The 57,149-nt window shown below is 63.6% G+C and carries 52 protein-coding genes and 1 tRNA gene (1 of these 53 cut by a window edge); 22 read left to right on the top strand and 31 right to left on the bottom strand.

The window, feature by feature from the left end:
* Positions 1-26: 26 nt before the first annotated feature.
* From ABE528_RS17870 to ABE528_RS17855, 4 genes are all read left to right on the top strand, one after another.
* The gene (locus ABE528_RS17870) at positions 27-1,526 is read left to right on the top strand and encodes a cytosine permease (protein ID WP_346653667.1); all 1,500 of its coding nucleotides are present in this window, start codon (positions 27-29) and stop codon (positions 1,524-1,526) included.
* 13 nt (positions 1,527-1,539) lie between these two features.
* Entirely contained in the window at positions 1,540-2,970 is a 1,431-nt protein-coding gene (locus tag ABE528_RS17865) for an aldehyde dehydrogenase family protein (RefSeq protein WP_152959312.1), read from the top strand.
* A gap of 679 nt (positions 2,971-3,649) precedes the next feature.
* Entirely contained in the window at positions 3,650-3,916 is a 267-nt protein-coding gene (locus tag ABE528_RS17860; protein WP_152958092.1) for a hypothetical protein, read from the top strand.
* Between the two features lie 263 nt (positions 3,917-4,179).
* Complete coding sequence (locus tag ABE528_RS17855) at positions 4,180-5,397, top strand: DUF3422 domain-containing protein (protein WP_346653666.1); 1,218 nt, start codon at positions 4,180-4,182, stop codon at positions 5,395-5,397.
* Positions 5,398-5,425: 28 nt separating this feature from the next.
* On the opposite strand, the gene ABE528_RS17850 is transcribed toward ABE528_RS17855, so the two are convergent.
* The 6 genes from ABE528_RS17850 to ABE528_RS17825 all read right to left on the bottom strand — a co-directional run bounded on the left by ABE528_RS17850 (position 5,426) and on the right by ABE528_RS17825 (position 12,433).
* The gene (locus tag ABE528_RS17850; protein ID WP_152958090.1) at positions 5,426-7,828 is read right to left on the bottom strand and encodes a DUF3772 domain-containing protein; all 2,403 of its coding nucleotides are present in this window, start codon (positions 7,826-7,828) and stop codon (positions 5,426-5,428) included.
* A gap of 56 nt (positions 7,829-7,884) precedes the next feature.
* Positions 7,885-8,937, bottom strand: coding sequence for a bifunctional DNA-binding transcriptional regulator/O6-methylguanine-DNA methyltransferase Ada (ada, locus tag ABE528_RS17845; RefSeq protein WP_346653665.1), 1,053 nt, complete (start codon positions 8,935-8,937; stop codon positions 7,885-7,887).
* A gap of 61 nt (positions 8,938-8,998) precedes the next feature.
* Complete coding sequence (locus tag ABE528_RS17840; protein WP_152958088.1) at positions 8,999-9,625, bottom strand: DNA-3-methyladenine glycosylase; 627 nt, start codon at positions 9,623-9,625, stop codon at positions 8,999-9,001.
* 83 nt (positions 9,626-9,708) lie between these two features.
* Entirely contained in the window at positions 9,709-10,869 is a 1,161-nt protein-coding gene (locus tag ABE528_RS17835; RefSeq protein ID WP_346653664.1) for an MFS transporter, read from the bottom strand.
* Between the two features lie 89 nt (positions 10,870-10,958).
* On the bottom strand, positions 10,959-11,102 hold the full coding sequence (locus ABE528_RS17830) for a hypothetical protein (protein ID WP_165837390.1): 144 nt from the start codon (positions 11,100-11,102) through the stop codon (positions 10,959-10,961).
* Positions 11,103-11,221: 119 nt separating this feature from the next.
* A complete protein-coding gene (locus ABE528_RS17825; RefSeq protein WP_346653663.1) occupies positions 11,222-12,433 on the bottom strand; it encodes an MFS transporter in 1,212 nt (403 codons plus the stop codon).
* A gap of 189 nt (positions 12,434-12,622) precedes the next feature.
* On the opposite strand from ABE528_RS17825, the gene ABE528_RS17820 reads away from it, so the two are divergent.
* Both ABE528_RS17820 and ABE528_RS17815 read left to right on the top strand, forming a co-directional pair.
* The gene (locus ABE528_RS17820) at positions 12,623-13,546 is read left to right on the top strand and encodes a FecR domain-containing protein (RefSeq protein ID WP_346653673.1); all 924 of its coding nucleotides are present in this window, start codon (positions 12,623-12,625) and stop codon (positions 13,544-13,546) included.
* 95 nt (positions 13,547-13,641) lie between these two features.
* Positions 13,642-13,718 (top strand) — tRNA-Met (locus tag ABE528_RS17815).
* A gap of 64 nt (positions 13,719-13,782) precedes the next feature.
* On the opposite strand, the gene ABE528_RS17810 is transcribed toward ABE528_RS17815, so the two are convergent.
* On the bottom strand, positions 13,783-14,394 hold the full coding sequence (locus tag ABE528_RS17810; protein ID WP_346653662.1) for a LysE family transporter: 612 nt from the start codon (positions 14,392-14,394) through the stop codon (positions 13,783-13,785).
* 131 nt (positions 14,395-14,525) lie between these two features.
* Between ABE528_RS17810 and ABE528_RS17805 the strand changes: the two genes are divergently transcribed.
* The gene (locus tag ABE528_RS17805; protein ID WP_152958085.1) at positions 14,526-15,440 is read left to right on the top strand and encodes a LysR substrate-binding domain-containing protein; all 915 of its coding nucleotides are present in this window, start codon (positions 14,526-14,528) and stop codon (positions 15,438-15,440) included.
* Here the strand turns inward: ABE528_RS17805 and ABE528_RS17800 are convergent.
* Positions 15,380-15,964, bottom strand: a complete 585-nt coding sequence (locus tag ABE528_RS17800) for a D-Ala-D-Ala carboxypeptidase family metallohydrolase (RefSeq protein WP_152958084.1) — start codon at positions 15,962-15,964, stop codon at positions 15,380-15,382. The genes ABE528_RS17805 and ABE528_RS17800 overlap by 61 nt on opposite strands.
* Before the next feature lie 67 nt (positions 15,965-16,031).
* Here ABE528_RS17800 and ABE528_RS17795 point away from each other — a divergent pair, with 67 nt between their 5' ends.
* Positions 16,032-17,177, top strand: coding sequence for a hypothetical protein (locus tag ABE528_RS17795; protein WP_346653661.1), 1,146 nt, complete (start codon positions 16,032-16,034; stop codon positions 17,175-17,177).
* 253 nt (positions 17,178-17,430) lie between these two features.
* Complete coding sequence (locus ABE528_RS17790; protein ID WP_152958082.1) at positions 17,431-18,120, top strand: NYN domain-containing protein; 690 nt, start codon at positions 17,431-17,433, stop codon at positions 18,118-18,120.
* A 27-nt stretch (positions 18,121-18,147) separates the two neighbouring features.
* Here the strand turns inward: ABE528_RS17790 and rimI are convergent, their stop codons facing one another.
* Positions 18,148-18,603 (bottom strand): ribosomal protein S18-alanine N-acetyltransferase, encoded by a 456-nt coding sequence (gene rimI / locus ABE528_RS17785; protein WP_152958081.1) that lies wholly within the window; start codon positions 18,601-18,603, stop codon positions 18,148-18,150.
* On the bottom strand, positions 18,600-19,388 hold the full coding sequence (locus ABE528_RS17780) for an energy transducer TonB (RefSeq protein WP_152958080.1): 789 nt from the start codon (positions 19,386-19,388) through the stop codon (positions 18,600-18,602). Before ABE528_RS17780 ends, rimI begins: the two co-directional genes overlap by 4 nt.
* A 221-nt stretch (positions 19,389-19,609) precedes the next feature.
* Between ABE528_RS17780 and mksB the strand changes: the two genes are divergently transcribed.
* Genes mksB through mksF form a run of 3 tightly spaced genes read left to right on the top strand, consistent with a single transcriptional unit; the run spans position 19,610 to position 24,412 of the window.
* Positions 19,610-20,887: an Mks condensin complex protein MksB gene (gene mksB / locus ABE528_RS17775; RefSeq protein ID WP_178120123.1), complete on the top strand. Its 1,278-nt coding sequence runs from the start codon at positions 19,610-19,612 to the stop codon at positions 20,885-20,887.
* On the top strand, positions 20,877-21,584 hold the full coding sequence (mksE, locus tag ABE528_RS17770) for an Mks condensin complex protein MksE (protein WP_346653660.1): 708 nt from the start codon (positions 20,877-20,879) through the stop codon (positions 21,582-21,584). The genes mksB and mksE overlap by 11 nt, the downstream gene beginning before the upstream one ends.
* Complete coding sequence (gene mksF, locus ABE528_RS17765; protein ID WP_346653659.1) at positions 21,581-24,412, top strand: Mks condensin complex protein MksF; 2,832 nt, start codon at positions 21,581-21,583, stop codon at positions 24,410-24,412. The genes mksE and mksF overlap by 4 nt, the downstream gene beginning before the upstream one ends.
* A 148-nt stretch (positions 24,413-24,560) precedes the next feature.
* Here mksF and ABE528_RS17760 read toward each other — a convergent pair whose 3' ends face one another.
* The 5 genes from ABE528_RS17760 to rplU form a co-directional block, all read right to left on the bottom strand.
* Complete coding sequence (locus tag ABE528_RS17760) at positions 24,561-25,022, bottom strand: CreA family protein (protein WP_152958077.1); 462 nt, start codon at positions 25,020-25,022, stop codon at positions 24,561-24,563.
* Positions 25,019-26,137, bottom strand: coding sequence for a glutamate 5-kinase (proB, locus tag ABE528_RS17755; protein ID WP_085673978.1), 1,119 nt, complete (start codon positions 26,135-26,137; stop codon positions 25,019-25,021). Before proB ends, ABE528_RS17760 begins: the two co-directional genes overlap by 4 nt.
* 85 nt (positions 26,138-26,222) lie before the next feature.
* Positions 26,223-27,452, bottom strand: coding sequence for an Obg family GTPase CgtA (gene cgtA / locus ABE528_RS17750; RefSeq protein ID WP_152958076.1), 1,230 nt, complete (start codon positions 27,450-27,452; stop codon positions 26,223-26,225).
* 188 nt (positions 27,453-27,640) lie between these two features.
* A complete protein-coding gene (rpmA, locus tag ABE528_RS17745; RefSeq protein WP_003247464.1) occupies positions 27,641-27,898 on the bottom strand; it encodes a 50S ribosomal protein L27 in 258 nt (85 codons plus the stop codon).
* Positions 27,899-27,936: 38 nt separating this feature from the next.
* A complete protein-coding gene (rplU, locus tag ABE528_RS17740) occupies positions 27,937-28,251 on the bottom strand; it encodes a 50S ribosomal protein L21 (protein ID WP_060512528.1) in 315 nt (104 codons plus the stop codon).
* Between the two features lie 244 nt (positions 28,252-28,495).
* Between rplU and ABE528_RS17735 the strand changes: the two genes are divergently transcribed.
* From ABE528_RS17735 to ABE528_RS17725, 3 genes are all read left to right on the top strand, one after another.
* Entirely contained in the window at positions 28,496-29,464 is a 969-nt protein-coding gene (locus ABE528_RS17735) for a polyprenyl synthetase family protein (RefSeq protein ID WP_110639765.1), read from the top strand.
* 144 nt (positions 29,465-29,608) lie between these two features.
* The gene (locus ABE528_RS17730; protein ID WP_346653658.1) at positions 29,609-29,950 is read left to right on the top strand and encodes a zinc ribbon domain-containing protein YjdM; all 342 of its coding nucleotides are present in this window, start codon (positions 29,609-29,611) and stop codon (positions 29,948-29,950) included.
* Between the two features lie 81 nt (positions 29,951-30,031).
* On the top strand, positions 30,032-30,277 hold the full coding sequence (locus ABE528_RS17725) for a hypothetical protein (RefSeq protein WP_152958075.1): 246 nt from the start codon (positions 30,032-30,034) through the stop codon (positions 30,275-30,277).
* Positions 30,278-30,303: 26 nt separating this feature from the next.
* On the opposite strand, the gene ABE528_RS17720 is transcribed toward ABE528_RS17725, so the two are convergent.
* The 5 genes from ABE528_RS17720 to ABE528_RS17700 all read right to left on the bottom strand — a co-directional run bounded on the left by ABE528_RS17720 (position 30,304) and on the right by ABE528_RS17700 (position 34,976).
* Positions 30,304-30,921, bottom strand: a complete 618-nt coding sequence (locus ABE528_RS17720) for an FKBP-type peptidyl-prolyl cis-trans isomerase (RefSeq protein ID WP_152958074.1) — start codon at positions 30,919-30,921, stop codon at positions 30,304-30,306.
* An 85-nt stretch (positions 30,922-31,006) separates the two neighbouring features.
* On the bottom strand, positions 31,007-31,312 hold the full coding sequence (locus tag ABE528_RS17715) for a DUF6482 family protein (RefSeq protein WP_152958073.1): 306 nt from the start codon (positions 31,310-31,312) through the stop codon (positions 31,007-31,009).
* Positions 31,313-31,440: 128 nt separating this feature from the next.
* Positions 31,441-31,929 (bottom strand): TIGR00645 family protein, encoded by a 489-nt coding sequence (locus tag ABE528_RS17710; RefSeq protein WP_003247486.1) that lies wholly within the window; start codon positions 31,927-31,929, stop codon positions 31,441-31,443.
* Positions 31,930-32,037: 108 nt separating this feature from the next.
* Complete coding sequence (locus tag ABE528_RS17705) at positions 32,038-32,376, bottom strand: hypothetical protein (protein WP_027918263.1); 339 nt, start codon at positions 32,374-32,376, stop codon at positions 32,038-32,040.
* 161 nt (positions 32,377-32,537) lie between these two features.
* Positions 32,538-34,976, bottom strand: a complete 2,439-nt coding sequence (locus ABE528_RS17700; RefSeq protein ID WP_152958072.1) for an ATP-binding protein — start codon at positions 34,974-34,976, stop codon at positions 32,538-32,540.
* A 254-nt stretch (positions 34,977-35,230) separates the two neighbouring features.
* On the opposite strand from ABE528_RS17700, the gene ABE528_RS17695 reads away from it, so the two are divergent.
* The 4 genes from ABE528_RS17695 (at position 35,231) to ABE528_RS17680 (ending at position 38,678) form a co-directional block, all read left to right on the top strand.
* A complete protein-coding gene (locus ABE528_RS17695) occupies positions 35,231-35,719 on the top strand; it encodes a DUF3015 domain-containing protein (protein ID WP_054887210.1) in 489 nt (162 codons plus the stop codon).
* A gap of 75 nt (positions 35,720-35,794) precedes the next feature.
* Positions 35,795-37,648, top strand: a complete 1,854-nt coding sequence (locus ABE528_RS17690) for a DUF4105 domain-containing protein (protein ID WP_346653657.1) — start codon at positions 35,795-35,797, stop codon at positions 37,646-37,648.
* A gap of 94 nt (positions 37,649-37,742) precedes the next feature.
* Positions 37,743-38,096: a hypothetical protein gene (locus tag ABE528_RS17685; RefSeq protein WP_152958070.1), complete on the top strand. Its 354-nt coding sequence runs from the start codon at positions 37,743-37,745 to the stop codon at positions 38,094-38,096.
* 84 nt (positions 38,097-38,180) lie between these two features.
* Positions 38,181-38,678, top strand: a complete 498-nt coding sequence (locus tag ABE528_RS17680) for a GreA/GreB family elongation factor (RefSeq protein ID WP_346653656.1) — start codon at positions 38,181-38,183, stop codon at positions 38,676-38,678.
* Between the two features lie 37 nt (positions 38,679-38,715).
* Here the strand turns inward: ABE528_RS17680 and gdhA are convergent, their stop codons facing one another.
* The 3 genes from gdhA to ABE528_RS17665 all read right to left on the bottom strand — a co-directional run bounded on the left by gdhA (position 38,716) and on the right by ABE528_RS17665 (position 42,603).
* Positions 38,716-40,056: an NADP-specific glutamate dehydrogenase gene (gene gdhA / locus ABE528_RS17675; RefSeq protein ID WP_152958068.1), complete on the bottom strand. Its 1,341-nt coding sequence runs from the start codon at positions 40,054-40,056 to the stop codon at positions 38,716-38,718.
* 232 nt (positions 40,057-40,288) lie between these two features.
* Complete coding sequence (gene ettA, locus ABE528_RS17670; RefSeq protein WP_027918256.1) at positions 40,289-41,956, bottom strand: energy-dependent translational throttle protein EttA; 1,668 nt, start codon at positions 41,954-41,956, stop codon at positions 40,289-40,291.
* 236 nt (positions 41,957-42,192) lie between these two features.
* Positions 42,193-42,603: a hypothetical protein gene (locus tag ABE528_RS17665; protein ID WP_346653655.1), complete on the bottom strand. Its 411-nt coding sequence runs from the start codon at positions 42,601-42,603 to the stop codon at positions 42,193-42,195.
* A 260-nt stretch (positions 42,604-42,863) separates the two neighbouring features.
* Between ABE528_RS17665 and ABE528_RS17660 the strand changes: the two genes are divergently transcribed.
* From ABE528_RS17660 to ABE528_RS17650, 3 genes are all read left to right on the top strand, one after another.
* Positions 42,864-46,694, top strand: a complete 3,831-nt coding sequence (locus ABE528_RS17660; protein ID WP_346653654.1) for an EAL domain-containing protein — start codon at positions 42,864-42,866, stop codon at positions 46,692-46,694.
* Positions 46,695-46,865: 171 nt separating this feature from the next.
* Positions 46,866-48,119, top strand: a complete 1,254-nt coding sequence (glyA, locus tag ABE528_RS17655) for a serine hydroxymethyltransferase (protein WP_027918253.1) — start codon at positions 46,866-46,868, stop codon at positions 48,117-48,119.
* A gap of 136 nt (positions 48,120-48,255) precedes the next feature.
* Positions 48,256-49,209, top strand: a complete 954-nt coding sequence (locus ABE528_RS17650; protein ID WP_346653653.1) for a bile acid:sodium symporter — start codon at positions 48,256-48,258, stop codon at positions 49,207-49,209.
* 23 nt (positions 49,210-49,232) lie between these two features.
* Here the strand turns inward: ABE528_RS17650 and ABE528_RS17645 are convergent, their stop codons facing one another.
* From ABE528_RS17645 to ABE528_RS17610, 8 genes are all read right to left on the bottom strand, one after another.
* Positions 49,233-49,556 (bottom strand): RidA family protein, encoded by a 324-nt coding sequence (locus ABE528_RS17645; protein ID WP_346653672.1) that lies wholly within the window; start codon positions 49,554-49,556, stop codon positions 49,233-49,235.
* A gap of 42 nt (positions 49,557-49,598) precedes the next feature.
* Complete coding sequence (locus ABE528_RS17640; RefSeq protein WP_346653652.1) at positions 49,599-51,017, bottom strand: aldehyde dehydrogenase family protein; 1,419 nt, start codon at positions 51,015-51,017, stop codon at positions 49,599-49,601.
* A 12-nt stretch (positions 51,018-51,029) separates the two neighbouring features.
* On the bottom strand, positions 51,030-52,073 hold the full coding sequence (locus ABE528_RS17635) for a homoserine dehydrogenase (RefSeq protein WP_346653651.1): 1,044 nt from the start codon (positions 52,071-52,073) through the stop codon (positions 51,030-51,032).
* A gap of 206 nt (positions 52,074-52,279) precedes the next feature.
* Complete coding sequence (locus tag ABE528_RS17630) at positions 52,280-52,717, bottom strand: Lrp/AsnC family transcriptional regulator (RefSeq protein WP_152958060.1); 438 nt, start codon at positions 52,715-52,717, stop codon at positions 52,280-52,282.
* Complete coding sequence (locus ABE528_RS17625; protein WP_346653650.1) at positions 52,714-54,102, bottom strand: threonine synthase; 1,389 nt, start codon at positions 54,100-54,102, stop codon at positions 52,714-52,716. The genes ABE528_RS17630 and ABE528_RS17625 overlap by 4 nt, the downstream gene beginning before the upstream one ends.
* A gap of 24 nt (positions 54,103-54,126) precedes the next feature.
* The gene (locus ABE528_RS17620; RefSeq protein ID WP_152958058.1) at positions 54,127-55,011 is read right to left on the bottom strand and encodes a LysR substrate-binding domain-containing protein; all 885 of its coding nucleotides are present in this window, start codon (positions 55,009-55,011) and stop codon (positions 54,127-54,129) included.
* A gap of 46 nt (positions 55,012-55,057) precedes the next feature.
* Positions 55,058-56,497 carry an amino acid permease gene (locus ABE528_RS17615; RefSeq protein WP_346653649.1) on the bottom strand — a complete coding sequence of 480 codons (1,440 nt, stop codon included), beginning with the start codon at positions 56,495-56,497 and terminating at the stop codon, positions 55,058-55,060.
* Positions 56,498-56,639: 142 nt separating this feature from the next.
* Positions 56,640-57,149 carry the 3' end of a cystathionine gamma-synthase family protein gene (locus ABE528_RS17610; protein WP_346653648.1) on the bottom strand. It continues 753 nt past the right edge of the window, so only the last 510 of its 1,263 coding nucleotides appear in the window; its start codon lies beyond the right edge, outside the window; it ends in the stop codon at positions 56,640-56,642.

The following is a 57,149-nucleotide window of genomic DNA, read 5'->3' as shown; positions in this document are numbered from 1 at the left end:
TACAACAACCGCGCTGGAGCATCACCATGAGCCACTCGACCGGTATCGAGACCAATGGCGTCGAACAGATCCCCGACGATCAACGCGACGCCTCCCCGCTGGACCTGTTCCGCCTGATCTTCGGCGGTGCCAACACCTTCGCCACTGCCGTACTGGGCAGCTTCCCGGTGCTGTTCGGGCTGTCGTTCCAGGCCGGGGTCTGGGCGATTTTGCTTGGCGTCGGCGTGGGCGCGCTGATCCTCGCGCCGATGGGCCTGTTCGGTGCCCTCAACGGCACCAACAACGCCGTGTCGTCGGGTGCGCACTTCGGCGTGCACGGGCGCATCGTCGGCTCGTTCCTGTCGCTGCTTACCGCCGTGGCGTTCTTCTCGCTGTCGGTGTGGAGCTCGGGCGATGCCCTGGTCGGCGGCGCCAAACGCCTGGCCGGGCTGCCGGAAACCGACCTGACCCTGGGCCTGGCCTACGGCCTGTTCGCGGTGCTGGTGCTGGTGGTGTGCATCTTCGGCTTCCGCTTCATGCTGTGGGTCAACAAGGTCGCCGTATGGGCTTCGAGCCTGCTGTTCCTGCTGGGCATCTTCGCCTTCGCCGGGCCGTTCGATGCGGGCTTCGCCGGTAGCGTCAACCTCAGCCAGCCGGGCTTCTGGGCGGCATTCGTCGGCGCGGCGATCCTGGCCATGAGCAACCCGGTGTCGTTCGGCGCCTTCCTCGGTGACTGGTCACGCTACATCCCCCGGCAAACGCCAAAGTCGCGCATCATGCTGGCGGTGATCGCCGCCCAGGTGGCGACGCTCATCCCGTTCCTGTTCGGCCTGTGCACCGCCACCCTGGTGGCCACTCAGGCGCCTGACTACATCGCCGCCAACAACTACGTCGGTGGCCTGCTGGCGGTCGCGCCGAGCTGGTTCTTCCTGCCGGTGTGCCTGATTGCGGTGATCGGCGGCATGTCCACCGGGACTACCGCGCTGTACGGCACCGGCCTGGACATGTCCAGCGTATTCCCGCGCCTGCTCAGCCGCGCTGGCGCCACCTTGCTGATCGGGGTGCTGGCCATCGGCTTCATCTTCATCGGCCGCTTCACCTTCAACCTGGTGCAGAGCGTGTCGACCTTCGCCGTGCTGATCATCACCTGCACCAGCCCATGGATGGTGATCATGATCCTCGGCCTGATCACCCGCCGCGGCTTCTATCACGCCGATGACCTGCAAGTGTTCACCCGCGGCCAGCGTGGCGGCCACTACTGGTTCCTGCACGGCTGGAACTGGCGCGGCATGGGCGCGTGGATCCCCAGCGCGATGGTTGGCCTGTGCTTCGTCAACCTGCCAGGGCAGTTCGTCGGCCCGCTGGGCGACCTGGCCGGCGGCATCGACCTGAGCCTACCGGTGACCCTGGGTATCGCCTGCGTGCTGTACCTGCTGTTGCTCAACCTGTTCCCTGAACCTGCTGGCGTGTATGGCCCCAATGGCCCACGCTGGGTGCGCTGCAAAAGCGCCCCGCGCACGCCGGTGACCACCGCCAAAATGGCCTGACTGGATACCGACCATGACCACTTCCCATTACATTGCCGGCCGCTGGGTCGAAGGCCAGGGCAGCGACTGCATCAGCGTCAGCGAGCCTGCGCTGGGCCTGCCTTTCGCCGAACTGATGGCCGCCAGCGTGGCCCAGGTCGACCAGGCCGTGGCCGCCGCCCGTGACGCCCTGCCTACCTGGAAAAAGGTCAGCGCCAGCACGCGTGCGGCCTTCCTGCGCGGCTTTGCCGAACAGCTCGGCCAACGCCGCGAAGAACTGATCACCTTGCAGATGCGCAACAACGGCAAGCCGCGCCACGAGGCCGAGATCGATCTGGACGATGCGGTCGCCACCTTCGCCTACTACGCCGAGCTGGCCGAACAACTGCCGTCCAGGAACCGTGACGTGCCATTGGCAGCAGCGGGCTTTACCGCCCGCACCCGCCTGGAACCGGTGGGCGTGGTCGGCCTGATCGTGCCGTGGAACTTCCCGTTGGTGACCAGCGCCTGGAAGCTCGCCCCGGCCCTGGCGGCCGGTTGCACCGTGGTGCTCAAACCGTCGGAAGTGACCCCACTGATTGAGCAGACCTACGGCCAGATCGCCGACACCCTGGGCCTGCCGGCCGGGGTGCTGAACATCGTCAACGGCAAGGCCGAGACCGGCGCTGCGCTGAGCAGCCACAATGGCCTCGACAAGCTGTCGTTCACCGGCAGCAACAGCGTCGGCAGCCAGGTGATGCGCAGCGCTGCGGCGCAGTGCCGGCCGGTGACCCTGGAGCTTGGTGGCAAGTCGGCGATCGTGGTGTTCGACGATTGCGACCCGGACCAGGCGGTGGAATGGATCGTTGCCGGTATCACCTGGAACGCCGGGCAGATGTGCTCGGCCACCTCGCGCCTGCTGGTGCAGGACGGCATTGCCGACACACTGCTGCCGCGCCTGCAAGCTGCATTGCAAAAACTGCGGGTCGGTAACCCGCTGACCGAAGAAGTCGACATGGGGCCGCTGACCAGCCAGGCGCAGTGGCTGAAGGTTGCCGGCTATTTCGCGACAGCGCGCGAAGAGGGCCTGCAGTGCCTGGCAGGCGGGCAGGCGCTGGATCGTGAAGGCTGGTTCGTGAGCCCGACGCTGTACAGCGATGTGCCGAAGGACAGCCGCCTGTGGACCGAGGAGATCTTTGGCCCGGTGCTGTGCGCGCGTCGTTTTGCCACTGAAGCGCAGGCCATTGCCGAGGCCAACGACAGCCGCTTCGGGCTGGTCGCCACGGTCTGCTCCGCCGACCTGGAACGCGCCGAGCGCGTGGCCGATGCGCTGGAGGTTGGCCATGTGTGGATCAACTCGGTGCAGGCGGTGTTCGTCGAGACGTCGTGGGGCGGCACCAAGGGCAGCGGGATTGGGCGGGAGCTGGGGCCTTGGGGGTTGTCGGGGTACCAGTCGGTGAAGCATGTGACTCGGTGTTTGGGGTGATGGCCGGCAAGTGCCTGGCACAAGATTTTCAGCGCCTGTGAGATCGAGCGCCGCCCGCGCGGCGCATCGCGAGCAAGCTCGCTCCTACATTTGTTGCAACGTGGCCATGCCTGTGAGGCCATGGTTGTCAGCCTGGTGCGCACGACGGGGTTTTGAGGTGGGCATTGATGCCGTCTCACCTGACTTGAGACATGCACCAAGGCGGGCAACCATGGCCTGTCAGGTTCGGTACGTTGCAACAAATGTAGGAGCGAGCTTGCTCGCGATGCGCCGCGCGGGCGGCGCTCGATCTCATAGGCGCTGAACTTCTCATGGCAAACACATGGTGGCCCTCCCCCAATCCCCAGCCATACATCCCCAAGCATTTCCTCGTAAGAAAATTCCCAACCTGAAACCAAATGCTTCAAGAGCAACCTGCTTGGGAATTATCCTACGCACTGCGCTGCCGTTTCTCTGTTGTTGAAGATCAGCATCAGGGCTAATTTCCCTGAGTCGTCAAATTCGGCGACCGGGTGTGAGAGCCCGTGTTGATCTAGCTGCAACCTCAGCGGTAGCTGTGCGCGGGCAGGACTCGTCCTGGCCGGTTTCCTAGATCACCGGTCTCTCACCCCGCGTACAGCTGCCACCCAAACCTGTGAGAGGGAATGGGCGTCAGCTCCTGACTGATCTAGGAGTAACAATGAAAAAAGTAGTCCCCGATCCACCCACCAAAATCTCTCCCCGCGCGTTCTACACCATCAACAACGACATGCCCTCGCCCGAGGCCCTGCTGTACGTTTCCCAATTGCTGCGCGGCATCGAAGACACACTGGACGAATACATCTGCGGCAATGCCGGCGAGCCTGGCATCGGGATGTTGGTCAACACCGTGCACAACGTGCAGATGGCCAGGGCGTTGAATGAGCTAGTCCTATTGCGGGATGTAGGGGAAATCACCTGGCATTGAAGCTGGGTTTACGAGTCCCTTCGCTGGCCTACGAAGGGACCCGCTCTGTCTGAACAGGATATGTCGCAATAAAGCGATTTCGAGTACACGTTTCGAATACATGTCGTCGACAGCGACACGTGGATACGCCACGCGGGCGGCGCTCGATCTCATAAGCGCTGGAGCATTCATGGCGAACATACGGCGCCCCAGTGACTTTCCCTCCCCCTCCCGAAGTCCCACTCCCTGGTACCCCCACAATCACAACACCAGGCCGGACCACCATGCACCCTCAACGCACCGCCTTGCACAACGAGTTGCACGCCCGCCCGTCGCTGTACTTCGACGGCCCGGCGCATGTCTTCCACCTGGCCCTGCTCGGCGGCGATGCCGCTTGCGCCGCGCTGCTGCAACGCTGCTGCCCGCAAGCGATCGACGCCGAGGCCGCCCAGGGCATCACGCGCCTGGATGGCCACCCGTTCAAATGGGAGCGGCACACCGAGTTCTTCACCCTGACCCTGGTGGTGCCTTGCTCGGCAGCCGACACCGAATGGCACACGCTACCGCCAGTGCTGGCCGAGGCCATCGCGCCGCAAGCGGCGCAGGTGATCAATGCCGTGCAGGTGCTGGTGCGCGACGAACAGGATCTCGACCTGCCCCGCTACGGCTTCAAAGACCCGTGCGGTTCCTGTGTCGGCGGTGGCGATGCGGTGGTGTGGAGCGATTTTCGCCTGACCGAAGATGGCACCAACCGCTTCCTGTTCATCAACCGTCGCCTCAATGCCTACCGCCAGGGCCGGATGATCCGCCGCCTGCTGGAGATCGAGACCTACCGCATGATGGCCTCGCTGACCCTGACCACGGCCAAGGCCCTGAGCCACGAGCTGGACGCCTTCGACAAGACCCTGGTGCAACTGTCGGAGCGCAGCGCTGGCGGTGATGGCCACGACTCCAAGGCCCTGCTCGAAGCCATCGCCCACCTGTCGCGGCAGGTGGTCAGCCGCACGGTGAAGACCCGCCATCGCTTTGGTGCCACCCAGGCTTATGCGCAGCTGGTGTTCGAGCGCCTTGGCGAGTTGCGCGAGAGCCATGTGGGTGATTGCCAGCGCCTGGGAGTGTTCATCGAGCGCCGCTTCAAGCCAACCGTGCGCTATTGCGCGGCAACCGAGCAGCGTCTGGAACAACTGGCGAAGAACGTCGCGAACCTGGGCGACCTGCTGCAGGCGCGGGTGCAGGTGGAGATGGAAGAACAAAACGCCGGGATCCTGCACAGCCTCAATGCCCGCGCCGATGCCCAGGTGAAGATTCAGCGGGCGGTGGAGGGGCTGTCGATCATCGCCATCACCTATTACCTGCTGAACCTTTTCAAGCTGCTGTATGGCGGGCTGAATGTGCTAGGGCTGGAGTTGACCGCGCGCAATGCGCTGCTGGGGATGGCGCCGCCAGTGCTGTTGGTCCTGTTGGTGATTTTGCTGCGAATCAGGCAGGCCAAGCAGCACTGAATTCGGGGGCGCTGTGCGCCCCCCGAAATTACGCCGACTCGTCGGCCGGACGCGAGCCTTCCTGTACCAGCACCATGCTCTGCGGCGACGACAGGGCAATCCCTTCATCGCGCAGGCGGCCAAGAATGGTGAACAGCAAGTCGCTGCGGGTGCCCGACACCTGCCGCGGCCCCGCCACATAACCACTCACACCAATGACCATGCCTGCTGAAGTCAGGTCCTTGAAGGTTACCGAACAGGCCGGCGCATCAAGGATCGCTTCATGCTCGTGATAGGCCGCCAGCAGCAAATCACGCACATGGTTGGCATCGGTCTCCAATGGCAAGGTCAGGGTGATGCCCACCACACCCAAGGCATTGCCCATGGTCACGTTGCGCACGTTCTGCGAAATGAACTGCGAGTTCGGCACGATCACCGTGGAGCGGTCGGACATCTGGATTTCGGTGGCGCGCACGTTGATCCGGCGGATATCGCCCTCGACCCCCGCCAGGCTCACCCAGTCGCCTACCTTGACCGGGCGCTCGGTCAGCAGGATCAGGCCGGAGATGAAGTTCTGCACGATCTGCTGCAAGCCGAAACCGATACCGACCGACAGTGCACTGACCACCCAGGTCAGGCTGGTCAGGTTGATGCGCAGAGTCGACATCACCAGCATGGCCAGGAATATGAAGCCGAGGTAACCGACCAGGGTCACCAGCGAGGCGCGCATGCCGGCGTCCATGTCGGTTTCCGGCAGCAGTCGCTCGCTCAACCAGCGCTTGACCACGCGGATGGCGAAAAGGCCGCCGAAGAAGATCAGCACCGCCAGCAGGATGTCCTGCGGCACGATGTTGAGGTTGCCAAGCAGCTTGCCACCGGTGCCATCCCAGTCACCCAGGCTCAACAGCAACTCGCCGGGGCTGGTGCCCGATGGCATCAGCGCCAGCAATATCGCCAGGAACAGCAGCACCGTGCGGCTGATACCGACCAGGATGGTGCTGGCCTGGGCCTGGTGACGCGGCGCCAGGCCCAGGGTCGAAGCCAGTGCCAGGCCACCCGGTTGGCGTGGCGACAGCAGGGCCTCGCAGAGATCGCTGAGGAAGGTAGTGAGCAGGTAGGCGCATACCGCCACCACGCTGATCCACAGCAGCTTGGCCGTGAGGAAATAGGCCAGGGTCAGGTAGCCGGCGAGCAGTGCCAGCACGATCAGGCCGACCCACACCACGGTCACGAACGGGATCAGCCCGGCCCAGCCGGTCGGCCGCTCCAGGTCGTGCTTGCTCAGGGTACGGCGATAGCGCAGCAGTGCCACCGTGAAGATCACCGCCACCACCAGCGCGGTCAGGCCATTGGTGGCCACGGTCAGCGCCAGGCTGGTGCCGATCACGCTGTTGATGCGCTCCATGGTCAGCATGACCATCAGCGCCAGGGCCAGCAGCTTGGGGAACCAGCCCAGTGCACTGGCCACTTCGTCGTGAATCGGCGGCAAGCGCCAGGACGGGCGCTGCAGCATCAGCATGGCGCGGCCCAGGCCGGTGATGAAGGCGCTGAACACCACCAGGGTGAGGAAGTGATTGGTCAGGCTGGCGACGTCGGAGCCCAGCTCCGAGCTGCTTTCCAGGCCCCAGCGCAGCAGCGAGACGGAACCGGAGATGGTGCCCAAGGTGGCCAGACTCACGCTCAGGGCCAAGGCACTGCGTCGCAGGCGGCCTTCTGGCAGGCGATGCACCATGATACTGGCGAGCAGACGTTCGAGCAGGCCACGCACCACGGTCCAGACCAGGATGGCCGACACCAGGCTGGTGAGGAAGAACCAGCGATGTTCGGCACTGAAGGCGCTGGCGACAGCGTCGGTGGCCTCCTCGCGCAGATCACGCAGGCGTGATACGTCGTCTGAAGTAGGACGGATCAGGCTCTGCCAGAACGCCGGGCTCAGTGGCGTCGTCGCGCGGCTGAGAATCTGCGAGTTGAACTGGCTGCGGCGCAGGTTGACGATCTGTGTGGACAGGTCGCGGGCCGACTGGGTCAGCTTGACGGCCTGCTCCTGCTCGGCAACCACCGCCTTCTTCTCATCAGCCAGCTGCTGGCGCTGGCGGGTCAGCGCTTCGGCTTCGTTTGGCTGTACGGGGCCGAGGACCTTGAGCTTGTCGTCGAGTTTTTCCACATCGGCGGTGCGCAAGGCGCTCAGCGCCTCGGCCTGGCGTTGCACCTGCACGGCGGACAGGCGCAACTGCGACAGCAGGTCGTCATTGGCATTGCTGGTAACGCCCTGGCGGATCTGGTCGAGCCGATCGCTCAACTGCTCGTAGCTGGCATTTTCGTCCAGTACCGGGACTTCCGCCGCGGCCAGGCTGGACACTGGCGTGGCCGGCGCCGACCAGGCGGGTGTCGCCAGCGACAGCATCAGGGCCATGAAACCCAGGTAGAATCGGGCAAGGCTGACACGCCTCATCGAATGTTCCTCTTTACACATCGATTTGGCGGGGGATTCTACGCGGCTTCCGCCAATCAGGAGAGTGCCGTTTCTCGCGCCAGCAGTTGCCGCTTGCGCTCCACCCCCCAGCGATAGCCGCTGATGTCGCCGTCACGGCGCACCACCCGGTGGCAAGGAATGGCCACGGCAATGTGATTGGCCGCGCAGGCCATGGCCACGGCACGCACCGCCTTGGGTGCGCCGATGCGCTCGGCGATGTCGGTATAGCTGACCTGGCTGCCCACCGGCACCTCGCGCAAGGCCTGCCAGACCCGCTCCTGGAAGGCAGTGCCCTGGACATCCAGCGGCAGGCCCAGCCCCAGTGCCGGCGCCTCGACAAAGCCGACAACTTCAGCGACCAGCCGCTCATAGCCGACATCACCGCCGATCAGGCGGGCTTTGGGGAACTGATCCTGCAACTGCTCAAGCAGCGTCTCAGGGTCATCACCCAGCAGGATCGCGCAAATGCCCTTCTCGCTCTGGGCCACCAGAATCGCCCCCAGGGAGCACTGCCCGAGAGCGAAGTGGAGAGTCGCCCCGGCGCCGCCTGCCCGGTAATCGCGGGGGCGCATGCCCAGGCGCTGGTCGGCGCTTTCGTAGAAGCGGCTGTTGGAGTTGTAGCCGGCGTCGTAGATGGCATCGGTCACCGAGCTTTGCCCGTCGCCCAAGCGCTCGCGCAGGCGCCGGGCACGGAAGGCGCTGGCGTAGGCCTTGGGGGTGAGGCCGGTCTCGGCTTTGAACAGGCGGTGCAGGTGGAAGGGGCTGACGGCCAGTTGCGCGCCGAGCTGGGCGAGGCTGGGCGGGGTGTCGCTGCTTTCCAGCAGGCGACAGGCGCGGGCAATCAGATCAACGCGACGGCTTTCGCCCGGTTTGGCCATGCAGCGGCGGCAGGCGCGGTAGCCGCCGGCTTCGGCGCTGGCGGCGTCGTTGAAGAACTCGACGTTTTCGCGCTTGGCCATGCGCGATTTGCAGCCGGGGTGGCAGTACACGCCGGTGGTGCGCACGGCGTAGACGAAGTGGCCGGCGGCAGAAGTGTCCCGGGACTCGACGGCTTGCCAGCGTTGGGTGTCGGTGGTGAAGGCTGTCATTGCGGTCTACCTCGACGCTTTGTTTCACCCGCGAAAGGGTCGGCAAAGCCTATGCAAAAAATCAGGCCCGCCACAGGTACCAGGCAGCTACTGTGCGGTAGGGGCTCCAGCCACCCCCGAGCGAGCGCATCTGCGCCGGGGTCGGTGCCTTTTCCAGCCCCTTGAGCCGACGATACCCCTCGCGCACGCCAAAATCGTCCACTGGCAAAATATCCGAGCGCTCCAGGCTATAGATCAACAGCATTTCGACTGTCCAGCGGCCCACGCCACGCAAGGGCACCAGGCGCTCTATCAATGCATCATCGGCAAGGCCCAACGCCTCATCCCGGCTCGGTACCACGCCCGCAAGGCTGGCCTGGGCGATACCCTGAATGGTCGCCAGCTTGCTCGCCGAAAAGCCGCACCCACGCATCACCTCGGGGCTGACCGCCAACAACTGCTCTGGCGCCGGAAACGCCTGCCCGGGGAACAGCGCCAGCAAGCGCCCAAGAATCGCCTCGGCCGCCCGTGCGTGCAGCTGCTGATAAGCAATCGCCCGCACCAGTGCTTCATAAGGTTCACGCCCAGGCGTTGCCTGATGCTGGCAGGGCCCGGTCACCTCGATATGCCGCGCCCAGTCCGGGTCCAGTGCAGCCAGGTATTCAGTGGCTTCGCGGTAAGCGGCAGGCGAAAGGTCGGCGAGGATCATCCGAAACTCCTGTGGGTTCAAGGCAGACCCAGCTTAGCCCAGCCGCTGATCGGGCAAACGCCGGATCTTGCGCCGCCAATTCCTCAGTCAGCAACAGCTCGCAACTTCCCCACCCGGCGGTACGATTGCCGGGCAAAGCACACGAACAGCCCCGCCATCAGCGCCAGCGCCATCGGCAGGCCATGCGGCGCCACATCCATCGCCGCCCCGCTCACCAGCGGCCCGACCAGGCTGCCGACGCCCCACAGCAGGCCCACGCTGGCGTTCGCCGTGACCAGGTCCTGCCCTTTGAAGCGTTGCCCGATCAACACCAACGCCAGGGTGTAGATACCGCCCGCCACCGCGCCCAACAGCACCAGCATCGGCCACAGCAGCCAGGTCACCTGCAGCAGCCAAGGCAGGGCGATGCCGATGGCCATCGCCACCAGCCCGCACACCAGGTGCAGCCCGGTACGCTCGACGCGGTCGGCCAGCCAGCCCAACGGCAGCTGGAAGACCATGTCGCCAGCGAACACCACGGTCACCATCAGCGCCGCCACGGCCACGGCAAAACCATGGCTGCTGGCATAAACCGGCAGCAGCGACAGCACCACGGCATCGAAGAACGAGAAGAACAGCACCGCCACGCACAGCGCCGGCGCCACGCGGAAGAAGCCCGCCAGGCCGAAGCTTTTCTCACCTGCTTCGCCGTGCTCGACATGGTCGTTGGGCACGGTCAGCAGGATGCACAGCAGGGCCAGGCCGTAGCCGATGGTAACCACTCCGATGATCCACGGGCTGTCGGCGCCAATCAGCGCGATCAGTGCCGGGCCAAGCACCTGGAAGCCGGTGAAACTGGTGGCATACAGGGCCATGATCTTGCCGCGGTTGTGGTCCGGGCACAGCTCGTTGACCCATGACTCGCCGAGGATGATCGCGATGCCCATGCCGATGCCCAGGCCCAGGCGCAGCACCGCCAGCAGCCACAGCGTATCGAACGCCGAGTCGAGCAGGGCGATGCTCACGGTGCACAGGCTGAAGCACAGCAAGTAGATGGTGCGGCGGGTCAGGTGCCGGCAGCAGGCGTCGACCATGAACGCCGAGAGCATCATGCCCGCGGCCGGGATGGCCGAAATAACACCGATTTCCAGGGTGCCGGCACCGGCCTCGTGCAAGCGCAACGACACCAGCGGCAGGCTGGCCCCCAGGCTGAAGCCCACTACCGAGACGGCGAACAGAAGGCCCGCCAGCAAACGCATGTTCATGTACCACTCCAGGCAAAACTGAAAAGACGTGCAGATACAGGCGCCCACACGCTCGCCGGGAAGGCGGACGACGCAGAGGCGCGGTGAAGTCAGTTCAGGGCTTGGTGTGGCGAGAAGGTGAAGGCGAACAGCACGCTGCGGCGACGCTTGAGCACCGTATCGCTCGGCCACGCACGACGCATGGCCTGAAGAGCAGGCTGGCGGGCGTGTGGGAGGGATTGGGTACGGCGCATTGCTGTGGCTACTAGGCAGGTGTTTTAGAAGAGGCGGCACTCTAGGCCAAGGTTGACCAAGTCGTCAATTGCCCGGGGGCCTTTGCCAGCGACAGGGCTGCAGAGCAGCCCCAGCGATGTCAGCGCTTACCGGTATTTGGCAGAAACACCGCCAACAAGCCGAACAACGGCAGGAACGAGCACAACCCGTACACGTACTCGATCCCGCGCAAATCAGCCAGATACCCCAGCAGCGCCGCACCAATCCCGCCAAAGCCGAACATCAGCCCGAAGAACACCCCGGCAATCATGCCCACGCTGCCCGGCACCAGTTCCTGGGCATACACCACGATCGCCGAAAACGCCGAGGCCAGGATGAAACCGATCACCACGCTGAGCACGGTGGTCCAGAACAGGTCGGCATACGGTAACGCCAGGGTGAACGGCGCCACACCAAGAATCGAGAACCAGATCACCGCCTTGCGCCCGATGCGGTCACCAATCGGCCCGCCGAAGAAGGTACCCGCCGCCACCGCGCCCAGGAACAGGAACAGATGCAGCTGCGAGCTGGCCACCGACAGGTCGAACTTCTCGATCAGGTAGAAGGTGAAGTAACTGGTGAAGCTGGCCATGTAGAAGTACTTGGAAAACACCAGCAGCCCGAGCACCACCAGCGCCGCGATCACCCGCCCGCGCGAGATGCCATGGGTGGCCTGCACCGCCTTGCGCGCCTTGGCCTGGTTCAGGTGCTCCTTGTACCAGCGGCGCAGCATCAAGGTCACGGCAAAGAAGAACAGCGCCGCCACACCGAACCAGGCTACGTGAGTCTGGCCAAACGGAATCACGATGGCCGCCGCCAGCAACGGGCCGAAGGCAGAACCGGTGTTGCCGCCAACCTGGAAGGTCGACTGCGCCAGGCCGAAACGGCCACCCGAGGCCAGCCGCGCGATCCGCGAGGTTTCCGGGTGGAAGGTCGACGAACCGATGCCGACCAGCGCCGAGGCCAGCAGAATCATCGGGAAGCTGCCAACGAAGGCCAACATCACGATCCCCACCAGGGTGCACAGGGTGCCCAGCGGCAACAGATTGGGCGTCGGCCTGCGGTCGGTGAAAAAGCCGACCCATGGTTGCAGCAACGAGGCGGTGATCTGGAAGGTCAAGGTGATCATGCCGATCTGGGCGAAGCTCAGGTCGTAGTTGGCCTTGAGCATCGGGTAGATCGCCGGCAACACCGACTGGATAAGGTCGTTGATCAGGTGCGCCAAGGCGCAGAAGGCGATGATGCGCAGCACCAGCGGATTGGCTTGATTCGCCGACCCGGTGCTGGCGGTAGGGGTGCTGCTGATGGCCATGAGCTTCAATTCCGTCCGCAGGTTTGGGATCCGATTATCGGGAAACAAATAGATACTTAGCTACCTTTTTTATTGACCGGGCAGCACACTTGCAAATGGTTCTCAATATATTTAGCATCCTTGGCCTACCCTCCTCCGTAATCGTTGGGCGAAACCGCCCTCACGCGAGCACACCGACCCATGAGTGCGATGCCCGCCACGCAGATGCAGGCCGATCCTCAGCAGGAAGCGCTGGTGTGGTTTTCCCGCTTGCGCCAGCCCGGCTGCGATGAAGCTGAACGCCAGGCATTCGGCCGTTGGTGCCAGGCGCCGAGCAACGCCCACGCCTATGCCGAACTGGAAGCGTGCTGGCAGCAACTTCAGGTGCCCCCCGCCCGGCCACGGCCGCGTTTGCTCAAGGTCCGCCGTAGTTACATGGGCAAGCTATTCGCCTTGGTGTTCCTGCTGCTGCTCGGCGCTTTGGCCTGTCTTTACTGGCCACTGATGCAACGCCTGGCCAGCGAACTGGCCACTGACGTGGGCGAGCGCCGCAGCGTGCGCCTGGCCGACGGTTCGACGTTACATCTGGACAGCGCCAGCGCTATGAACGTTGACCTGCGTGGGCGCATGCGCCAATTGCACCTGGTACAAGGCCAGGTGTCCCTGGAGGTGGTGCTCGATGGCCGCGCCATGGAGATTCAGGTCGACGATGCCCGTATCCAGGTGTACGGCACACGCCTGATGGTGGCGCGCCATGCCGATCAAGATGAACTGGTGGTGCTCAATGGCAAGGCCTTGGTCATCCAGGGCAGCGACCAGCGCATGGTGTCGGCGGGCGAACGGGTGACCTTCACCGATGCGCGGATCAACCCGCTGCAGAAAGTCGACGCGAAGACCGCGCAAGCCTGGCGCACCGGCCACCTCCTCGCCAGCGACATGCCCCTGGGGCAGGTCATCGAGCGCCTGGCCCGCTATCAGGGCCGCCGGGTCTGGCTGATGGATGAGCAGACCGCCTATCGACGTGTGAGTGGCGCCTTCAGCCTCGACCGCCCAGACGAAACCCTGGCGGCACTGGCTGCCGAGCAGCATTTGCAGCTGTACGGCGTGCTCGGGCAGTGGCTGATCGTGCGCTGAAACCGGGGTAGGTCGCTAAGTTTTTGAAAGCGTGCAATTTTTTTTTGAAATGAGTGTTGACACAGGCCCATCACAAGGGAATAATGCGCCCCATCGGCTACATAGCTCAGTTGGTTAGAGCATAGCATTCATAATGCTGGGGTCCGGGGTTCAAGTCCCTGTGTAGCCACCAAACCTGAAAAGGGCTTACCGCAAGGTAAGCCCTTTTCTTTTGCCTGTCGAAAAGTCCAGCCTCCTCAACGCACCCCGGCGACCGCCACAGCCAGGCCCAGGCCGATCAGCGCGACACCAATCACACGGTCCACCAGCCGCTGCCTTGCAATCATCAGCGCACGCAACCCCGCACGGGAAAAGAACAACGCCACCAGGCTGAACCAGGCCCAGTGAGCGAACGACATGAATGCCCCGTAGGCGAAATCCACTGCCAGTGAGCTGCCCGGCCGCACCACTTGGGTGTAGGCGCTGACGACGAAGAGCATGGTCTTGGGGTTGAGCGCATTGGTCACGAAGCCTGTGCGCAACGCAGCCAGCACACCGGATTGCGCCACCTCCCCATCCAGGCTGATGTGCCCGGTATTGGTCAGTGACTGGTAGCCCAGGTAGATCAGGTAGCCCGCACCGAGCACTTTCATGACGAGGAACAGCGCCGGGCTCTGGCTGATGACCACCGCGATCCCCAGCACCGTGTACAGCACATGCACCTGCACGCCCAAGGCGATCCCCATTGCAGCAGCCAGCCCGGCCTTGCGGCCCTGTGCATAACTGCTGCGGGTGACCAGGGCGAAGTCGGCACCAGGGCTGATGACGGCCAGGAGGGTGAACAGGGCGACGGCGATGAGTTCGGTCACGGAGAAGGGCCTCGATAGACGATGAAAAAGCACAGATGCAGCTATTATCGAGCGCGCTCAGAACGTAAAAAAACGATTTAAAGTGGAGCAAATCTGATAGTTTTCCTCACACATATACAGGGCCTGCCCCGATGAAACTGCCAGCCCTCGCCGCCTTCCGCTACTTCGACATCGCCGCCGAAACCGAAAGTTTCGTCCGCGCCGCCGAGCGCCTGCATGTCACCCACGGCGCTGTCAGCCGCCAGGTGCGCCTGCTCGAGGAAAGCCTTGGCGTCGAACTGTTCGAACGGCGCAACCGGGCAATCTTCCTCACCCCCGCCGGGCGGGCATTGCATGGCACCACCCAGGCGATCTTCGAGCAGCTCGAAGGCGCCGTGCAGCGCCTGCAACAGCAGGAGCGCGACAACGTGCTGGTGCTGTCCTGCGAGCCGACTATCGCCATGCGCTGGCTGATCCCGCGCCTGCCGCGCTTCCACGCCATGCACCCGGGCCTGCAATTGCACCTGGTGGCTGCCGGGGGCCCGGTGGACTTCGCCCGCAGCGGGGTCGACCTGGCGCTACGCCGCGATGACTTCCATTGGCCACCGACGCTGCACAGCCTGAAGATCTGCGATGAGTGGATTGGTCCGGTCAGCCGTACCAACAGCGACAACCTGGACCACCAGCGCCTGCTGCACAGCAATACCCGCCCCAACGCCTGGCCCACCTGGCTGCGCCTGAGCGGGCAGCAGGCAACCCACACCGAACGCAGCGACTACGAACACTTCTACCTGTCGCTACAGGCCGCCAGCGCCGGTCTGGGCCTGGCCATCGCCTCGGCATTGATGGTGCGCGACGAACTCGACAGCGGCCAGTTGCAGGCCCCGCTCGGCTTCCTGCGCGATGGCTCGGCCTATCACCTGCTCAGCCCGCAGCCGCTGAGCGATGGCGGCAAGCGCCAGCGTTTCGCCGAATGGGTGACGAGCGAAAGCCAGGCCTGCCTCCGTCACCTGGGCTTGCTGCAGAACGACGAGTTTGAACCGCCATCACCACCCCAGGTGCGATAACCCGCCGTATCAATGTGGATGCGCCCGCTCGGATAGCGCCCCAGGCCCATGTTCCAAGCCTGGCCATGCTGCTGCCAGAAGCGGCACAGCGGATTGGGGTCGACCCAGCCCGGCAACAGGATATCGACCGCGAAAGCACGGGTATGGGCACTGCCCACGGCACCGCCCGCGCAGCGGTTGAGATCGGGGTTGCGATAGGCCGACACCACTTCAAACTGGCGCAGGAGGCCTTGCCCGTCGAGGGTATGGATCAACGACAATGTGGAACGCACTGCCGGCCAGTTGCTGGCAGGCGGCACCGCAAACGGCGAGGCATGGCACAGCTTCCAGTCCGACGCCGAACGCAGCAGCTGATGGATAGGCACCACACCATAAAGGCGCGCATCCACCAGCATCTCGCGAAACGGCCGGGTCTGATGGTCACCGGCCCACTGCGCGAACATCCACACGTCACGCGCGTCTGCCAGCGCCATTGTGCTCGACAGCACGCCTGCAGCCAGCAACAGCGCACTTGCTCTTCTCATCCCCATGCTCCCTGCCCCAGTATGAGCGCGGCCGCCAACCCGGATGGCCACTGACAAGGAGTTAAGCATGCACAAGACTGCCGCAACGAGCCTCGCCGCCCTCGCCTTCAGCGGCCTGGCCATGGCGGATGCGCACATCGACCTGGGCGACGCCCAGCGCGTCACCCGCCTGTTCGCCTCCCCCAACAACTGCCACGTGATCTGCTACCGCGACTGGACGCTGGAGCAGACCGTGGAGCACTACCTGACGCAAAGCGTACGCCGCGACGGCCACGCCAACGCCCAGGTGCATGTCAGCCGTGAACACGACCGTTTGCACGCCACCATCAGCGAGGTACCCGCCAACTATGCCGAGCCCCTGCGTAAGCTGCTCGACAGTGGCGAGCTGGCCTACAACGGTGCCACCCAGCTGAACAAGGACGGCAAATGGTCCTACGACTGGTACCTGTTCCTGCCGCTGGGCATGGCCCTGCAGAACCGCCGCAGCATCGAGCTGCTGCACTTCCCGCCGGACTACTCACTGACCCAGGCTCAGGATTACCTGCGCTCCAACACCACGGACCGCTGGGCCGAGCTACTGACCTTCAACGGCGTCGACGCCAGCCAGACCCCGGCCTACCAGACCATCATCGACATCGCCCCGATCGCCGCCCCGGCCAGCGCGGGGGATGCCCTGACAGGCACCTATGGCTACTTCAAGGACTACCAGCTGCGCATGGTCAAGGAGATGACCTTGCAAAGCGCCGCCAAACCGCTGCCGATGGTCGCCTTCGGCGCCCCGGTGCGTAACTGGATCCAGCAGCAGTACGGCCCGCAGGTGGGTGTGCTGGGTCTGGTCAGCATCAGCCCGCTACCGGGAACACAGGTGCCGGTGCTGGGCGCCAACCACCCCAGCGCGATCTGGTACGCAGCGGACAAGGACAGCCATGGCGGCGATCAGGATGCGGCCGATGCGGCAGGGCTGAAGATGATGGGGCAGGATTTGACGGCGGCCTGCTGGCAGGCGGGCATGGGGCGAAACCCTGGGGCCGAACCGAAGATGACCTTGAATGCCTGCTCGACCAAGTGGCAGGTGACGCAGAAGAAGCAGACCTGTGAGCTGTTCTTCCGCACGGTGCGCAAGTACACGCCAGAGCAGGCGGCGGCGAAGTGCAATACCGGGGAGATGAGCAGAAGCCTACGGAACCTGCGCAAGCCGGTCGATCTTGAGTGAGGTGTTACGAACAATGTCACCTGCAATGCTGAGACATACATTTTAATTGCAGCCCCAAGGTGCGATGGATCCATTTTGAGCGATCATTCTCTCGCTTCAGCGATCCGGATCGGAGATGCCCGTTGACCTCCTCGGTCCCAGTGGCATAATAACTTCACTACTCAACCCCGTACGCGATGATTCAATTCGTCGGCAGTTGGGGTGAAGAAACCGGCCTAGTGCCGGTTTTTTCGTTTTCAGGGATATGCAGGCCTTGCGTACCGCGTGCTTCGTCGATGGTTACAACGTCTTCTACGGCCTGGTCGCAGGCACAAGTTTCAAATGGCTGAACCTGCCCTCTCTCATCCAGCATATCGTTCACGTAGAAGCACCAGAGAGCGAGCTGACTTCCATCGACTTTTTCACCTCAGGCGTAAAGCCGTCGCTGGCCAGCCGCGGAAGCCAGTCCAAAGAAGCTCAAGACACGTATCTGCGCGCCCTCATAGCGAAAGGCGTAGTCGTTCACTACGGCCGACATCAGCTGGAAGCACGCAATGCGCCTAGATTCATCAGCAAGGAATCACCTCCCTCGAGACTCGACCAAGTAGCCATCTGGAAGCTCGAAGAAAAAGAGACGGATGTTCACATCGCCATCAGCATGTACCGGCTCGCCTCCAGGCAAGCCAGCCTCCCGGCAGAGGAACGAGTCCAGCAGCTTGTACTGGTTTCTGCCGACACTGACATGACACCCGCGCTGAAGGCTATCAAGGAGGACTTTCCCGACTTGCGTCTTGGCGTAATCCTGCCGCACAGGGAGGGCATGAAGCGGACAACGCCAGGCTCTCTCAAAAACCACTCACATTGGATGCGGCACCTGGTAACGACTGAGGAACTTGCCGCTCATCAGTTCCCGGAGCGGGTACCTACCAAGAAAAGGCCAGCCATCAAACCCGAATACTGGTAGCCAGGCGACAAGTATCTCAGCTGGATATTAGTCCTCAAGCAGGGTACAAGCCATCACCAGCGCATCTTCACGCCCACCCGCAACCGGGTAATAGTCACGACGCCTGCCGATCTCATTGAAGCCATAACGCTCATACAAGCGATAAGCCGACTGATTACTGGCCCGCACCTCCAGGAAGCACTCACGGCCATTGAGCTGGTAGGCCCGCGCCATCAGGTGCTCAAGCAGCTTCAGCCCTAGCCCACGCCCCTGATTCTCGGGTTTGACGGTAATGTTGAGCAGGTGCGCCTCGTCGATGATCACATTGATCACCCCATGACCGACCTGCTGCTGCCCATCGAACATCAGCCACACTTCGTAAGATTTGAGCGCATCCTGAAAAATCCCGCGGGTCCAGGGATGGCTGAACGCGGCATATTCGATCTTAAGCACGGCATCCAGATCCGCCTCGGTCATCGGGCGGAAACTGATCGAGTCACTCATTCAACGCTCTTCCAGCGCGCCATCAGCTGGCGCATCGCTTGCCAGACGTCCGCCTTGCGCTGCGGCTCGTCCATCAACAGTTCAAGGCCCGGCAAAGCCCAGGCATCGCCCAGGCCATCGACCTTCAGTACTTGGTAATAAGTTGCATCGTCGGCGCCGGCCGCGTAACGCATGGCCGGCAAGCCGATCAGCCACAGCACGCTGCAGGGGGTTTCTTCGAGGCGCGCCTGGATGAAGCCCTGGACAAAATCACGTGCGGCATCCGGGCCCTGGTCCATGTTGCCACGCACCAGCAACGGCCAGCGCACGGGCTCGCCGATGATCTGCGGCGCATCGGGCAGGCCGGCGGCACGCAGCATGTCCTTGAGCAGCAGATAGGACGGATCGCGACTCTGGAAAGGCTGACCGGTAGCCAGCTCGACCAGCAGCAGGCAGCTACCGGCGCGCAGCAGTTGCAACGAGAAGCGCGGTGGCGGCACCGGGGCCGGGCGCGGCGCGGGGGCCTCTTCCTCGGCTTCGACTGGCTTGGCAGCGACCTTGGGCGTGCTGCCCGGGCGCGGAATCTCGATTTTCGGGCGCTCGCCGGAGCGGGCCTGGGGCGCGGCCGGGGCCTCGCTGGCCACCGGCGCGGAGGGCCGAACCTCGAAATCGACGTCCTCTACCGGCGCTTGCGGCAACAGCAGCTCGGGGCGCGACGGCGCGGCGAACGGCAGTTCGGCGCGCGGCAGCCAATGCACCACTTGCATGGCGGAAAGGTAGGCGCGGCGGCGGGGTTCGGTCAGCAAGGCTCGGGGATCCGGGGTTCGAAACGTCGCACATTCTAACGTTGTTGGCCCGGCTGTGCTGCAACTGGTCGGCGGAAATTTGTTGCCTGTGCCCCGCCCCAGGGGCCAGTGAATCCCCTACAAGAGCCAAGGTTATCTCTCATTACAGACCAAGGGGTGAAATCCTCCCCCCCGGATGAAGTACAATCGCCCCCTTTTTACTTGGCAACGAGTAGACGCCAATGATCGAACCCAAGCGCGTCCTGCGCGCCCTAGCCGAACACTGGGCCCTGATCGAGCCGCTGTGCGAGCGTTTCGACCAGGGCACCCTGAGCCTGGTGGAGCTGCGCCAGCAACTGGGCCGCCAGCAGGTGGAAAGCACGCCGCAGGACATCACCCAGCTGCTCGACGTGTGGATCCGCCTGGACATTCTGGTGCCAGTGGCCAAGAGCCCGAACCGCTTCGAGCTCAATGCCCAGATCCACGACTTCCTCGCCTACCTGCGCCGCGAGCACCGGTTGGGCCTGTGCCTGGAGATCGAGGCCTACCTGCGCCACCTGGAGCGCCTGGCCGGGCATATCCAGGATGCCTTCGACAACCGTGACAGCGACGACCTGGCGCGCCAGCTGCGCCTGCTCGACATGCGCGTGCGCGACGTGCTGAAGAAGCTCGACAACGACGAGCAGGCGCTGGTCGCCGTGGCCGAACGGGCCAAGACCAGCAACCGCCAGATCCCGCTGCGCCAGCGCTACGCCGAAGTACTGGCGACCTGGGACGAATACGTCGAGCCGATGATCCAGCTGGTGAACGCCGACGGCGCCTTCGAGCAAGGCGTGCGCAAAGTCGAAACCGTGCTGCTGAAGCTGCTCGGCGAACAGGCGCGCCTGGGCCACCTGGTCGACGACGACATGCTGCTGCGCACCCACGCACGCATTCTGGAAATGCAGACCAGCGCCCAGCTGACCCTGCGCCATGCCCGCGAACTGCTGCTGCCGCTGCGTGAAGAAGCGCGCCGGCACAACGCCGTGACCCGCGGCGCCGCACTGGCGCTGTCGGTGATCCGGCGCAAGGGTATCGACGCCGTGCCGCAGGCGGCCATGCCGCTGTTCACCCGCCCGCAAAGCACCTTCCTCGGCAGCGCCAGCCAGGTCGAGGCCTACGTCTACGCCCTGGCCCGCTTCGAGCCGAAGCCGGCCAAGTTCCCCAAGGCGCACAAGACCCAGAAAGGCCCGCTGCCGCGTGCGCCACGCACGGTCAAAGAGATGCTCGAGCGCTGCGAAGATGCCCTGCCACTGCCCGACCTGATGGTCTGGCTGCTGGACCAGGAGCCCGAAGGCGCCACCGACGAACTGCTCTACTGGTTCTCGCGCCTGTCGCGGGAGAAGCGCTTCAAGCGTGAACGCCTGGAGCGGCGCGAGTACACCACCCACGAACACCTGGTCAGCCTGCGCTCGTTCGCCCTGACGTCCAGCCGCGAAGCGCAACCTGAAACCCACTTGAGCCCAGCCAATGCATCTTGATCTTTCCGAACTGTCCCAGCTCGCGCCGATCTTCCGCGAGCTGTTCAAGGGCTTCCACGTCAGCCGCCGCGACCCTGAAATGTACGCCCAGCTGTCGAACTTCCAGGACCAGTACCGCACCTTGTTCAAGGCCTTGGGCTTCGAGCTGGTGTGCGACACTCGCGGCTTCTACTACTTCGTCCCCGAGCAGGCCGCCGCGCAGGTCAACAAGACTGCCCAGCGCCTGTCGCTGTTCACCTTCATCATCGTCGAGCACCTGGCCGACCAGGGCCGCGACCCGATGGCCGTGCTTGACGGCGGCAGCATCGGCCGCGATGAACTGCCCTCGCTGCTGGACAAGTACCGCGACCTGTTCCTGCAGGCCGAGGTGCAAACCGTCGACGAGCTGGAAGAAAAGATCATGCGCCGCATGACCCAGCTCGGCTTCGCCCATGAAGAAGGCGGCATCTACCGCTTCCTGCCACCGATGCACCGCTTCCTCGACGTGTGCCTGTCGGTGCAGCAGGACCGCGATCTGGCCGCCAGCCTGCACAGCGACCTGCCGCTGCCGACCCCGGTACTGGTGGAAGAAGAAAGCCCGGAGCAACTCAACCGCACCGACGACCCGCTCGACCTCACCCCGTTCGAGGGCGAGGAAAGCGAAGAGGACGCCCTGGCCCGGGCCATCCGCGAAGAGCAACAGGAGATTGACGCATGAGCCAGGAACGCTACGGCATCCGCCGCTTCGCACTGCTCAACACCGCCGGCTACAGCCTCGGCCTGTTCCCGCTGGAACACCCGCTGTCGGTGTACGGTGCCAACAACCTGGGTAAATCGGCGTCGATCAACGCCTTGCAGTTCCCGATCCTGGCGCGCATGTCCGACATGAGCTTCGGCAAGTACAGCCTGGAGCAGTCGCGCCGCTTCTACTTTGCCAGCGACACCTCGTACATCCTCTGCGAACTGAACCTGCCCCACGGCCCGCACGTGATCGGCGTGGTCGGCCGTGGCCCGGGCGGCGGCTTCGGCCACCAGTTCTTCGCCTACAAGGGCGAGCTGGACCTGGCCCACTACCAGAAGAACGACACCTGCCTGCGCCAGAAAGAGCTGTTCACCAACCTTGAACGCCTGGGCCTGAAAGCCTATGAGCTCAAGCCCGATGAGCTGCGCCGGCTGCTGGTCGGCGGCCACACCTCGTGCCCGCTGGACCTGACCCTGATCCCGCTGCGCTCCACCAGCGAGCAGAGCCTGAAAACCTTCCGCGCGCTGTTCATCAACCTGCTGCACATGCGCGAAATCACCGCCGCCAAGCTCAAGCAGCTGTTCCTCGACGCCTTCGAGCACAGCCTGCGTTCGGGCAGCGTCGACTACATCGCCGCCTGTGAAGAAGCTTTCCGTGACGTGCGCCGCATGGAGCAGGACTACAACGCCCTGGTCGCCGCCGGCCCACTGGTCGAGGCCCTGGCCGGCGGCGTGGCTCAGCGCGACATCCTGCGCGGCAAGTTGCACCGCCTTTCGCCACTGCTCGACAACCTGCTGGGCACCTGGCAGGAATACGCCATGGCGCGCAAGGAAGAGCTGGTGATCCAGGCCGAGCACTTCCGTGGCGAGCAGGACCGCCTGCAGAACGACCAGCGTGGCGGCACCCAGGAGCTGATGCGCCTGGAGCGTGAAATCACCGGCATCCAGCGCTGGCTCGGCGAGCTGTCGGTGCTCAAGCACCGCTTTGCCCTGGTCGATGACGTCAAGGTGCTGGAACAGGGCCTGCTGGCCGCCAAGGACGCCCACGACGAACTGGCCGGCGCCCTGGCGCAGTCGCGCCAGTTCAGCGCCGAAGACCTCGACGAGCGCGTGCGCGACCTGGAAAAACGCCTGAAGCAGGTCAAGCAGCAGCTCGACCACGCCGACAACAACAGCTACGCCCGCCTGCGCGAAGAATTCTCGCAGCAGGACGTCGACCGCCTGATGCGCCTGTTCAACGGCGCGCTGTTCAGCTTGCCGCTGGGCGAGCGCGGCATCGAGCTGGACGACAGCGACCTGTGGGTGAAATCCCTGGAAGCGGTGCTCGACAGTTTCAAGGGCGAGCGTTTCGAAGCGCCTGGCCTGTCCATCGACCTCTCCAACATCGACCCGCCGGCCCTGCAGGCCCTGGCCGACCGCGCGGCACTGCGTGACCAGAAGGAGCGTCTCGAGAAGGAACTGAAGCAGCTCAAGACCCAGCAGCAGGTCGCCGCCGACCGCACGGCCTCCAAGGCGCAGACAGAAGCCCTGTACCAGGAAGTGCTGGACGCCCAGAAAGCCCTGGAAGACTACCGTCGCAGCGAAACCCTGAGCGCCGAAGAGCCCGAGAAAATGGAGCAACTGGCGCAGCTGGAAGCCGCCCAGGATGAGCTCAAGCGCTCCAGCGATGCCTTCACCGAGCGCGTCCAGCAACTGTCGGCCAAGCTGCAGCTGGTCGGCCGCCAGATCGGCGACCTCGAAGCCAAGCAGCGCACCCTGGAAGACGCCCTGCGCCGCCGCCAGCTGCTGCCGGCCGACTTGCCCTTTGGCACGCCGTTCATGGAAGCTGTGGACGATTCCATGGACAACCTGCTGCCGATGCTCAACGACTACCAGGACAGCTGGCAGGCGTTGCAACGCGTCGACAACCAGATCGAGGCGCTGTATGCCCAGGTGCGCCTCAAGGGCGTGGCCAAGTTCGACAGCGAAGACGACATGGAGCGCCGCCTGCAGCTGCTGGTGAACGCCTACGCGCACCGCACCGACGAAGCCCTGACCCTGGCCAAGGCACGCCGCGCCGCGGTCACCGACATCGCCCGGACCCTGCGCAACATCCGCAGCGACTACGACAGCCTCGAGCACCAGCTGGCCCTGTTCAACCGCGAGATCAACAAGCGCCAGGTGTCCAACCTGGAAAGCTTCCGCGTGGTGCTGGCGCCGAACAAGGAAGCGCTCAAGCACATCGACCAGATCATCCACAGCGCCGGCCAGTACGAAGAAGGCGAGACCCTGTCGGTGTTCGACCTGACCCAGAGCGCCGATCAGGACAACAAGAACGAAGAGGCCAAGGAGTACCTGGCGCGGCTGGTGGCGGCCAACCACAACCAGCTGGGCCTGAAGGACCTGTTCGAGCTGGCGTTCGAGATCACCAAGGTCAACGGCCAGCCGATCATCCACGCCGACATCGACGGCGCGGCGTCCAACGGCACCACCATGACCATCAAGGCGCTGACCAACATGTACCTGTTGCTGCACCTGATGGACCGCGACCTGGCCGGGCGCATTCGCCTGCCGTACTACCTGGACGAGGCGGCGGACATCGACGAACGCAACCAGGCGGCGCTGCTGGAGACCAGCCTGCAACTGGGCTTCGTGCCGATTCTGGCGAGCGTGAAGCCGCAGGTGTCGGCGCGCGTGGCGATCGACCTGGAAGGTGGCAGCGGGCCGAATGGCATCTACATCGACGAGGCGGACTGGAAGTACATCAGCCGGCTGGATGAGGTGAAGGCGATTGTGCGTGAGGATCAGGCCGAGGAGTTGGCCTGATTCAGGTGTATGGGGCCGCTCTGCGGCCCATCGCCGGCAAGCGCGGCTCCCACAGGTTTTGCACAGGCCCGAGGGCTGCACGGTACCTGTGGGAGCCGCGCTTGCCGGCGAAAGGAGGCCAAAGGCCTCCCGGCAATCTTCCAGGCTATCAGTGAGCCCAAGGCAGGATCGGGATCGCAGTCACCGCATTCTGCGGGCTGCCCTCGATCATGCGGTCGCTGTACACCAGGTACACCAGCGTATTGCGCTTCTTGTCCAGGAAGCGCACCACCTGCATGGTCTTGAACACCAGCGAGGTGCGCTCCTTGAACACCTCCTCACCGTCCTTCAATTCACCCTTGAAGTTGATCGGCCCCACCTGACGGCAGGCAATCGAAGCCTCCGCCCGATCCTCCGCCAACCCCAACCCACCCTTCACGCCGCCAGTCTTGGCCCGCGACAGGTAGCAGGTCACACCCTCGACCTTGGGATCATCGAACGCCTCGACCACGATGCGGTCGTTCGGCCCGAGGAACTTGAACACGGTGGATACCTGGCCGATCTCCTCAGCCCCGGCCAGCATCGGCAGGGCAAAGACCGCCAGGGCAATGACCCGCTTGAGCAGCTTCATACCAGCACCAGGTTGTCGCGGTGCACCAGCTCCGGCTCGGCGATGTAGCCCAGCACGGCCTCGATCTGATCGGACGGCTGGCCGATGATCTTCTGCGCTTCCAGCGCGCTGTAGTTGGCCAGGCCACGGGCCACCTCGACGCCATCCGGGCCGACGCAGACCACCATCTCGCCACGGCGGAAACTGCCCTGCACGGTCTTCACGCCGACCGGCAGCAGGCTCTTGTTCGCTTCACGCAGCGCCTGCACCGCACCCGCGTCGAGCACCAGGGTGCCGCGGGTCTGCAGGTGGCCAGCCAGCCACTGCTTGCGCGCAGCCAGCATGCCGCGCTCAGGCGACAGCAGCGTACCCAGGCGCTCACCGGCCTTCAGGCGGTCCAGCACGCGCTCGATGCGGCCACCGATGATGATCGTGTGGGCGCCGGAACGGGCTGCCAGGCGCGCGGCGCGCAGCTTGGTCTGCATGCCACCACGGCCCAGGGCGCCACCGGTACCACCGGCCACGGCATCGAGCGACGGGTCGTCGGCGCGGGCTTCGTAGATCAGCTGGGCCTCAGGGTTGTTGCGCGGGTCGGCGTCGAACATGCCGTCGCGGTCGGTGAGGATCACCAGCAGGTCGGCTTCCACCAGGTTGGCCACCAGCGCGGCCAAGGTGTCGTTGTCGCCAAAGCGGATCTCGTCGGTGACCACGGTATCGTTCTCGTTGATCACCGGCACCACGCCCAGGTCAACCAGGGTACGCAAGGTGCTGCGGGCGTTCAGGTAACGCTTGCGGTCGGACAGGTCATCGTGGGTCAGGAGGATCTGCGCGGTGTGCTTGCCGTGCTCGCCGAAGCTCGTTTCCCAGGCCTGCACCAGGCGCATCTGGCCGATCGAGGCCGCCGCCTGCAGCTCGTTCATCGCACTCGGTCGCGAAGTCCAGCCCAGCTGGCTCATGCCGGCAGCCACGGCCCCGGAGGAGACCAGTACCAACTCCACGCCTGCTTCACGCAGCGCGACCATCTGCTCGACCCATACGGCCATGGCGCCGCGGTCGAGGCCCTTGCCATCGGCGGTCAGCAGGGCACTGCCAATCTTCACGACCCAGCGCTTGGCGCCCGTCACCTTGCTTCGCATCTTCTTCCAACCTATGTCGAATCTGTAGATACCGTGGATACAAAAACGCCGCTCCTGGGAGCGGCGTTTAGTGTACTGCAACCGATCAGTCGCGCACGTAAATGATTTCCGGGCCGTCTTCGTCGTCCTCGAAATCATCGTCCCAGGCATCGTCGTCGTCGCCGATGTCGTGCACGCTCTTGACGCCGGTGCGACGCAGGGTACGGGCGTCGTCCAGGGCCTGCAGCTGGGCGCGGGCTTCGTCTTCGATGCGCTGGTCGAGGTCGGCCAGCTCTTCGGCGTAGGCCGGGTCGTTGGCCAGGCGGTCAGCACGGTCTTCGAGGTAGCGCATCAGGTCGTGGCTGAGTTTGTCGGTGCCCTGCTTGGAGATGGCCGAGATCACATAGACCGGGCCTTCCCACTCCAGGCGATCGATCACTTCCTGAACGCGCTCATCACGCTCGTCGTCCATGACCATGTCCGCCTTGTTCAGCACCAGCCAGCGCTCACGCTCGGCCAGCGACGGGCTGAAGCGGGTCAGCTCGTTGACGATCACTTCGGCGGCATCGGCCGGGCTGCTTTCGTCCAGCGGCGCGATATCGACCAGGTGCAGCAGCACGCGGGTACGCGCCAGGTGCTTGAGGAAGCGGATACCCAGGCCGGCACCGTCGGAGGCGCCTTCGATCAGGCCGGGGATGTCGGCGATGACGAAGCTCTTCCAGCGGTCGACGCTGACCACGCCCAGGTTGGGTACCAGGGTGGTGAACGGGTAGTCGGCGACTTTCGGCTTGGCAGCCGAAACCGAACGGATGAAGGTGCTCTTGCCCGCGTTCGGCAGGCCCAGCAGACCAACGTCGGCCAATACCTTCATTTCCATCTTCAGGTCGCGCTGCTCACCCGGCTTGCCTGGGGTGGTCTGGCGCGGTGCACGGTTGGTGCTGGACTTGAAGCGGGTGTTACCCAGGCCGTGCCAGCCACCCTGCGCAACCATCAGCTTCTGGCCAGGGGTGATCAGGTCGCCGATCACTTCCTGGGTCGAGGCGTCGATCACGGTGGTGCCGACTGGCACGCGCAGGAACAGGTCTTCACCCTTCTTGCCGGTGCAGTCGGTGCTGCCACCGTTGGAGCCGCGCTGGGCTTCGTGGTGACGGGTGTAGCGATAGTCGACCAGGGTGTTGAGGTTTTCGTCGGCAACCATGTACACCGAACCACCGTCACCACCGTCGCCGCCGTTGGGGCCACCGTTCTCGATGAACTTCTCGCGGCGGAAGCTCATGCAACCGTTACCGCCGTCACCGGCTTTGACCCGAATGGATACTTCGTCAACAAACTTCATTCAAAACCGCCTCTCGCCTGTGGGCGAGTTGAATACTGAAAAACCTGAGGCTCTTGCAAAAATGAGCGCGGCGGCCCCGTACGACCGAAGAAACCCACGCCGGCAGCCCAAACAAACAGCTTTGCAAGAGGCTCACCACAAACGAAAAAGCCCCGTCGCATGACGGGGCTTCTGGAGCGACGTCGCGATTAGGCGGCGACGATGCTCACGTAACGGCGCATGAACTCGCCTTTCTTCTCGAACTTGATCACGCCTTCGATCTTGGCGAACAAGGTGTGATCCTTGCCCATGCCAACGCCGTAGCCAGCGTGGAATTCGGTGCCGCGCTGACGGACGATGATGTTGCCTGGCTTGATAACCTGGCCGCCATACATCTTCACGCCAAGGCGTTTCGATTCTGAGTCGCGACCGTTACGAGTACTACCACCAGCCTTCTTGTGAGCCATGGTTCAATTCTCCAAATAAATTCAGGGGACCGAGGCGATTAAGCCTGGATACCGGTGATTTTGATCTCGGTGAACCACTGGCGGTGGCCCATACGCTTCATGTGGTGCTTACGACGACGGAACTTGATGATGCGAACCTTGTCGTGACGGCCTTGCGAAATGACTTCAGCAACGACCTTGGCGCCGGCGACGACTGGTGCGCCGATGGTGACTTCTTCACCGTTGGCAACCAGCAGAACGCGATCGAAGGTTACGGATTCGCCAGTGGCGACTTCCAGTTTTTCGATCTTGAGGAATTCACCTTCAGCGACTTTGTACTGCTTGCCGCCGGTAACGATTACTGCGTAAGACATGGTATTTCTCCGATAATCCTGCTCACCCAGCGCTTTATAGGATAAGTATTGGCTGGCATGGCTGCACGGGGCTGGAACGGCCCTGTGCAATTGCGTAAGGCAGGTGCTGCCCAGGAAGTTAGGGTGCGCGATTGTACGCAACCGCGGTTTTGCTTGCAAGTCCCGCCCCCGGCCTGCGGGCACCGCGCCTTGACACACCGGGACCCGCGACCTAGCATGCCGCGCAACCTCACTGGAGCAGCCGATGCAACCCCAAACCTTCTACCGCGCGGTAGCTGAAGATTTCAGCGCCGTCGACGAGATCATCAAGAAGCAGCTGACCTCGCGCGTGCCGCTGGTATCGAAGATCGGCGACTATATCACCTCCGCCGGTGGCAAGCGCCTGCGCCCACTGCTGGTGCTGCTGTGCGGCAAGGCCCTGGGCCGTGAAGGCGACGACCTGCGCCTGCTGGCCGCGACCATCGAGTTCCTGCACACCGCCACCTTGCTGCACGACGACGTGGTCGACATGTCCGGCATGCGCCGTGGCCGCTCCACCGCCAACGCCCTGTGGGGCAACGCGCCGAGCGTGCTGGTGGGCGACTTCCTCTATTCGCGTTCGTTCGAGATGATGGTCGAGCTGGGCTCGATGCCGGTCATGCAGATCCTCTCCAAGGCCACCCGGGTAATCGCCGAGGGCGAAGTGCTGCAGCTGTCGCGGGTACGCGATGCCAGCACCACCGAAGAGGTCTACATGGACGTCATCCGCGGCAAGACCGCGATGCTGTTCGAAGCCTCGACCCACAGCGCCGCAGCGCTGGCCGAGGCCAGCGAAGCGCAGCGCGAAGCCCTGCGCACCTTCGGTGACCACCTGGGCGTGGCCTTCCAGCTGGTCGACGACCTGCTCGACTACGAAGGCGATGCCGAGGCCTTGGGCAAGAACGTCGGCGACGACCTGGCCGAAGGCAAGCCGACCCTGCCGTTGATCTACACCATGCGTGAAGGGACGCCGGAGCAGGCTGCACTGGTGCGCAAGGCAATCCAGAAGGGTGGCCTGGAGGATCTGGAGCAGATTCGCGAGGCCGTCGAGGCGTCGGGCGCACTGAAGTACACCGCCGAGCTGGCGCGTGACTACGTCAAGCGTGCCATCGAGTGCCTGGAAGTGCTGCCAGCCAGTGAATACCGGGATGCGCTGGTTGAACTGAGCGAGTTTGCGGTCGCCCGTACTCACTGACAGACCCCGTCGCCTTCTTCGCGGGCCAGCCCGCTCCCACAGGAGCGTGCTGGCCCGCCTTGCATTTGTCCGGACAAAAATACTTCTCCCGCTAGACCTTATACAATATGGGCCTTTAACCGCCTGTCTGTTTAAGGAACCGAAGTGAGCACTCTGCCACCCTGCCCCAAATGCAACTCCGAATACACCTACGAGGATGGCACCCAGCTGGTCTGCCCTGAGTGCGCCCACGAGTGGTCGGCCAGCGGCGAAGCCGAAGCGGCCAGCGATGATGCGGTGAAGAAGGATTCGGTCGGCAACGTCCTGCAGGACGGCGACACCGTTACCGTGATCAAGGACCTCAAGGTCAAGGGCTCGTCCCTGGTGGTCAAGGTCGGCACCAAGGTCAAGAACATCCGCCTGTGCGACGGCGACCACGACATCGACTGCAAGATCGACGGCATCGGCGCCATGAAGCTGAAGTCGGAATTCGTGCGCAAGGTCTGATTACAAAATCCGCCAATTGGCGCTTGCTATTCTGATAATAAGAATTATTCTCATTGGGGCCGATTTCCAAGGAGAATAGCCATGACTTATCTGATCGACGCCTGGCTGGACCGCCCCCACCCCTATCTGCGCATCCTTCATCGGGAAACCGGTGAGGTGTGCGCAGTGCTCGAAGAAGAAGCACTGGACGAGCTACGCGACCAGGGAGACCTGGATCTGTACGGGCTGAATTCGAGTGAGCCGGGGGTGCTCAAGGAGCTGGTGCGCAACCTGTTTCTGTTCTGCTATGCACGGGCCTTGCGCCCAGGGGGAACAGACTGGAATTGAGGCCGGCAGCGCCGGCCTCAACGGCATTACAGAACGTCGAGCAGCTCGACGTCGAACACCAGTACGCTGTGCGGCGGAATGCTGCCAACGCCTTGGGCGCCGTAGGCCAGCTCGCTCGGCACGTACAGGCGCCATTTGCTGCCGGCGTTCATCAGCTGCAGGGCTTCGGTCCAGCCAGCGATCACGCCGCCAACCGGGAATTCAGCCGGCTGGCCACGGTCGTAGGAGCTGTCGAACACGGTGCCGTCGATCAGCGTGCCGTGGTAGTGGGTGCGCACGTTGCTTTCGCGGGTCGGCTTGGCGCCTTCACCTGCGGTCAGCACTTCGAACTGCAGGCCCGAAGCCAGGGTGGTGATGCCGTCACGCTTGGCGTTTTCGACCAGGAATTCCTTGCCAGCGGCAGCGGCGGCTTCAGCCTTGGCGGCAGCTTCGGCTTGCATCACGTCACGGATGACCTTGAAGCTGGCCGACAGGTCGGCTTCGCTGACACGGCTTTCGGCGCCGCTGAATGCGTCGGTCAGGCCGGCCAGGATGGCTTCCAGGCTCACGCCTGGCGGCGGGTTGTCGCGCAGCTGGCCGCCCAGTTGACGGCCGATGCCGTAGCTGACGCGCGTTTCGTCGGTGGACAGGTTGAGTTCGGACATTGTCGTGCTCCACTGCAGGGCGCAGTGCGGCCGCGCCCTTGATGAAAAGGGCGAGCAGCCTAGCACACTGGGGCGCCGCGAGCAGCTACCAGGCCGAGCGCTGGGAAATCGGCACCTTCAGGTCTTCTTCCGGGTGCGTGCCCATGCCGCACATTTCGTCCTGTACCGACCAGTGCACGAGGTTCATCGACACCATCGGAATGGCCTGCAGCAACTTGCGCGCATCCTCCACCGAGTGCACGCGCAAGCGCTCACCACGGGTATCGGACAGGGGATGGGGATGGCCTTTGACCCGGGCCTCGATCAGGTAGTCGCCGCCTTCGATGGCAATGAGGTTCAATTCCTCGACATGGCCCGCCCTGGCCTCGGTGTTGAGCTGTTGCAGGTTCATGAGAGCACCTCGCTATGGGAACCACGCATGAGTGCTCATTTTTTGTACGGAGCGGCCGAAAGCACAAGCCAGAAACGACACCGCCCGTCCGTTTTGCAACAGCCGGGCGGTGTGACAGGCAACCGCACTCAGTGCTTGGTCAGCTTGTCCAAATAGCCCATGCAGAAGGCCGAGACCACAAAGGTCATGTGGATGATCACGTACCACATCAGGTAGTCGGTGGAGATGTTCTGCGCATCCATGAACACCCGCAGCAAGTGGATGGAAGAAATCGCCACGATCGAAGCGGCCACCTTCATCTTCAGCGACGAAGAGTCCATCTTGCCCAGCCAGTTGAGCTTTTCCTTGCTCTCGTCGATGTCCAGCTGCGACACGAAGTTCTCGTAGCCGGAAATCATCACCATCACCAGCAGGCCGCCAACCAGCGACATGTCGATCAGCGACAGGATGACCAGGATCAGGTCGGCTTCACTGAGGGCGAAAACGTTGGGCAGGACGTGGACAACTTCCTGGAAGAACTTCAGCGCCAGGGCCAGCAGGCCGAGGGACAGACCGAAGTAGATGGGAGCGAGCAGCCAGCGCGAGGCATACATCGCGTTTTCGAGAATACGTTCCATGGAGGGTTTTGAACTCGTCAGGTGACTGGAAAATCGGCCGCGAGTATAGCCAGCCACCTGTGACAGCAAAAGCCTGCGGCCGGATGCCGCAGCGCTGGGTATGTATGCTCAGGTTTCAGGGTGGAACTGATAATCCCCCAGGTTGCGGCAGCGTTCGCCGTTGATCCGCCGTAGCTGAGCCTGCAGGTGCAGGCACCAGATCTGTGGATCGTCGGCCACCTGATACCCATGCAGGGTCAGGCTGTCGACGATGGCACTGAGCACGGATTCGGCCACCATCGGCCCATGGAACGGCCCCTGGGCCTTGATTGCAGAGGGTTGTTCACCGGCCATGCCGGCGGCGAACAGCAAGGTCCACATGCCATTGTCGCCGGCCAGTGGGCGGATGCTGCATTCGATGCGGGTCACCAGGCCCAGGCACTGGCGAGTAAGGCTGAGGTTGCGCATGGCCGCGTCCCCTCCAATGAGCCCTGTTCAGCCTGAAACCCAGGCTGTTTCCATCCTGAACCCTGATACCGTCCTTAAGTTCCAGCATAGAAGAACAGCACAGAAAGATGGAAAACCGGCGCTGAACGGTAGCACATGGCCGCCAGCGCCGTTTTATTGACTCAGGCCGGTTTGGCCTGGGCAATGACCTCTTCCAGGCGTTCCTTTTCTGCCTTCTCGATCTCTTCCTCGCTGATCATCTCGGCGATCTCGCGCAAGCGCTCGACCACGCGGGCGTTGACGCTGCCTTCGGTAAATACGCCTTGGTCGTTGAGCTCGCCAGCATCTTCGCCCACCAGCAGGCTCAACGCTTCATCGGCCTGGCTGACCGCATAGACGTGGAACATACCGTTCTCCACCGCCTGCAGCACGCGCTCGTCGAGCATCAGCGTGGCGACGTTGGCGCGCGGAATGATCACCCCCTGCTCGCCCGTCAAGCCACGAGCCTCGCAGAGGCGGAAGAAGCCTTCGATCTTCTCGTTGACCCCACCCACCGCCTGCACTTCACCGAACTGGTTGATCGAGCCGGTGATGGCGAAGCACTGCTTGAGCGGCGTGCGCGACAAGGCCGAGATCAGCGTGCAGGCCTCACCCAGCGAGGCACTGTCGCCATCGACATAGCCGTAGGACTGCTCCAGGGCGATGCTCGCGGAAATCGCCAGGGGGAATTCCTGGGCATAGCGGCTGCCCAGGTACCCGGTGAGGATCATCACCCCCTTGGAGTGGATCGGCTGGCCGAGGTTGACCTCGCGCTCGATGTCGACGATGCCGCTGCCGCCCGGGTAGACGGTGGCGGATATGCGTGCCGGCATGCCGAACGCCGAGTCGCCGACTTCCAGCACGGTCAGGCCGTTGCACTTGCCGATGGCCGCGCCTTCGCTGTCGATCAGGATGATGCCGGCGAGCATGTCGTCGAGCACCCGCTGCGAAACACGCCCGGTGCGGGTGGCCTTGGCCTTGAGCGCACGCTCGATGTGCCCGGCGTCGGTCATCTCGTCATTGGCCAGCTGGCGGATGAAATCGGCCTCGCTGACCAGCTGGAACAGGTCGCCGATGCGTGCCGACAGGCGCGACTGGTTTTCTGCCAGGCGTGCGCTGTAGGTGGCCAGGCGCGCCACCGCATCGCTGGTCAGCGGTGCCATGCCTTCTTCGTTGGTGCGGGTGCGCAGCAACTGGGCGAACTGCTCGAGGTTCTCGTCGACCATCGGCATGTCTTCGTCGAAGTCGACCAGCACGCGGAACATCTCCTGGAAGTCCGAGTCGTGGTCCTGCAGCGCGTAGTACAGCTGGCGTGAACCGATGATCACCAGCTTGATGTTCAGCGGGATCATCTGCGGCGTCAGGCTGACCGTGGCAACACGGCCCAGCTCGCCCAGCGGCGACTCCATCTTCAGCTTGCGCGACTGCAGGGCGCGCTTGAGGGCATCCCAGACGAACGGCTCGCCCAGCATCTTCTCGGCTTCGAGAATCAGGAAGCCGCCGTTGGCGCGGTGCAACGCGCCCGGGCGCAACTGCCGGTAAGAGGTGTACAGTGCCCCCTGGTCGGTGCTGTATTCGATGCGGCCGAACAGGTTGTCGTAGGTCGGGTGCGGCTCGAACACCACCGGCGCCCCCCCGTCAGCGTGGTGGCCGACCACCAGGCTTGGCGCGTACTGCTCTTCCAGCAGCTTGCGCGCAGCCGCGTCGGTCTTGCTGTCTTCAACCAGCTGCTCGACCACGGTGCGCAGCAGGTTCAGCTGCACGGACTGCAGGTAGGCACAGACCGCTGCGTTCTCGGCGTACTTTTCCGACAGCGGCGCCAGCAATGGCTGCAGGGCCAGGGTGATGGTTTCTTCGTTGAGCTGGCGCAGCTGGTTGTTCGACTCGCGCTTCCACTGCGGCAGGCTGGCCAGCTCCTCGTTGAGGCGCTCCTCAAGCAGGGCGATGTCCTCGTGGAACTGCTCGCGCACCTCTTCGGGCAACTGGGCGAATTCTGCTTCGTCCAGCGCCTTGCCGTCGGCCATCGGGGTGAAGGCGACGTTGCTGGCATCGCGGTACAGGGCCACGTCCTTTTCCAGCGAGGCGCGTTCGATCACATCCAGCGCACGGTCATAGCGCTGGTTGAAGGCGCGGTCGATGGCGCCTTTCTTTTGCTGGTACGACGGGTGCTCGAACACCGCCGGGAAGGTCGCCAGCAGGTTGTCGATCAACCCGTTCATGTCGCTGATGAACTCGGCCGCGCTACCGGAAGGCAGCTCCAGTGCGCGTGGCTCGCGGGTGTCGTCGAAATGGTTGACGTAGAGCCAGTCGGCCGGGGTCTGCTGGCGCTTGCCCTCGGCCTTGAGGTAGCGCTTGACGAAGGAAAAGCGGCCGGTGCCCGGCTCGCCCATCACATAAACGTTGTAACCAGGGCGCGGCATGGCCACGCCGAACTGCAGGGCCTCGACAGCACGCTCCTGGCCCAGGACTCCGCGAAACGGCTCCAGATCGTCGGTATGGGTAAAGGCAAACTGCTCGGGGGAGAAACGCCGGGTCAGGGCTTCAGGCGCGAGACGCAGGCGCGCAGCGACAGGATCGGGCATTGGGTTTCCTTACTTCGGCGGGGCAGATACGCAGCATTCTGGCGCTGCCCGCGCGCGCCTTGCAAGGCTCCGCTGGACTTTATGTCGCAGCGGCGACGCTGTCATGTACGAGCAAATTTTTCGCAATCAACAACGCAACCTTTAGATCATGCCTAAACTCCAAGCTGCGCGGGTGGGTGAAAAGCTTTCCCGACCTGGCAACCGCGTTGCCAGACAACCCTGACCCTTGGTTAAGACAAATAGAGAACAATGCTATGAAACGGATTCTTCTGGGTACTCTGTTCACCGTGGTCTCGCTCAACGCCCTTGCCGAAGCACCGGGCGGCCCGAACTGCGGCTGGGGCAACATGCTGTTCGAAGGCCAGCGTGGCACGCCGGCGCACTTCCTGGCCTCCACCACCAACGGCACCTCCGGTAACGCCACCTTCGGCATGACCTCCGGCACCAACGGCTGCTCGACCAAGGCTTCGCTGACCTATGGCGGCAAGTCCTGGTTCGCCATGAATGGCATGATGAACGAGCTGTCCGAAGACATGGCCATGGGCCAGGGCGAAGCCCTGACCACCTACGCCGTGGTCCTGGGCGTCGCTCCGGAAGATCGTGGCTACTTCGCCTCGGTCACCCACCAGCACTTCAACCAGATCTTCAGCAGCGCCGACGTGACTGCCGAAACGGTCCACAGCAACACCCTGGCCGTTCTGAAGAACGACCCACGCCTGGCCAAATACGCCACCGAGGCCTGAGTGCAGCTGCTCCCGCCCCGGCCTCCGGGGCGGGTTTCGCCTTTTTTCGGCATCGTTAAGAAGTAGTTGCCCGACATGCTCAAACGCCTTGCATCCCTGGCGCTGTGTGCCTGCGCCCCCGTACATGCCATGCCCGTGCTGGACCCAGGCCGTATCCAGCAACTGGCCAACACCCCTTACTGGATTGCCCTGGGCCACTACGAAACCGCCAAGCTCGGCGGCTGGCGCAGCTATGTGGACGATGACGCCTTCTTCCTCGCCGAGGACGGTGCGCACCACCCGGACCAGGAACTCAAGGCCACGGTCGAAGCGCTGTACGCCCCCGCCAGCCTGGGTGACAAACACGCCCAGTGCGTATTCCCCGCGCGCACCCGCTGGCTGCGTGAACAGCTCGACCTGCAAGGCCTGCCGCAACCGGACTGCCAGGAATTCAAGACCTGGTACAAGTCGATCGACCCGCACAGTGCGGCGCTGATCTTCCCGGCAGCCTACCTGAACAGCCCGTCGTCAATGTTCGGCCACACCCTGCTGCGTATCGACCAGTCCAACACCCGCAGCGACGACACCACGCTACTGAGCTACGCGATCAACTTCGGCGCCTACATCGAAGGCAGCGACAACAGCATCCTGTATGCCTGGAAGGGCCTGATGGGCGGCTACCCAGGCCTGTTCGCGCTGATGCCCTACCAGGAAAAGCTCTCCGAGTACCGCAGCCTGGAGAACCGCGACCTGTGGGAATACCAGCTGGACCTGACGCCGGAAGAGACCGGACGCATGGTCGAACACGTGTGGGAACTGAAGCAGATTCAGTTCGATTACTTCTTCTTTGACGAAAACTGCTCGTACCGCCTGCTGGAGTTGCTGCAGGTGGCCCGGCCGAGCCTGGACCTGACCTCGCAATTCCCGCTCACCGCCATTCCAACCGACACGGTGAAAGCGGTGAAGCAATCGGGCCTGGTCGCCAGCGAAACCTACCGCCCGTCACGCGAGCGCGAGCTGCTGGCCCGGGCCGAACCGCTGGACCATGACGAGAAGCGCCAGGTACTGGCCGTCAGCGCCGATACCACGCAATTGCAAAGCGCCGAATTCAAAGCCCTGCCCCGCGAGCGCCAGGCGCTGGTGCAGGATGCCGCGTACCGCCTGGAACGCTACCGGGCCAATGGCCAGGAGCGTGACCCTGGGCAGGCCAAGCGCAGTTTCGAGCTGCTGCGGGCGATCAACAGCAACCCGCCGCCGCCCTTGCAGATCGAGCGCCCCGGCTTGCCCGAGGACGGCCATGACTCGCGTACCTGGCAGCTGGGCGTCGGCACCCGAGAGGACCGCGCCTATGCCGAGTACGGCCTGCGCATGGCCTACCACGACCTCAACGACAATGCCTATGGCTTCCCGCTGGGCGCGCAGATCGAGATCCTGCAGCTCAAGGTGCGCCAGTACGAAGGCAACGATTGGCAGGTACAACGCCTGGACCTGGCCACCATCCGCTCGCTGACGCCACGCAACGAGCTGCTCAAGCCTTGGTCCTGGCAGGTGGCGGGTGGCCTGGAGCGAGTGCCGGGCAAGCATGACGACGAGGTGCTGGTGAGCCACGTGAATGGCGGAGCCGGTGGCACCTGGCAACTGGCCGATGGCTTGCTGGGCTTTGCCTTGGGCACCCTGCGGGTCGAACACCACAACGACTTCGCCCAGTTCATCGCCCCGGCAACGGGGTTCAATGGTGGCCTGCTGTGGCGCAACGGGCTGGGCAACCTGACGCTGGAGGCCAAGGGCGATTACTTCACCAATGGCGAAGTGCGGCGCAGTGTGAGCCTGAACCAGCAGTGGGAGATCAGCCAGAACCTGGGGCTGAGGTTGAGTGCCTCGCGGGAGTTCAGCCACCTGGCCAGCGCGCAGAACGAGGTGATGCTGGAGCTGAAGTGGTATCACTACTGAATGTGAACCAACCGACTCTTTGACACTGTTTTGACAGCTCCCCGACAAATCGCCACCTAGACTTTCCGGTATCTCCCCAAGGGTCCAGGTGGTCATGTCGCGGTACTGGTTCGGCTTGTGCATTGCGTTGCTGCTGGCGGGTTGCGAAACCACCCACGATCAGATGGTCAATCACGGTTATCCCCCCGCCTACGCCGACGGCTACCAGGACGGTTGCAGCAGCGGCCGTCAGGCAGCCGGGCTGATGGTTGGCGACTTCAAGAAGGACGTACCGCGCTACCTGCACGACCGCCAGTACGAGACTGGCTGGGACGATGGCTTCCGCCAGTGCCACGCGATGCAGAACAGCGAGGAGCAGCGCCAGTACCACGAACGCTTCTGGGACGAGCGTGACCGCGAGTGGCAGCAGGAGAAAGACCAGGGCGCCGCCCGCGCCTACCGCCGCTGATTTTGAGGGCGCGTGCGTCGCAAACGGACATCCCCTGAAACCACCGGCCTGCCATGCTGGTCTTCAGCACAAGGAGGCCATTGCATGAGCCGAGCATTCGTCAACGAAGACCAGGCCGCCGCCCAGGCCGATCAGCCGGTGGAGCGGCGCGTCAGCGACCAGCCCAATTACGTCACTGCCAGCGGCCTGCGCCAGCTGCAACAGCGCGTGAGCGAACTGAATGCCCTGCGCAGCGCGTTGCAGGCCGAGGGTGAGCGCGGTGACAAGCAGCGCCTGGCCGATACCGAGCGGGACCTGCGCTATTTCAGCGCGCGGGTGCAGAGCGCGCAGGTGGTGCCGGCGGCGACTTCGCGCAACAAGGTGCAGATTGGTAGCCAAGTCAGGTTCATCGACGAGCAGGGCCAGGAGCATGTGGTGCAACTGGTGGGCGAGGATGAGGCGGATGCCGGGCGCGGGATGATCAACTGGGGGTCGCCACTGGGGCGGGCTTTGCTCGGGGCTGGGCCTGGGGACGAAGTGCTGTGGCGGCGGCCGGCGGGGGATCAGCTGATCGAAGTGGTCGAGATTGGAGGTGGGGCCTAAGGGGGGCCGCTGTGCAGCCCCCCCCCAGAGCCTCGAATCAGACTACGCCTTGCGCCAGCATGGCATCGGCAACCTTCACAAAGCCGGCGATGTTCGCGCCCTTCACGTAGTTGACCTTGCCATCGGCCTCTTCACCGTAATGCACGCAAGCATGGTGAATCGACTGCATGATGTTGTGCAGCTTGCTGTCCACTTCACCGGCGGTCCACAGCAGGCGCATGGCGTTCTGCGACATTTCCAGCCCCGACACCGCCACGCCACCGGCGTTGGAGGCCTTGCCCGGTGCGTACAGGATACCTGCCTCGATGAACAGGTCGACCGCCGCCAGGGTGGTCGGCATGTTGGCGCCTTCGGCCACACAGATGCAGCCGTTGCGCAGCAGGGTGCGGGCGTCTTCGATGCCCAGCTCGTTCTGCGTGGCGCACGGCAGGGCGATGTCGCACGGCAGGCTCCACGGGGTCTGGCCCTTGCGGAACTCCAGGCCGAACTGCTCGGCCAGCTCGCTGATGCGGCCGCGCTTGACGTTTTTCAGCGCCATCAGCGCATCCCACTGGGCATCGGTCAGGCCAGCTTCGGCGTACAGGGTGCCTTCGGAGTCGGACAGCGAAATCACCTTGCCGCCCAGGTCCATGACCTTGCGCGCCGCGTACTGGGCGACGTTGCCGGAACCGGAAATGGCCACGCGACGGCCGTCGATGCGCAGGTTCTGCCGCTTGAGCATCTCTTCAGCGAAGTATACGCAGCCGTAGCCGGTGGCTTCAGGGCGGATCAGGCTGCCACCGTAGGTCATGCCCTTGCCGGTCAGCACCGACGTGAACTGGTTGGCCAGGCGCTTGTACTGGCCGAACATGAAGCCGATCTCGCGGGCACCCACACCGATGTCACCGGCCGGCACGTCGCAGTCCGCCCCGATGTGGCGGTACAGCTCGCTCATGAAGGCCTGGCAGAAACGCATGACTTCGGCATCGCTCTTGCCTTTCGGGTCGAAGTCCGAGCCACCTTTGCCGCCGCCCATGGGCAGCGAGGTGAGGGAGTTCTTGAACACCTGTTCGAAGGCCAGGAACTTGAGCACGCTCAGGTTCACCGACGGGTGGAAGCGCAGGCCACCTTTGTAAGGGCCGATGGCGCTGCTCATCTGGATGCGGTAGCCGCGGTTGACCTGGACCTTGCCTTGGTCATCGACCCACGACACGCGGAACAGCACGGCGCGCTCAGGCTCGACCATGCGCTCGAGGATGCCGGACTGCAGGTAGTGAGGGTTGGCTTCGAGGAAGGGCCACAGGGTGCGCAGCACTTCTTCCACAGCCTGGTGGAATTCCGGTTGGCCCGGGTCGCGTTGCTGCAGGCGTGCAAGGAAATGGTCGACGGATTCGATCATGGTAGACATCTCACCAAGAGGATTGGACTTATTGGTTTTTCTCGAAATGTACCAAGAAGCAATCGCACCGGAATAGGGCGAAATGTCGTTTTTTTGAAATTATTTGGTGCGTTTTATATAAGTGTATACAAAACAACCTTCGATTAACCGGTAAAGCCGGCGCCTTTTCGTAGCAAGCAGGCACAAAAATGGGGCCGCGATGAGCCCCATTCTTGTGCGCCAGAAGACCGGCTTACTGGGCCAGCTTCTTGTGCCGTACACGGTGCGGCTGGGCAGCAGCATCGCCCAGGCGCTTCTTGCGGTCGGCTTCGTACTCGGTGTAGTTGCCCTCGAAGAACACCACGTTCGAGTCGTCTTCGTAGGCCAGGATGTGAGTGGCCACACGGTCCAGGAACCAACGGTCGTGGGAAATCACGATGGCGGCGCCCGGGAAGTCCAGCAGGGCTTCTTCCAGGGAACGCAGGGTTTCGACGTCGAGGTCGTTGGACGGTTCGTCGAGCAGCAGGACGTTACCGCCCTCCTTCAGAGTCAGCGCCAGGTGCAGGCGGCCACGCTCACCACCGGACAGGTCCTTGACGAACTTCTGCTGGTCGCCACCCTTGAAGTTGAAGCGGCCAACGTAGGTACGCGACGGGATCTCGTAGCTGCCGATGCGGATCTGGTCGGAACCGTCGGAAATCTGCTGGAACACAGTCTTGGAGCCGTCGAGGTCTTCACGGCTCTGGTCCACGCAGGCCAGTTGCACGGTTTCGCCGATCTCGATGCTGCCCGAGTCCGGTTGCTCCTTGCCCATCAGCATGCGGAACAGGGTCGACTTACCGGCACCGTTACCGCCGATCACGCCGACGATGGCGCCTTTTGGCATGGCGAACGACAGGTTGTCGATCAGCACGCGGTCGCCGTAGCCCTTGGTGACGTTCTTGAACTCGATGACCTTGTCACCCAGGCGCGGACCGGCCGGGATGTAGATCTCGTTGGTTTCGCTGCGCTTCTGGAATTCCTGCGACTGCATTTCTTCGAAGCGCTGCAGACGGGCCTTGGACTTGGACTGGCGGGCCTTGGCGCCTTTGCGCACCCACTCCAGCTCCTCTTTCATGGCCTTCTCGTGGGCGCTCTGCTGCTTGGATTCCTGCGCCAGACGGTCCGACTTGGCTTCCAGCCAGCCCGAGTAGTTGCCTTCGTACGGGATACCGGCGCCGCGGTCCAGTTCGAGGATCCAGCCAGCGACGTTGTCGAGGAAGTAACGGTCGTGGGTAATCGCTACCACGGTGCCCGGGAAGTCGTGCAGGAAGCGCTCCAGCCAGGCTACCGAGTCGGCGTCCAGGTGGTTGGTCGGTTCGTCGAGCAGCAGCATGTCGGGGGCCGACAGCAGCAGGCGGCACAAGGCCACGCGGCGCTTCTCGCCACCGGACAGGTGTTCGATACGGGCATCCCAGGCCGGCAGGCGCAGGGCGTCGGCGGCGACGTCCAGCTGGCGCTCGAGGTTGTGACCGTCGGCGGCCTGCAGGATGGCTTCGAGCTTGGCCTGTTCGGCAGCCAGCTTGTCGAAGTCGGCGTCGGGTTCTGCGTAGGCGGCGTAGACCTCGTCCAGGCGAGCCTGGGCGTCCTTGATCACGCTGACCGCTTCCTCGACCACTTCACGCACGGACTTGTTGGGGTCCAGTTGCGGTTCCTGCGGCAGGTAACCCACGTTGATGTCGGGCATCGGACGGGCTTCGCCGTCGAATTCCTTGTCGACGCCCGCCATGATCCGCAGCAGGGTCGATTTACCGGCACCGTTCAGGCCGAGCACGCCGATCTTGGCGCCTGGGAAGAACGACAGGGAAATATTCTTGAGAATTTCCCGCTTCGGCGGCACGACCTTGCTCAGCCGATGCATGGTGTAGACGTATTGAGCCAAAACCAAGCCCTCTAGATAGGTAAAGACATCGACAAACGCCCCGGCGTTGTGGCCAGGGGGATGTGTTTACGGGGTTTCATTGAACAAAGTCGACCATTCTACGCCAACGCGCGGCGTTGCACAGGGTGGTCGGATGGTGGGGAGGGATCGTTGTGATCCTGGGAGGCATTGGTTACCTGTGCCGGCCTCTTCGCGGCTTCAGCAGCGAAGAGGCCGGCACAGCAGCCAGAAATGGCTCAGACGTGACGCTGCTTGCTGGCCCTGCCTCGCGGCAACCGGCAACGGTCGCTCTGCTCGGCCAGGCGCGCAGCATAGGCGGCCTTGACGCTGAAGCCACCACTGCGGGCAGGCTGTTCGGCAACCTTGGCCGGTTTGCCAGCAGCAGGCGTGCTGACAACCTTGCCAGCCGGCTTGGCCACGGCAGCCACAGGTGCCTGTTCAGCCGGCGCCACTGCCGCCTTGGCGGTCTTGCGCAGTTCAGCCAGCGATGGCGTCTTGTTTTTCGAAGCCGTAGCCGCGTCGGGTTTGACCAGCGAACGCTGGCACGATTTGCAGGATACGTCCGCGGTCACGGCAGTGCTGACAAGGGTCTGACTGCTGCGCCCACAGGCGGAATCGAGGCCATTGGTGGAAAAGTGAGTAACCAAAACCGAACATCTCCGATGCGTTGTCATTGAAGCGGGCGGCATTCTCGCACAGGATGCAGGGTCTTGCCGAACGGGCCGGCATCACCACGACCACTGGCGCCGGACAATCAGGCTGGCACATTGCCACAATCACAGGCATGCTAGCCCGTTCGCATGTCCGGCTATTATAGTGCGCGGCCGCGGTCCAGGCCTGTGCAGATACCGGCATACACCGTGCATGTCCCTACCTGCCATCGCCAGCCCAAATGCAGGACCAACGCTTGACCGATCTCAATCATCCGACTCTGCTGCGCCCCGCTTCGCCGGCCCCAGTCGCTTCGCTGCGTGGTTCGGTCAAAGGGGCACTGGCCCTGCTAGCCCTGATTCTGCTGGGCTTGCTGCTGTGGCAACTGTTTTCCCAGTTTCGCCACACCCAGTCTGACCAGCGCCAGTTGAACCTGAACGCGAGCGCCGAACTCGCCGACCACTTGAGCCTGAACATGGCGCTCCAGGCCCAGCAGGCCCTGAACGTGGTCCAGCCCTACGTCAAAGCGCCGGCGCCGGCCGCCCTGCCGAGCCTGCTGGCGACCCTGCGCGAACACCTGCCAGCCCTGCGCGACCTGGCCTGGCTCGACCAGGCCGGGCAACTGCGCAGCGACAGCCTGGCCGGCAGCCCCGACCGTGACCTGATTGACGAACTGGTCGGGCTGAACCAGGGCCGCAGCTACTTTTTCACCAACTCGCCGGACAACCGCACCCTTTACCTGCTGTTGCGCCAGACGGCGGAACAGGATCGCGGCTACTGGCTGCTGCGCCTGTCAGCGGACTATTACCAGGTGCTCACCGCGCACCTGGACGGCCCTGGGCACCCGCTCTGGCTGCTGGAAAACAGCCGCAGCAGTGAGGTACTGGAGCGTCACGCCCCGGTACAAACCAGCGGTGAACCGCTGCAAAGCGTGATGCTCGCCTTCATCGACAACAGCACCTGGCAATTGCGTGGCTTGTTCGACGCCGGCCTCGCCCGGCAGAAGCTGCTGCCGGCACTGATCGGCAAGTGCCTGCTGGCGCTGTTCTGCGCCCTGCTGCCGGTGCTGGCGCTGATCAACATGCGCCGCCGCCAGCGTGCGCTGCAGGAAGACCGTCGGCGCTACCACGAAATCTTCGAAGGCACCGGCGTGGCCTTGTGCGTGCTCGACCTGTCGAGCCTGCCTGGCCAGCTCGACCGCTATCACCTGCGCAACCTGGCCGGGCTCAAGCAGAGCCTGGCGCTGGACCCCAACCTGCGCCGCTCGCTGTTGCAGGAGTTGAGGATCACCGAGATCAACCAGGTGGCGCGCCAGTTGCTCAACGTCGAGTGTCACGAAGGCGCCTGGCAACGGCTGATCGATGGCAGCGGTGATGGCCTCGACAGCGTCGGCATGCAACTGATCGACGCCCTGATCGAGCAACGCCCATCGCTGGAGCTGGAAGTGCGCCTGCCCGCGCCGCTGGGCGGCGAGCTGCACCTGTGGCTGATGGCGCGCCTGCCGCAGCAGCGCCGCGATTACCAGGCGGTGATCCTCAGCATCAGCGACATCACCAGCCGCAAGCAGGTGGAGCTGTCGCTGCTGGAGCGTGAAAGCTTCTGGTCCGACGTGGTGCGTACCGTGCCCGACCAGCTGTATGTGCAGGACGTGCTCAGCCAGCGAATGATCTTCAGCAACCGCCACCTCGGCCAGACCCTCGGTTACGACCGCACCGAGCTGGCGCAGATGGGTGACCGCTTCTGGGAGCTGCTGCTGCACCCCGAAGACGCCGCGCACTATCAGCAATTGCGCCAGCAACAGCGCGACAGTGCTCACAGCCAGTCGCTGCACACCCAGCTGCGCTTCCGCCACCGCGACGGCGGCTGGCGCAGTTACGAAATCCGCGAGCAGGTACTGACCCGCGACGACGATGGCCTGGTCACGCGCATCATCGGCGTGGGCAAGGATGTCACCGTGCAGATCGAGGCCAGCCAGTCGCTGCGCGACAGCGAGCAGCGCTACCGCATGCTCGCCGAAAGCATCAGCGACGTGATCTTCTCCACCGACAGCCGCCTGCAACTCAACTACCTCAGCCCCTCGGTGCAGGCGGTGCTGGGCTACCAGGCCGACTGGATCTTCAACAACGGCTGGCAGTCGATCATCGCTAACCCGGCCCAGCTCACCGGCATCTACAGCCTGATGGAGCGGGTCAGCAAGGCCATGGGCGACAACGAGCAACTGGCACAACTGCGCAGCCAGTTGCCGACGCAACTGTTCCTGTTCGACTGCCTGCGCGCCGATGGCCGCAAGATCCCCATCGAACTGCGCCTGGTGCTGGTGTGGGACGACCAGCAGCGCTTCGAAGGCGTGCTCGGCGTGGGCCGCGACATCAGCCAGCAACGCCGTGCGGAAAAAGACCTGCGCATGGCCGCGACGGTATTCGAACACTCCACCTCGGCCATCCTCATCACCGACCCGGCCGGCTATATCGTACAGGCCAACGAAGCCTTCAGCCGGGTCAGCGGCTACGCAGTCGGCGACGTACTCGACCAGCTGCCGACCATGCTGGTGGTCGAGGACCAACAGCAAAGCCACCTGCGCTACGTGCTCAAGCAACTGCACCAGCGCGGCAGCTGGGAAGGCGAAGTGTGGCTCAAGCGCCGCGACGGCGACCATTACCCGGCTTGGGTCGGCATCACTGCCGTGCTCGACGACGAAGGCGACCTGGCCAGCTACGTGTGCTTCTTCACCGACATCAGCGAGCGCAAGGCCAGCGAACAGCGCATCCACCGCCTGGCCTACTACGACGCCCTCACCCACCTGCCCAACCGCACGCTGTTCCAGGACCGCCTGCACACCGCGCTGCAACAGGCCGAGCGGCAGAAATCGTGGGTCGTGCTGATGTTCCTCGACCTCGACCGCTTCAAGCCGATCAACGACTCCCTCGGCCACGCCGCGGGCGACCGCATGCTCAAGGACATGGCCCTGCGCCTGCTGGCCTGCGTCGACGACGACGACACCGTGGCGCGCATGGGCGGCGACGAATTCACCTTGCTGCTGCAGCCGCGCGCCACCCGCGAGATGGCCCTGAACCGCGCCATTCACGTGGCCGAGAACATTCTTGGCAGCCTGGTGCGACCGTTCGTGCTCGAAGGCCGCGAGTTCTTCGTCACTGCCAGTATCGGCATCGCCCTCAGCCCGCAGGACGGCAACGAGCTGAGCCAGCTGATGAAGAACGCCGACACCGCCATGTACCACGCCAAGGAGCGCGGCAAGAACAACTTCCAGTTCTACCAGACCGAGATGAACGCCAGCGCGCTAGAGCGCCTGGAACTGGAGAGCGACCTGCGCCACGCGTTGGAGCAGAACGAGTTCATCCTCTACTACCAGCCGCAGTTCAGCGGCGACGGCAAGCGCCTGACCGGTGCCGAAGCGCTGCTGCGCTGGCGCCACCCGACCCGCGGCCTGGTGCCGCCAGGGGACTTCATCCCGGTGATCGAAGAGCTGGGCCTGGTGGTGGATGTCGGCGACTGGGTGCTGCGCGAGGCCAGCCGCCAGCTCAAGGCCTGGCACAAGAACAAGGTGCGCGTGCCGAAGGTGTCGGTGAACATCTCGGCGCGGCAGTTCTCCGACGGCCAGCTGGGTACGCGGATCGCCACCATCCTCGAAGAAACCGGCCTGCCGCCGGCATGCCTGGAGCTGGAGCTGACCGAGAGCATCCTGATGCGCGAGGTCAATGAGGCGCTGCAGATTCTCGCCAGCCTGAAGAACCTTGGCCTGAGCATCGCGGTCGACGACTTCGGCACCGGTTACTCGTCGCTGAACTACCTCAAGCAGTTCCCGATCGATGTGCTGAAGATTGACCGCACCTTCGTTGACGGCCTGCCCGAGGGCGAGCAGGACGCGCAGATCGCCCGGGCGATCATCGCCATGGCCCACAGCCTCAACCTGGCGGTGATCGCCGAAGGCGTGGAAACCCACGAGCAGTTGGAATTCCTGCGCGAGCATGGCTGCGACGAGGTCCAGGGCTATCTGTTCGGGCGGCCGATGCCGGCCAACCAGTTCGAGGCGCAGTTCGCCAACGCCGCCCTGTTCATGTTCCAGTGAGCGCCCGAAAAAGCGGACTTTCGAGTCAACTCCAATCCCCAGCCAGCCCAGACACGGCGCGGGATGCAACATGAGCCCCATTGGTCCGCGACTTGATGCCACTTCATATGCCAGGCGCGGATCAATCGGTTAGAATGCCCCCCCAAATTACCCCGATCCTTGAGGACCGCCATGTTCAGCCGTGATTTGACCATTGCCAAGTACGACGCCGAGCTCTTCGAAGCCATGCAGCAAGAAGCTCTGCGCCAGGAAGAGCATATCGAGCTGATCGCTTCGGAAAACTACACCAGCCCGGCAGTCATGGAAGCTCAGGGCTCGGTCCTGACCAACAAGTACGCCGAAGGCTACCCAGGCAAGCGCTACTACGGCGGCTGCGAGTACGTCGACGTGGTCGAGCAACTGGCCATCGACCGTGCCAAAGAGCTGTTCGGCGCCGACTACGCCAACGTCCAGCCGCACGCTGGCTCGCAAGCCAACGCCGCGGTCTACCTGGCCCTGCTGTCGGCCGGTGACACCATCCTGGGCATGAGCCTGGCCCACGGTGGCCACCTGACCCACGGTGCTTCGGTGAGCTCGTCGGGCAAGCTGTACAACGCCATCCAGTACGGCATCGACGGCAACGGCCTGATCGACTACGACGAAGTCGAGCGCCTGGCTGTCGAGCACAAGCCGAAGATGATCGTTGCCGGCTTCTCGGCTTACTCGCAGGTCCTGGACTTCGCCCGCTTCCGCGCCATCGCCGACAAGGTCGGTGCCTACCTGTTCGTCGACATGGCCCACGTTGCCGGCCTGGTTGCCGCTGGCGTGTACCCGAACCCTGTGCCGTTCGCCGACGTGGTCACCACCACCACCCACAAGACCCTGCGCGGTCCACGTGGCGGCCTGATCCTGGCCCGTGCCAACGCCGACATCGAGAAGAAGCTGAACTCCGCCGTCTTCCCGGGCGCCCAGGGCGGCCCGCTGGAGCACGTGATCGCTGCCAAGGCCATCTGCTTCAAGGAAGCCCTGCAGCCTGAGTTCAAGGCTTACCAGCAGCAGGTGGTGAAGAACGCCCAGGCCATGGCCGAAGTGTTCATCGAGCGTGGTTTCGACGTCGTTTCCGGCGGCACCCAGAACCACCTGTTCCTGCTGTCGCTGATCAAGCAGGAAATCTCCGGTAAAGATGCTGACGCTGCCCTGGGCAAAGCCTTCATCACCGTCAACAAGAACTCGGTACCGAACGACCCACGTTCGCCGTTCGTCACCTCGGGCCTGCGTTTCGGCACCCCAGCCGTCACCACCCGTGGTTTCAAGGAAACCGAGTGCCGCGAACTGGCCGGCTGGATCTGCGACATCCTGGCTGACCTGAACAACGAAGCGGTGATCGACGCCGTGCGCGAGAAGGTCAAGGCCATCTGCAAGAAGCTGCCGGTTTACGGCAACTGATTGGCGTAAGCCTGATGTGAAGAAGCCCGGCCTAGTGCCGGGCTTCTTGTTTCTGGAATGAGGTACAAATCGAGCACCCACCCACCCCAGCGTATTACCCTGTGTCCTTTTCAGACGACCACGCACAGGCCCCACCTTGACCAGAGAGCAACTCGAAACCCAGCAGATACCGATCTACTTCGCCGCCGTGCTCGCTGCCGTAGCCTTCGGCCTACTGGCCACCGACGCTGCACGCAAGCTGGAAGCGTTGGTCACCCCCGCCATCGCCATCCTGATGTACGCGATGTTCCTGCAGATCCCCTTCCTCGACCTGCGCCAGGGCCTGGGCAACCGCCGCTTCATGGCAGCCCTGCTGCTCGCCAACTTCATCCTCGTGCCATTGCTGGTTTGGGCCCTTACCCGTGGCCTGGCCGAGCACCCGGCGATCCTCATCGGCGCTCTGCTGGTGCTGCTTACGCCGTGCATTGACTACGTGGTGGTGTTCACCCACATCGGCAAAGGCGACTCGCGCCTGACCCTCGCCGCCACGCCCGTGCTGTTGCTGGTGCAATTGCTGCTGCTGCCGGTGTACCTGGCGCTGATGCTCGGTGACAGCAGCGGTGTAACCATGCGCATCGCCCCGTTCTTGGAGGCCTTCGTGCTGCTGATCGTGCTGCCGATGATCCTCGCCGTGCTCACCAGCGCCGGTGCCCGCCGCTCCCGCACGGTCGCGGCCTGGAATGACGCCTGGGCATGGATGCCGGTGCCCGCGATGGCCCTGGTACTGCTGGCGGTGATCGGCTCGCAGATTGCTGTGGTGCTACAGGATTTTGATCGCCTGTTGCCGGTGATTCCGGTGTACGTCAGCTTCATGCTGCTGGCGCCGGTGCTCGGGTTTGTTTCGGCGCGGTTGCTGCGCCTGCCGGTGGCCGAGGCACGCTCGGTGACCTTCAGCGCCGCGACACGGAATTCGCTGGTGGTGCTGCCACTGGCGCTGGCGTTGCCGGAAGAGCTGCGCGGGTTGGCGGCAGCAGCTGTGCTTACCCAGACATTGGCAGAGCTGGTGGCCGAACTCGTCTATGTACGTGCCGTACCGCGGCTGGTGCGCTGAACCGCCGCACCCGCCGCTGCCGGTCACGCGCGGTCGGCACACACGGCAAACACCTGCACCTCGACCAGGTAGCCCTGCCCCAGATCGGCCCCCACGCAGGCCCGTGCCGGTTTGGCACACCCCTGCAACCAGCGGTCATACACCTCGTTCACCAGGTCGAAATGTCGATAGTCTGCGATCCACAACTGAACCCGGGTCAACTGGTCCTTGGCCACCCTGGCCTCAGCCATCAACCCATCGATGGTACTCAGCGCCTGGCGCAACTGCCCCTGCACATCCTGTTGCAGGTCGTCGGCGACCACGCCGGCCGTTTCGAACAGGCCCCTGTAGCTGACAGCCAGCGACATCCGCGTGCCTGACCCATACCGTTCAATCATCAGACTCCCCCTTCAACCCAGCTGGTTGAGGCAAACGACTTTTGGCTGGGTCATGTCCTCGTAAGCGAACCTCACGCCCTCGCGCCCCAGGCTCCCATACTTGGAGCCACCGAAAGGCATGGCATCGAAGCGGTAGTCGGAAGAGTCATTGATCATCACGCCCCCGGCCTCGATTCGCCGCGCCAGGCTCAACGCCAACGACAGGTCGCGGGTGAATACACCGGCATGCAAGCTGTACTCCGGCGCGTTGGCCAGCGCTATTGCCTGCTCGATAGTGTCGAAGGGCGCCAGCATCACGACGGGTGCGAATACCTCTTCACGCCACAGCCGGCTGACAGGGTCAACGCCTTCCAGCACTGTCGGCGAATAGACAGCCCCCTGACGTCGATGGCCACAGAGCAAGCGAGCACCGCCTTGAAGAGCCTGGCTCACGCGCTCTTCTATGTGCCGGGCCGAGCCTTCGGTGATCATCGGCCCCATGTCGGTTTCGCGCAGGCCTGGGTCACCGACCACCATCGCCTGGGTCAAGGCAACGAAACGCTGGCGGAACGCCTCATAGATCGATGCGTCCACCAGAATGCGCTGGGTGCCAATGCAATTTTGCCCAGCTGCCCAGAACGCGCCAGACACGCAAGACTCGACAGTGGCTTCGAGGTCGCAGTCTTTGAGTACCAGCACCGGGGCGTTGCCCCCCAGGTCCATGGCCAACTTTTTCAAGCCAGCCCCGCAAGCTATCTGTTCGCCCGTGGCGAAGCCGCCTGTGAAGGAAATCATCCGCACTTCACGCACGGCCACCAGCGCCTTGCCCAGTTCGGCACCGCCCGTGGCGACGGTGACGACGGTTTCCGGCAACCCGGCATCGACCAGATATTGCACAAGCTTCAAGGCAGAAAGCGGGGCCAGCTCCGAGGGCTTGAGGATGACCGCATTGCCACCCGCAATCGCTGGCCCGAGCTTGTGCGCCACCAGGTTGAGCGGATCGTTGTAAGGTGTGATGGCCAGAATCAACCCCAACGGCTCGCGGGTGAACCAGCCCTGGCGCGATTCAGAACCTTCATAAGCATCGAAAGGCACCACCTCGCCAGCGTTGCGCCGCGCTTCCTCGGCAGACAGCTTGAGCGTGTTGATGCAGCGTTTTACCTCCTTCTCGGCTTGACGCAGGGTCTTGCCGGCTTCATCGACAATCAAACCGGCAAAATCTGCAGTGTCACGCTCGATGAAGCGCGCGGCCTGCTCCAGAATGCTGGCGCGTCGATGCCGGGGCAACGCGGCACACGCGTGCACCCCCTGGCGGGCGCGGACCAGCAGGCCTGGCACAGCGTCGGCAGGCAGGTTGGCGACGCTGCCCACCAGGCTGCCGTCGAAGGGGCTGAATACATCGATCAGGGCGGGTTGCTCAATCGCTAACCGCGACACGGAAGTCAGGCTCATGAACGTTGCTCCTCAGACCGAGCGGCCAGCGTTGTGAATGGCGACGATATCCGACAGCAGGGCAAATGCGGTTTCGACACGCCCGGCACCTGGGCCAGACACGGTCACCGCACCCAGCAATTCGGTGTTGAACGCCACCGCATTCGTGGCGCCGGAAATACCCGCCAAGGGGTGATTGCCGGCTAACAGGCGCGCTTCGACGCTGGCACGTACCGAACCATCGGTTTCACGGCTGGCGCTACCGATCAGCTTCCAACGCTGGCCCGCCGCTTGTGCTTGCTGGATCGCCACACTGTCGAGGTTGCTGATGCCGCTGCAGGTGACATCGCTTACCTGCAGGCAGGCGCCGAGCAACTCGTTTGCGAGAATGACCACCTTCAGGCGCACGTCATGCCCCTCCACATCGGCGCTCGGATCTGCCTCGGCGTAACCAAGCGCTTGAGCCTGGGCCACGGCATCGGCAAAACCAAGCCCCTCTTCCATACGCGTCAACACATAGTTCGAAGTACCGTTGAGAATGCCCTCGAACCCCACCAAGCCGGCGCCGGCCAACGTCTGGCGCGCCATGCGCAACACCGGCGTACCGCTCATCACAGCACCTTCGTATTCGAACGACACCCCGTTAGCCTTGGCCAAGGCCTTGAGCGCCTGGGCATGCAAGGCAATGGGCCCCTTGTTGGTGGTGACCACATGCTTGCCCGCTTCCAGCGCCCAGCGGCAGAAGGTTGCCGCCGGCTCTCCGTCCTTGGGGTTGGTGAATGTGGCCTCAGCAATGATGTCGGCCCCCGATTGCTTGATCACCGCCTCGTTGAATGCCTCGGCCGTCCCCTGAGGGATCTGCGCCAGCGCCCCCTTCTTGGCTGGCAGGGCTGCCAGCATGGCGGCGTCCAGGCCATCCCGGTCGATAACCGAGCCCAGGAACAGGTCGGTGACGCCAACAATCTTCAGGCCAAAGCCCAGCGCTTGCTGCCAGTGCGCATTGCGTTCGGCGATCAGTTGGGCCAGGGCACGGTTCACGCCGCCAAAGCCAACGAGTGCAATCTTGTATTCGGTCATGGTTTGCTGTCCTTTCCAGGCGATTGGTCCATGAGGACAAGCCTAAGAGCCGTGCAATGCCAGTTGAATATGGCAATTCGCTGTATTTGCTGGCCAATCTGACCAGTACCTGATGGCGGCCTGAACAGCCCCCAATGCACGACGCCGCCCGGGCGAAAGCCCGGGCGGCGTCGTAGTATCGATAGCGTTAATGTCTCAGGCGCGGCTTAGATCACGGTGGCCAGGACGAACGACGTCACCGTGTTCTCGACCCCTGGCATGGCGGCGATTTCCGTCCACACATGATGCACGCGCTCCGGGCTGGAGGCCTCGACGCGCAGCAACAGGTCGAACTCGCCGCTGAGCACCTCGCACTGGATCACCTCGGGTATCTGGCGCAACGCATCAAGCACTGCTGCGCCGCGCATGCGGTCATAGCGGTAGACGAAGATCACCGCATTGATCAACGATGTCGGCCGCCGCCCCTCACCGATGCGCAACGTATAGCCCTGGATGGCCCCATCGCGCTCAAGGCGCTCAATGCGCTGGCGTACCGCATTGCGCGACAGATTCACTTTCAGCCCAAGCTCGGCATGGGCGATCCGTGCATTGGCGGTGAGTTCGGCGAGAATCCGCTCGTCCAAGGGGTCGAGGATGCGCTTCATCGCCTGGCCTGCAACTGAGCCAATAACGCGTGAACGCCTGCCAGGTCTTCGCGGCCCAGCAGCTGCCCGCCGCCAGCAGTGCCCGCCACGTCAGCAGGCACATCGCCGTGCCAGGCGCCCAGCTCCGCCAGCAGCCCGGCGGATTTTTCCGGGGCAAACTGCCCCAGCGTGACGATGGGCGCGCCAATGTTGCGCCGATGCAGGCGACCGGCGAAGGCCCCGGTGGCGGCATGTGGGTCTACTGCACTGCCGGTCTCGTGAAACAGTGTGACGACTTCTTCGCGGATCAGCGCATCGTCCACGGCATACGAGTCGAACAGCATACGTGCATGCAACCACTGGCGGTTGCCGATGCTCAGTTCGCCACAATCCTCGAAATGCTCCATCAGCGCCCTGGTCGCTCCGCTGTCGCGGTCGTACAGCTCCCAGACGAAGCGCTCCAGGTTGGAGAACAGCGAGAAGTCCATGACGGGCGACAAGGTCTGACTGGGTGAACCACGGCTGTAGCGATTGCAGTGAATGAACCGGTGCAAGGCATCATTGCGGTTGGTCGAGACAATGATCTGATTGATCGGCAGCCCCATCTTCTGGGCAATGAAGCCTGCGTAGATCTCGGCAAAACTGGCGGTGGGAATGCTGAAACCCACCGGCCGTATTCCCCCTCCCAACTGCAGCGCCGCGTGGAAATAAAACACGATCTGCGCCAGCACGCCGATCCAGTTAGTCGAGTTGAAGCTAACGGGAATCAGCTCGGGGCACGGCCATTCACGCAGCAGCGCCGACACCAGCGACTGGCAGTCATCGAAGCTGCCGTCCACGTCCACGCAGCTCACGCTTTCGCAAGCGGCATTGCGCATCACCGCCGCGCGGTCGGCCGGCGTCCCTGCGCTGGGGTACAGCGCCAACAGGCGTGCCGTAGGGCAATGCCGCAAGGCTTCGATAGCGGCCACCGCCGTATCGCCGTTGCTGGCGCCGACCAGCATCACCCGCTCGCAATCGGGCCCAAGGAAATGGCGGATAAGCCGCGCCTGCAACTGCGCGGCGAAATCCTTGGAAGACCGGGTAGGCCCGTGAAACAGCTGCAGAATCCATTCGTTATGGCCGATCTGTTGCAGCGGTGCAATCCCACGGTGGCGAAAGCCACGGTAACTGTCGCTGACCAGCGCCCTGAGGGTCGGCTCATCGAGGGTATCACCGACAAACGGTGCCATCACCCGCCAGGCCAGTTCGTCGAACGGCAACCAGGACCAGCTGGCAATTTCCTGCTGGCTGAACGTCGGCACTGCAGTCGGCACATAAAGCCCGCCATCAGCGGCCAGCCCGGAAAGCAGCGCCGTGCGGAAATCAACCCGTGTCTCATTACCGCGCGTGGATGTGTACTGCATCAGTGCTCCAGGATAAATATTGGATTAACGGTGGGCCATCGCCACCAACCAGTAGCTGAAGGCCTGGGCATCGGTGGACAACGCTTCGCCCAGGCCACGTACCAGGTAAAAGGACTCGCTCGCCTCGATGCGCTGGGTAAACGGTGCTACCAGCCGGCCTTCTTGCAGCAGGTCATCGACCAGCGATGAGCGTGCCAGCGCCACCCCGAGGCCCATTTCCGCCATGCGCAAGGTCGACACCAGGGTGTCGAACTGCAGGCCGCTGGAAGAGTCGACCTGATCGGCACCAACCCGCTCCAGCCAATAGCCCCACCCCTCCTCGTAACCCAGCACATGCAGCAACGGAACCTTGGCCAGATCGCCAGGCTCGCGCAGCGGGGAGTCGGCAATCAGCGCGGGAGAGCAGACTGGCACCAGCAGGTCGCGGGTCAGGCGCTGCGCCTCCACGCCAGGCCACTGCCCACTGCCCCAGCGGATTTCAAGGTCATCCTCGGCATCCAGTTCCTTGACCCACAGATTGCTGATGTAACGGATGTCGACCTGCGGGTGCGAACGTCGAAAGTCGGCCAGCCGGGGCGCCAACCAGAAGTGCAGAAACGACAGGCTGCCGCGCACTTTCAGGGGCCGGCGCTGGCGTTGCCCGAAAATTTCATTGGTGCCTACCGCCAGGCGGATGATTGCGTCCTGCACTACCGGCAAGTAGGACTGACCTTCTTCGGTCAGCCCCAGCCCGCGGGGCAGGCGCTTGAACAGCGCCACCCCCAACTGGCCTTCCAGGTGCCGAATCTGCTGACTTACGGCGCCCTGGGTGAGGTGCAGTTCCTCTGCTGCATGGGTGAAGTTCAAGTAACGCGCCGACACTTCGAAGGCTCTGAGCCAGTTCAAGGGAGGCAGGGTTTTCTGAGTCATCGGCGCTTTCTCATGGCAACGTTCCGGTGATCTAGTATCACCCTGCTCAGGCGACCTCGGAACCTGGCACCACGGTTTCCAGTTGCAGCGGGCGACGCGCACGGTATTTACGGGTCAGCCAGTACGCCAGGTAACACCAGGCGATGAAGGGCAAGCCGAAATACAGGGCTACGCGTTGGGCCGGGTCGAAGGCGATGCCGACGCAGGCCAGGACACAGCAGAAGATCGCCGCCAAGGGCACGAACGGGTAACCGCGCACGCGAAATTTAAGGTCTTCGAGCTTGCCCCCATGGGCGATGTAATGGCGACGGAAGGCCATCTGGCTGACGGCGATGCTGATCCACACCACCACCACCGCCAACCCGGAAATGGACACCAGTGCCAGGTAAATGGTATCGGGCGCAAACACGCTGCTGAGCAACGAAGCCATGCCGCCCGCCATGCTGAGCACGATGGCATTGAACGGCGTGCCGCGACGGGACAGCGAGGCATACCGGCGTGGCATGTTGCCTTGGTCGCTGAGGGTCCACAGCATGCGCGCGGCTGCATAAAGCCCAGAGTTGGCGGCGGACAGCAGCGCTGTGATGATCACGAAGTTCATGATGTCCGCCGCATAGGGGATACCAATCATTTCAAATACCATCACGAACGGGCTTTCCACCACACCGGCTTGCTCACGCGGCAACAAGGTAGCCAGAACAAAGATGGTGCCGACAAAGAACAGCGCCAGACGCAGCACGGTGGTGCGAATGGCCTTGGGCACGTTCTTTTCAGGGTCACGGGTTTCGCCGGCGGCAATGCCGATCAGTTCGGTACCCGAGAAGGCGAACGCCACCGCCAGCAGGGTCATGGCGATCGACCAGAAGCCAGTGGGGAACAGCCCTTCACGCGTGAAATTGCCCAGCCCGGCACTGTGGGCCTGGGTAATTTCGAACACGCCCAGGATTGCGCTGCCGCCCACTACCAGAAAGGCAACCACTGCCAGTACTTTGATCAGTGACAGCCAGAATTCGGTCTCGGCAAACGACCGCACCGAGATGATATTGCTGATGAACACCGCCAACCCGAACAGCGCACTCCATATCCACACAGGCGTGTCGGGGAACCAGCGCACCATCAGGATGCCGGCGGCGGTGAATTCTGAGCCGATGGCAACCGTCCAGGTCAGCCAGTACATCCAGGCCACCATGTAGCCAGTCCCCGGCCCGATGTAACGCGTGGCGTAGCTGCTGAACGAGCCCACCTCCGGCATGTGCACCGCCAGTTCGCCCAGGCACATCATCACCAGGTAGACCATGATCGCGCCAAGCACATAGGCGATGACCGCCCCTAGGGGGCCCGCCTGGTTGACCGTGTAGCCTGATGTCAGGAACAAGCCGGTACCGATGACACCGCCCAGTGCCAGCATGACGATATGGCGGGTTTGCATATCCTGCTTGAAGCTATGCGCTGAAGCATTTCTCGTTGTCGTAGTCTGCAGGGACATTGTGGTTTTCTCATGAAAGTTGGCGGGCAAGGACGTTGCAACGACCTCGTCTTGGCAGAGCGAAGTGAATTGCCTTGCATATTGTTTTTGTTCGACTTCATGAAGTGGCACCCACGCAAGTAGTGGGTGCTACGCGTCGGCCTCAGGCCTGAACCGGGCAGCCGTGTGTGTCACCGTGCAATTCCATTGCGGCCAACTCCTGGCGCACCGACGCGCAGGCCTGTTCCAAATCTGCCAGCAGGTCCTCGGTGTCTTCGATACCCACCGAAATGCGCACCAGCCCTTCGGAAATACCCAAGGCGAGCCGTTCTTCGAGGGTGTTTTCGACATGGCTGGTGGTACGCGCCGGGCCGTATATGGTTTCAACCGCGCCCAGGTTGCCAGCCCGATGGGCATACTTCAGGCGTGGCAGCAGCCGCGCCACGGTAGGCATGCCGCCTTTGAGCACAAAGCTGACAATCGCGCCGAAGCCGCGCATTTGCGCCTTGGCGATTGCATGGCCAGGGTGCTGGGGCAACCCTGGGTAGTTGACCGTTTCAACCAGCGGTTCGCTGCTCAAGTAATGCGCCAGGGCCTGGGCACTGGCCTGTTGCTGACGCAGGCGCAAGGCCAGAGTCTTGATACCGCGGATGATCAGGTAGGCGGAAAACGG

The sequence above is a fragment of the Pseudomonas sp. TWI628 genome (assembly GCF_039673865.1).
Taxonomy (GTDB): Bacteria; Pseudomonadota; Gammaproteobacteria; order Pseudomonadales; family Pseudomonadaceae; genus Aquipseudomonas.
This window is presented reverse-complemented; position numbering and strand designations above follow the sequence as displayed.

Coding starts and splice junctions, on each gene's coding strand:
- ABE528_RS17805 (WP_152958085.1), top strand. CDS start 14,526: ATGAAACTGCCAGCCCTCGCCGCCTTCCGCTACTTCGACATCGCCGCC.
- cgtA (WP_152958076.1), bottom strand. CDS start 27,452: ATGAAGTTTGTTGACGAAGTATCCATTCGGGTCAAAGCCGGTGACGGC.
- ABE528_RS17685 (WP_152958070.1), top strand. CDS start 37,743: ATGTCGCGGTACTGGTTCGGCTTGTGCATTGCGTTGCTGCTGGCGGGT.
- ABE528_RS17825 (WP_346653663.1), bottom strand. CDS start 12,433: ATGGCCATCAGCAGCACCCCTACCGCCAGCACCGGGTCGGCGAATCAA.
- ABE528_RS17705 (WP_027918263.1), bottom strand. CDS start 32,376: ATGCGCAACCTCAGCCTTACTCGCCAGTGCCTGGGCCTGGTGACCCGC.
- ABE528_RS17625 (WP_346653650.1), bottom strand. CDS start 54,102: ATGCAGTACACATCCACGCGCGGTAATGAGACACGGGTTGATTTCCGC.
- glyA (WP_027918253.1), top strand. CDS start 46,866: ATGTTCAGCCGTGATTTGACCATTGCCAAGTACGACGCCGAGCTCTTC.
- ABE528_RS17690 (WP_346653657.1), top strand. CDS start 35,795: ATGCTCAAACGCCTTGCATCCCTGGCGCTGTGTGCCTGCGCCCCCGTA.
- mksE (WP_346653660.1), top strand. CDS start 20,877: ATGCATCTTGATCTTTCCGAACTGTCCCAGCTCGCGCCGATCTTCCGC.
- ABE528_RS17640 (WP_346653652.1), bottom strand. CDS start 51,017: ATGAGCCTGACTTCCGTGTCGCGGTTAGCGATTGAGCAACCCGCCCTG.
- ABE528_RS17820 (WP_346653673.1), top strand. CDS start 12,623: ATGCCCGCCACGCAGATGCAGGCCGATCCTCAGCAGGAAGCGCTGGTG.
- gdhA (WP_152958068.1), bottom strand. CDS start 40,056: ATGATCGAATCCGTCGACCATTTCCTTGCACGCCTGCAGCAACGCGAC.
- ABE528_RS17760 (WP_152958077.1), bottom strand. CDS start 25,022: ATGAAGCTGCTCAAGCGGGTCATTGCCCTGGCGGTCTTTGCCCTGCCG.
- ABE528_RS17855 (WP_346653666.1), top strand. CDS start 4,180: ATGCACCCTCAACGCACCGCCTTGCACAACGAGTTGCACGCCCGCCCG.
- ABE528_RS17710 (WP_003247486.1), bottom strand. CDS start 31,929: ATGGAACGTATTCTCGAAAACGCGATGTATGCCTCGCGCTGGCTGCTC.
- ABE528_RS17615 (WP_346653649.1), bottom strand. CDS start 56,497: ATGTCCCTGCAGACTACGACAACGAGAAATGCTTCAGCGCATAGCTTC.
- rpmA (WP_003247464.1), bottom strand. CDS start 27,898: ATGGCTCACAAGAAGGCTGGTGGTAGTACTCGTAACGGTCGCGACTCA.
- ABE528_RS17630 (WP_152958060.1), bottom strand. CDS start 52,717: ATGAAGCGCATCCTCGACCCCTTGGACGAGCGGATTCTCGCCGAACTC.
- ABE528_RS17865 (WP_152959312.1), top strand. CDS start 1,540: ATGACCACTTCCCATTACATTGCCGGCCGCTGGGTCGAAGGCCAGGGC.
- ABE528_RS17725 (WP_152958075.1), top strand. CDS start 30,032: ATGACTTATCTGATCGACGCCTGGCTGGACCGCCCCCACCCCTATCTG.
- ABE528_RS17700 (WP_152958072.1), bottom strand. CDS start 34,976: ATGCCCGATCCTGTCGCTGCGCGCCTGCGTCTCGCGCCTGAAGCCCTG.
- ABE528_RS17635 (WP_346653651.1), bottom strand. CDS start 52,073: ATGACCGAATACAAGATTGCACTCGTTGGCTTTGGCGGCGTGAACCGT.
- ABE528_RS17830 (WP_165837390.1), bottom strand. CDS start 11,102: ATGCGCCGTACCCAATCCCTCCCACACGCCCGCCAGCCTGCTCTTCAG.
- mksB (WP_178120123.1), top strand. CDS start 19,610: ATGATCGAACCCAAGCGCGTCCTGCGCGCCCTAGCCGAACACTGGGCC.
- ABE528_RS17840 (WP_152958088.1), bottom strand. CDS start 9,625: ATGATCCTCGCCGACCTTTCGCCTGCCGCTTACCGCGAAGCCACTGAA.
- ABE528_RS17795 (WP_346653661.1), top strand. CDS start 16,032: ATGCACAAGACTGCCGCAACGAGCCTCGCCGCCCTCGCCTTCAGCGGC.
- ABE528_RS17715 (WP_152958073.1), bottom strand. CDS start 31,312: ATGAACCTGCAACAGCTCAACACCGAGGCCAGGGCGGGCCATGTCGAG.
- mksF (WP_346653659.1), top strand. CDS start 21,581: ATGAGCCAGGAACGCTACGGCATCCGCCGCTTCGCACTGCTCAACACC.
- ABE528_RS17850 (WP_152958090.1), bottom strand. CDS start 7,828: ATGAGGCGTGTCAGCCTTGCCCGATTCTACCTGGGTTTCATGGCCCTG.
- ABE528_RS17645 (WP_346653672.1), bottom strand. CDS start 49,556: ATGTCGCTGGCTGTCAGCTACAGGGGCCTGTTCGAAACGGCCGGCGTG.
- rimI (WP_152958081.1), bottom strand. CDS start 18,603: ATGAGTGACTCGATCAGTTTCCGCCCGATGACCGAGGCGGATCTGGAT.
- ada (WP_346653665.1), bottom strand. CDS start 8,937: ATGACAGCCTTCACCACCGACACCCAACGCTGGCAAGCCGTCGAGTCC.
- ABE528_RS17835 (WP_346653664.1), bottom strand. CDS start 10,869: ATGAACATGCGTTTGCTGGCGGGCCTTCTGTTCGCCGTCTCGGTAGTG.
- ABE528_RS17680 (WP_346653656.1), top strand. CDS start 38,181: ATGAGCCGAGCATTCGTCAACGAAGACCAGGCCGCCGCCCAGGCCGAT.
- ABE528_RS17735 (WP_110639765.1), top strand. CDS start 28,496: ATGCAACCCCAAACCTTCTACCGCGCGGTAGCTGAAGATTTCAGCGCC.
- ABE528_RS17860 (WP_152958092.1), top strand. CDS start 3,650: ATGAAAAAAGTAGTCCCCGATCCACCCACCAAAATCTCTCCCCGCGCG.
- ABE528_RS17870 (WP_346653667.1), top strand. CDS start 27: ATGAGCCACTCGACCGGTATCGAGACCAATGGCGTCGAACAGATCCCC.
- rplU (WP_060512528.1), bottom strand. CDS start 28,251: ATGTCTTACGCAGTAATCGTTACCGGCGGCAAGCAGTACAAAGTCGCT.
- ABE528_RS17620 (WP_152958058.1), bottom strand. CDS start 55,011: ATGACTCAGAAAACCCTGCCTCCCTTGAACTGGCTCAGAGCCTTCGAA.
- ABE528_RS17800 (WP_152958084.1), bottom strand. CDS start 15,964: ATGAGAAGAGCAAGTGCGCTGTTGCTGGCTGCAGGCGTGCTGTCGAGC.
- ABE528_RS17695 (WP_054887210.1), top strand. CDS start 35,231: ATGAAACGGATTCTTCTGGGTACTCTGTTCACCGTGGTCTCGCTCAAC.
- proB (WP_085673978.1), bottom strand. CDS start 26,137: ATGCGAAGCAAGGTGACGGGCGCCAAGCGCTGGGTCGTGAAGATTGGC.
- ABE528_RS17720 (WP_152958074.1), bottom strand. CDS start 30,921: ATGTCCGAACTCAACCTGTCCACCGACGAAACGCGCGTCAGCTACGGC.